Origin of the sequence: Acinetobacter sp. NIPH 542 (genome assembly GCF_000369825.1) — a bacterium.
GTDB classification, from domain to species: domain Bacteria; phylum Pseudomonadota; class Gammaproteobacteria; order Pseudomonadales; family Moraxellaceae; genus Acinetobacter; species Acinetobacter oleivorans.
Genome location: NZ_KB850204.1, coordinates 173,015 through 230,685, shown reverse-complemented (window position 1 = coordinate 230,685; position 57,671 = coordinate 173,015). Strand labels below are relative to the sequence as shown.

Annotated in this window: 52 protein-coding genes, 1 tRNA gene and 1 pseudogene (2 of these 54 running past the window's edge); 23 read left to right on the top strand and 31 right to left on the bottom strand. The window is 38.1% G+C overall.

Features of this window, described 5'->3' with window-relative positions; all coding sequences use genetic code 11:
- From F886_RS02090 to F886_RS02080, 3 genes are all read left to right on the top strand, one after another.
- Positions 1–148, top strand: the final stretch of a protein-coding gene (locus F886_RS02090) for a winged helix-turn-helix transcriptional regulator (protein ID WP_005300806.1). Its footprint begins 188 nt before the window's first position; only the last 148 of its 336 coding nucleotides appear in the window; its start codon lies beyond the left edge, outside the window; its stop codon occupies positions 146–148.
- A 27-nt stretch (positions 149–175) separates the two neighbouring features.
- Positions 176–394 (top strand): DUF6500 family protein, encoded by a 219-nt coding sequence (locus F886_RS02085; RefSeq protein ID WP_005300803.1) that lies wholly within the window; start codon positions 176–178, stop codon positions 392–394.
- Positions 395–696: 302 nt separating this feature from the next.
- Positions 697–1,272 carry a hypothetical protein gene (locus F886_RS02080; protein ID WP_005300800.1) on the top strand — a complete coding sequence of 192 codons (576 nt, stop codon included), beginning with the start codon at positions 697–699 and terminating at the stop codon, positions 1,270–1,272.
- 40 nt (positions 1,273–1,312) lie between these two features.
- Here F886_RS02080 and F886_RS02075 read toward each other — a convergent pair whose 3' ends face one another.
- Positions 1,313–3,004, bottom strand: a complete 1,692-nt coding sequence (locus F886_RS02075; RefSeq protein ID WP_005300797.1) for a hypothetical protein — start codon at positions 3,002–3,004, stop codon at positions 1,313–1,315.
- A 50-nt stretch (positions 3,005–3,054) separates the two neighbouring features.
- A complete protein-coding gene (locus F886_RS02070; RefSeq protein WP_005300794.1) occupies positions 3,055–4,134 on the bottom strand; it encodes a dsDNA nuclease domain-containing protein in 1,080 nt (359 codons plus the stop codon).
- A 230-nt stretch (positions 4,135–4,364) separates the two neighbouring features.
- On the opposite strand from F886_RS02070, the gene F886_RS02065 reads away from it, so the two are divergent.
- Positions 4,365–6,095 (top strand): anti-phage dCTP deaminase, encoded by a 1,731-nt coding sequence (locus F886_RS02065; protein ID WP_005300787.1) that lies wholly within the window; start codon positions 4,365–4,367, stop codon positions 6,093–6,095.
- A gap of 126 nt (positions 6,096–6,221) precedes the next feature.
- Here the strand turns inward: F886_RS02065 and F886_RS02060 are convergent, their stop codons facing one another.
- On the bottom strand, positions 6,222–6,773 hold the full coding sequence (locus tag F886_RS02060) for a TetR/AcrR family transcriptional regulator (protein ID WP_005300784.1): 552 nt from the start codon (positions 6,771–6,773) through the stop codon (positions 6,222–6,224).
- A 696-nt stretch (positions 6,774–7,469) separates the two neighbouring features.
- Here F886_RS02060 and F886_RS02055 point away from each other — a divergent pair.
- The 3 genes from F886_RS02055 to F886_RS02045 all read left to right on the top strand — a co-directional run bounded on the left by F886_RS02055 (position 7,470) and on the right by F886_RS02045 (position 10,409).
- Positions 7,470–8,270, top strand: coding sequence for a GNAT family N-acetyltransferase (locus tag F886_RS02055; RefSeq protein WP_005300782.1), 801 nt, complete (start codon positions 7,470–7,472; stop codon positions 8,268–8,270).
- A gap of 123 nt (positions 8,271–8,393) precedes the next feature.
- Entirely contained in the window at positions 8,394–9,296 is a 903-nt protein-coding gene (locus F886_RS02050) for a helix-turn-helix domain-containing protein (RefSeq protein WP_005300781.1), read from the top strand.
- A gap of 111 nt (positions 9,297–9,407) precedes the next feature.
- Positions 9,408–10,409 carry an aldo/keto reductase gene (locus tag F886_RS02045; RefSeq protein ID WP_005300780.1) on the top strand — a complete coding sequence of 334 codons (1,002 nt, stop codon included), beginning with the start codon at positions 9,408–9,410 and terminating at the stop codon, positions 10,407–10,409.
- Between the two features lie 45 nt (positions 10,410–10,454).
- Here the strand turns inward: F886_RS02045 and F886_RS02040 are convergent, their stop codons facing one another.
- From F886_RS02040 to F886_RS02015, 6 genes are all read right to left on the bottom strand, one after another.
- Positions 10,455–10,847 (bottom strand): hypothetical protein, encoded by a 393-nt coding sequence (locus F886_RS02040; RefSeq protein WP_005300778.1) that lies wholly within the window; start codon positions 10,845–10,847, stop codon positions 10,455–10,457.
- A gap of 21 nt (positions 10,848–10,868) precedes the next feature.
- The gene (locus F886_RS02035) at positions 10,869–11,612 is read right to left on the bottom strand and encodes a hypothetical protein (RefSeq protein WP_005300776.1); all 744 of its coding nucleotides are present in this window, start codon (positions 11,610–11,612) and stop codon (positions 10,869–10,871) included.
- Between the two features lie 181 nt (positions 11,613–11,793).
- On the bottom strand, positions 11,794–12,990 hold the full coding sequence (locus F886_RS02030; protein ID WP_005300774.1) for an ATP-grasp domain-containing protein: 1,197 nt from the start codon (positions 12,988–12,990) through the stop codon (positions 11,794–11,796).
- The gene (locus F886_RS02025; protein WP_005300772.1) at positions 12,987–14,198 is read right to left on the bottom strand and encodes an ATP-grasp domain-containing protein; all 1,212 of its coding nucleotides are present in this window, start codon (positions 14,196–14,198) and stop codon (positions 12,987–12,989) included. The genes F886_RS02030 and F886_RS02025 overlap by 4 nt, the downstream gene beginning before the upstream one ends.
- A 14-nt stretch (positions 14,199–14,212) precedes the next feature.
- Entirely contained in the window at positions 14,213–15,103 is an 891-nt protein-coding gene (locus tag F886_RS02020) for an FAD-binding oxidoreductase (protein ID WP_005300770.1), read from the bottom strand.
- Between the two features lie 15 nt (positions 15,104–15,118).
- Complete coding sequence (locus tag F886_RS02015; protein ID WP_004789949.1) at positions 15,119–15,799, bottom strand: hypothetical protein; 681 nt, start codon at positions 15,797–15,799, stop codon at positions 15,119–15,121.
- 351 nt (positions 15,800–16,150) lie between these two features.
- Here F886_RS02015 and F886_RS02010 point away from each other — a divergent pair, with 351 nt between their 5' ends.
- Positions 16,151–17,035 (top strand): DMT family transporter, encoded by an 885-nt coding sequence (locus tag F886_RS02010; protein ID WP_005300767.1) that lies wholly within the window; start codon positions 16,151–16,153, stop codon positions 17,033–17,035.
- Here F886_RS02010 and sxtR read toward each other — a convergent pair.
- Positions 17,009–17,954: pseudogene (sxtR, locus tag F886_RS02005) on the bottom strand (multidrug efflux pump transcriptional activator SxtR). The gene F886_RS02010 and the pseudogene sxtR overlap by 27 nt on opposite strands.
- A gap of 139 nt (positions 17,955–18,093) precedes the next feature.
- Here sxtR and sxtP point away from each other — a divergent pair.
- The 3 genes from sxtP to F886_RS01990 all read left to right on the top strand — a co-directional run bounded on the left by sxtP (position 18,094) and on the right by F886_RS01990 (position 19,875).
- Positions 18,094–19,338 (top strand): multidrug efflux MFS transporter SxtP, encoded by a 1,245-nt coding sequence (gene sxtP, locus F886_RS02000; protein ID WP_034590665.1) that lies wholly within the window; start codon positions 18,094–18,096, stop codon positions 19,336–19,338.
- A 23-nt stretch (positions 19,339–19,361) separates the two neighbouring features.
- Complete coding sequence (locus tag F886_RS01995; RefSeq protein WP_005300758.1) at positions 19,362–19,688, top strand: gamma-glutamylcyclotransferase family protein; 327 nt, start codon at positions 19,362–19,364, stop codon at positions 19,686–19,688.
- A gap of 111 nt (positions 19,689–19,799) precedes the next feature.
- Positions 19,800–19,875: transfer RNA gene (locus F886_RS01990), tRNA-Thr, on the top strand.
- Positions 19,876–19,999: 124 nt separating this feature from the next.
- On the opposite strand, the gene F886_RS01985 is transcribed toward F886_RS01990, so the two are convergent.
- Positions 20,000–20,512 carry a DUF2059 domain-containing protein gene (locus F886_RS01985; RefSeq protein WP_157411678.1) on the bottom strand — a complete coding sequence of 171 codons (513 nt, stop codon included), beginning with the start codon at positions 20,510–20,512 and terminating at the stop codon, positions 20,000–20,002.
- A 298-nt stretch (positions 20,513–20,810) separates the two neighbouring features.
- Between F886_RS01985 and F886_RS01980 the strand changes: the two genes are divergently transcribed.
- Positions 20,811–21,194, top strand: coding sequence for a hypothetical protein (locus F886_RS01980; RefSeq protein ID WP_005300754.1), 384 nt, complete (start codon positions 20,811–20,813; stop codon positions 21,192–21,194).
- Between the two features lie 535 nt (positions 21,195–21,729).
- On the opposite strand, the gene F886_RS01975 is transcribed toward F886_RS01980, so the two are convergent.
- The 4 genes from F886_RS01975 to F886_RS01960 form a co-directional block, all read right to left on the bottom strand.
- Positions 21,730–22,152 carry a GFA family protein gene (locus tag F886_RS01975; RefSeq protein WP_005300748.1) on the bottom strand — a complete coding sequence of 141 codons (423 nt, stop codon included), beginning with the start codon at positions 22,150–22,152 and terminating at the stop codon, positions 21,730–21,732.
- Positions 22,153–22,160: 8 nt separating this feature from the next.
- Complete coding sequence (locus tag F886_RS01970; protein WP_034590662.1) at positions 22,161–22,988, bottom strand: SAM-dependent methyltransferase; 828 nt, start codon at positions 22,986–22,988, stop codon at positions 22,161–22,163.
- A 4-nt stretch (positions 22,989–22,992) separates the two neighbouring features.
- Complete coding sequence (locus F886_RS01965; protein WP_043961653.1) at positions 22,993–24,291, bottom strand: FAD-dependent oxidoreductase; 1,299 nt, start codon at positions 24,289–24,291, stop codon at positions 22,993–22,995.
- 439 nt (positions 24,292–24,730) lie between these two features.
- Positions 24,731–25,603 (bottom strand): pirin family protein, encoded by an 873-nt coding sequence (locus F886_RS01960; protein ID WP_005300740.1) that lies wholly within the window; start codon positions 25,601–25,603, stop codon positions 24,731–24,733.
- 276 nt (positions 25,604–25,879) lie between these two features.
- Here F886_RS01960 and ycaC point away from each other — a divergent pair, with 276 nt between their 5' ends.
- Positions 25,880–26,506 carry an isochorismate family cysteine hydrolase YcaC gene (ycaC, locus tag F886_RS01955; RefSeq protein WP_005300736.1) on the top strand — a complete coding sequence of 209 codons (627 nt, stop codon included), beginning with the start codon at positions 25,880–25,882 and terminating at the stop codon, positions 26,504–26,506.
- 20 nt (positions 26,507–26,526) lie between these two features.
- Positions 26,527–27,501 (top strand): LysR substrate-binding domain-containing protein, encoded by a 975-nt coding sequence (locus F886_RS01950; RefSeq protein ID WP_005300733.1) that lies wholly within the window; start codon positions 26,527–26,529, stop codon positions 27,499–27,501.
- 103 nt (positions 27,502–27,604) lie between these two features.
- Here the strand turns inward: F886_RS01950 and F886_RS01945 are convergent, their stop codons facing one another.
- Complete coding sequence (locus F886_RS01945; protein ID WP_005300730.1) at positions 27,605–29,053, bottom strand: NAD-dependent succinate-semialdehyde dehydrogenase; 1,449 nt, start codon at positions 29,051–29,053, stop codon at positions 27,605–27,607.
- Entirely contained in the window at positions 29,050–30,342 is a 1,293-nt protein-coding gene (gene gabT / locus F886_RS01940) for a 4-aminobutyrate--2-oxoglutarate transaminase (RefSeq protein ID WP_005300727.1), read from the bottom strand. Before gabT ends, F886_RS01945 begins: the two co-directional genes overlap by 4 nt.
- 155 nt (positions 30,343–30,497) lie before the next feature.
- Here gabT and F886_RS01935 point away from each other — a divergent pair, with 155 nt between their 5' ends.
- Positions 30,498–31,997: a MocR-like pyridoxine biosynthesis transcription factor PdxR gene (locus F886_RS01935; protein ID WP_005300724.1), complete on the top strand. Its 1,500-nt coding sequence runs from the start codon at positions 30,498–30,500 to the stop codon at positions 31,995–31,997.
- A gap of 63 nt (positions 31,998–32,060) precedes the next feature.
- On the opposite strand, the gene F886_RS01930 is transcribed toward F886_RS01935, so the two are convergent.
- The gene (locus F886_RS01930) at positions 32,061–33,503 is read right to left on the bottom strand and encodes an amino acid permease (protein ID WP_005300720.1); all 1,443 of its coding nucleotides are present in this window, start codon (positions 33,501–33,503) and stop codon (positions 32,061–32,063) included.
- Positions 33,504–33,830: 327 nt separating this feature from the next.
- Positions 33,831–34,379 carry a helix-turn-helix domain-containing protein gene (locus tag F886_RS01925; protein ID WP_005300717.1) on the bottom strand — a complete coding sequence of 183 codons (549 nt, stop codon included), beginning with the start codon at positions 34,377–34,379 and terminating at the stop codon, positions 33,831–33,833.
- A gap of 68 nt (positions 34,380–34,447) precedes the next feature.
- On the opposite strand from F886_RS01925, the gene F886_RS01920 reads away from it, so the two are divergent.
- On the top strand, positions 34,448–35,143 hold the full coding sequence (locus tag F886_RS01920) for an AzlC family ABC transporter permease (RefSeq protein WP_005300714.1): 696 nt from the start codon (positions 34,448–34,450) through the stop codon (positions 35,141–35,143).
- Positions 35,140–35,463, top strand: a complete 324-nt coding sequence (locus F886_RS01915; protein WP_005300712.1) for an AzlD domain-containing protein — start codon at positions 35,140–35,142, stop codon at positions 35,461–35,463. The genes F886_RS01920 and F886_RS01915 overlap by 4 nt, the downstream gene beginning before the upstream one ends.
- A 41-nt stretch (positions 35,464–35,504) precedes the next feature.
- On the opposite strand, the gene ssb is transcribed toward F886_RS01915, so the two are convergent.
- The 3 genes from ssb to F886_RS01900 form a co-directional block, all read right to left on the bottom strand.
- Positions 35,505–36,095 carry a single-stranded DNA-binding protein gene (ssb, locus tag F886_RS01910; protein ID WP_005300710.1) on the bottom strand — a complete coding sequence of 197 codons (591 nt, stop codon included), beginning with the start codon at positions 36,093–36,095 and terminating at the stop codon, positions 35,505–35,507.
- A gap of 51 nt (positions 36,096–36,146) precedes the next feature.
- Positions 36,147–37,511 carry an MFS transporter gene (locus tag F886_RS01905; RefSeq protein WP_005300707.1) on the bottom strand — a complete coding sequence of 455 codons (1,365 nt, stop codon included), beginning with the start codon at positions 37,509–37,511 and terminating at the stop codon, positions 36,147–36,149.
- 147 nt (positions 37,512–37,658) lie between these two features.
- The gene (locus F886_RS01900; protein ID WP_005300706.1) at positions 37,659–38,741 is read right to left on the bottom strand and encodes a DUF475 domain-containing protein; all 1,083 of its coding nucleotides are present in this window, start codon (positions 38,739–38,741) and stop codon (positions 37,659–37,661) included.
- Between the two features lie 262 nt (positions 38,742–39,003).
- Between F886_RS01900 and tenA the strand changes: the two genes are divergently transcribed.
- From tenA to F886_RS01885, 3 genes are all read left to right on the top strand, one after another.
- Complete coding sequence (gene tenA, locus F886_RS01895; protein WP_004789986.1) at positions 39,004–39,678, top strand: thiaminase II; 675 nt, start codon at positions 39,004–39,006, stop codon at positions 39,676–39,678.
- Positions 39,679–39,743: 65 nt separating this feature from the next.
- Positions 39,744–40,115, top strand: a complete 372-nt coding sequence (locus F886_RS01890) for a MerR family transcriptional regulator (RefSeq protein ID WP_005300704.1) — start codon at positions 39,744–39,746, stop codon at positions 40,113–40,115.
- Between the two features lie 103 nt (positions 40,116–40,218).
- On the top strand, positions 40,219–41,025 hold the full coding sequence (locus F886_RS01885; protein ID WP_005300702.1) for an SDR family NAD(P)-dependent oxidoreductase: 807 nt from the start codon (positions 40,219–40,221) through the stop codon (positions 41,023–41,025).
- A gap of 42 nt (positions 41,026–41,067) precedes the next feature.
- On the opposite strand, the gene F886_RS01880 is transcribed toward F886_RS01885, so the two are convergent.
- The 4 genes from F886_RS01880 to F886_RS01865 all read right to left on the bottom strand — a co-directional run bounded on the left by F886_RS01880 (position 41,068) and on the right by F886_RS01865 (position 43,464).
- A complete protein-coding gene (locus F886_RS01880; protein WP_004789991.1) occupies positions 41,068–41,409 on the bottom strand; it encodes a GlpM family protein in 342 nt (113 codons plus the stop codon).
- A gap of 52 nt (positions 41,410–41,461) precedes the next feature.
- Entirely contained in the window at positions 41,462–41,815 is a 354-nt protein-coding gene (locus F886_RS01875; RefSeq protein ID WP_005300700.1) for a DUF1304 domain-containing protein, read from the bottom strand.
- Between the two features lie 65 nt (positions 41,816–41,880).
- Complete coding sequence (locus F886_RS01870) at positions 41,881–42,858, bottom strand: zinc-binding dehydrogenase (RefSeq protein ID WP_005300699.1); 978 nt, start codon at positions 42,856–42,858, stop codon at positions 41,881–41,883.
- 3 nt (positions 42,859–42,861) lie between these two features.
- Positions 42,862–43,464 (bottom strand): TetR/AcrR family transcriptional regulator, encoded by a 603-nt coding sequence (locus F886_RS01865; RefSeq protein WP_005300697.1) that lies wholly within the window; start codon positions 43,462–43,464, stop codon positions 42,862–42,864.
- 297 nt (positions 43,465–43,761) lie between these two features.
- On the opposite strand from F886_RS01865, the gene uvrA reads away from it, so the two are divergent.
- Positions 43,762–46,593 (top strand): excinuclease ABC subunit UvrA, encoded by a 2,832-nt coding sequence (uvrA, locus tag F886_RS01860; protein ID WP_005300695.1) that lies wholly within the window; start codon positions 43,762–43,764, stop codon positions 46,591–46,593.
- Between the two features lie 39 nt (positions 46,594–46,632).
- On the opposite strand, the gene F886_RS01855 is transcribed toward uvrA, so the two are convergent.
- The gene (locus F886_RS01855; RefSeq protein WP_005300694.1) at positions 46,633–48,342 is read right to left on the bottom strand and encodes a GGDEF domain-containing protein; all 1,710 of its coding nucleotides are present in this window, start codon (positions 48,340–48,342) and stop codon (positions 46,633–46,635) included.
- 1,004 nt (positions 48,343–49,346) lie between these two features.
- On the opposite strand from F886_RS01855, the gene omp33-36 reads away from it, so the two are divergent.
- Positions 49,347–50,252: a porin Omp33-36 gene (gene omp33-36, locus F886_RS01850; RefSeq protein WP_005300691.1), complete on the top strand. Its 906-nt coding sequence runs from the start codon at positions 49,347–49,349 to the stop codon at positions 50,250–50,252.
- 60 nt (positions 50,253–50,312) lie between these two features.
- On the opposite strand, the gene F886_RS01845 is transcribed toward omp33-36, so the two are convergent.
- The 4 genes from F886_RS01845 to F886_RS01830 all read right to left on the bottom strand — a co-directional run bounded on the left by F886_RS01845 (position 50,313) and on the right by F886_RS01830 (position 55,361).
- The gene (locus tag F886_RS01845) at positions 50,313–52,280 is read right to left on the bottom strand and encodes a BCCT family transporter (protein WP_005300687.1); all 1,968 of its coding nucleotides are present in this window, start codon (positions 52,278–52,280) and stop codon (positions 50,313–50,315) included.
- A gap of 167 nt (positions 52,281–52,447) precedes the next feature.
- Positions 52,448–53,140 (bottom strand): ion channel, encoded by a 693-nt coding sequence (locus F886_RS01840; RefSeq protein ID WP_005300685.1) that lies wholly within the window; start codon positions 53,138–53,140, stop codon positions 52,448–52,450.
- Positions 53,141–53,311: 171 nt separating this feature from the next.
- Complete coding sequence (locus F886_RS01835) at positions 53,312–55,027, bottom strand: cation acetate symporter (RefSeq protein ID WP_005300682.1); 1,716 nt, start codon at positions 55,025–55,027, stop codon at positions 53,312–53,314.
- A gap of 1 nt (position 55,028) precedes the next feature.
- A complete protein-coding gene (locus tag F886_RS01830; protein ID WP_005300680.1) occupies positions 55,029–55,361 on the bottom strand; it encodes a DUF485 domain-containing protein in 333 nt (110 codons plus the stop codon).
- 181 nt (positions 55,362–55,542) lie between these two features.
- Between F886_RS01830 and F886_RS01825 the strand changes: the two genes are divergently transcribed.
- Positions 55,543–57,671, top strand: the 5' portion of a protein-coding gene (locus F886_RS01825) for a hybrid sensor histidine kinase/response regulator (RefSeq protein ID WP_034590658.1). Its footprint extends 1,369 nt past the window's final position; 2,129 of the gene's 3,498 nt are visible here — the first part of the coding sequence; the start codon lies at positions 55,543–55,545; the stop codon falls past the right edge of the window.

Genomic DNA, 57,671 nt, shown 5'->3' with positions numbered 1-57,671 from the left:
AGAATTGGAAAGAGATGGACTGATTACCCGCAAGGAATATCCTCAAATTCCGCCAAAGGTTGAGTATCGCCTTTCAGAAAAAGGGCAATCTTTAATTCCTTTATTAGATATGATGTGCCAATGGGGCGAGCAGAATAAGCCGTCTTAGTTTTATAGACTTAAAGTGATACTAATTATGAGAAATGAATTAAGAGAAATATTTATTAAGGGATGCGACGATAAAATTGAAAAGAAGGGAGACAATGTTGGTCTGTCTTTTTACGCTTTTTTTAAAAATAAGAATGATAACCCTGAGCTACTTATGGAAGCAGCGCATTGGTGGATTATGGAGCATAAGCTAGATCATTTTGAAAAGGCAGTTAAGATTAAAGAATTGGTTTTGAGTAAAATTTAAACTCCTTTTATAAACCTATTAGTAAATCATTTAGATTTTACTAGTAGGTTATTCTTTTCATAAATTTCAAAACGCTACCCCTTATTTCACAAAATATCAACCTAGTGATTTTTGATATTTAATAAATTTTTAAATTACAGAATTCCTATTAATGTTAAAATAAATGAAATATTTGTATAAAATATTTAAACTGCTATTGGGTTACTTTCAATAAAACAATATATACAAAAATATAATATAAACTGCCGATAACTATATTTAAATAGTCGCTCATTTCTTTAGTAACATAACTTATATATCACATGATTAAATTTTTTAAAAGTAGGCCGTTCTTTTGTCTCTTCATTTTATTAATTTCTGGTATTGATGTAACTCTATATTATATTTTCGGTTATCCCACTAAAATAACTGCTTTTGTTGTAGTTTTCCTTAGTGTTACTATAGCTTACATTGCTGCCTTAATTAGCTTTATATATACAGAAAAAGATAGAGAAAAATCAGATAAATTAGAAAATTTTTTAGAAATTCCTAGGGGAACACTAAAATACAACCATATTATGACATTTTTTAGTGATCAAGTATTCGGAACTTTTCTAATTACATTAATGTTAGTTTATGGAAGAAAATTATTTGAAATTACTGGAAATATTATTCTATCGGCAGTGTTTAGCGGTATATTATTTGTCATTACAATGACAATAATCACTTTATCCCTAGGAAAAATATCTTTACAAATATTTCATAGTAAAATATCGGACATTAAACAATGGATACTAGTGATTATATTCGTAGCAATCACATGTTGGTTTTTTACAGCTGGTATAGAACTAGCTCCAAAAATTTCACCAAGTTTACAGCAGAATTTTTTAAGTAAATAAACTAAAGGCCCATATGATGGGCCTTTTATTATTTTTCTTTTTACTGTTTAATATCTAAATCTATAAAAATTATTTTATTTTCATGTTTATTAATTAATAAGCTAGAAATATCAAACTCATCTTCTGATAATAATTTTTTCCCAATAAAAATTTCCTCAAATTTATCCCGAATTTCACTAATGGGTTGGGATTTTACTGCTGCCACAATAAATTGAACATTTTCTGGAATTTTATCAAAGGCTTTCAAAACGAGGCCATAATTATAATCATTAATGTCTTGCTGACGAGGAGAATCTATAACAAAAGGTGGTATAGAAGACTCGGCATAAGTACACATCGCATGTAATAATGTTAAACGAACAGCTAACATATGCTTAATACCATTAGCTCCCCCACTGGTGTGGTTAAGAATTTCTGTAAAATTTTTCTTTTTCCCGCGTGTTATTTCAAGTTCTCTACATAATCTTTCAAAATAATCTACAAATTCATCTTCTAGATCTTGTTGATTTTCTTTTTCAATTAATGACCTTTCATTCTTAGACTCTGTAATTAGATTCTTTTTCTCCTCAATAAGTATTTGATTATGATTGATCCTACGTTGAATAGCAGGAATCATTTTTTTTTGCACGACTGAATAGTCTAAGTATTCTTGTACATCATTTTGATCCATAAGCTCATTTATATTTTCTTCTTCAAATTGGATAAGTTTGGATAATTTATGAAGCTCTTGTCTAGTTTTATTCTTTTCTTCAATTAGTCGCTCAATTCTTTTCAATAAAAGATCTGAGTCTTTTAAAATTGAGAACTTATTAACAATATCATTCTCATGAATAACTCCACAAGTTGGGCAAGTAACTTCAAAAGGATCAACATTACGAACACTATATTCGTAATCTTGTTCTAACTCTCCTATTGCAATATTAATTAACTCTATTTCATTTGTTAGAGATGATAAATTTGAAGCTTTGTCTAAATATTCATTTCTTAATGTGAGCAGTTTTTTTTCATAATTTTCTAGAGTAAGTGACTTTCTGAATACATTATTTAAATATTTTTCAGTTTCAAAACCTTTTAAATAAGTAAAATTACAATTTTCTCTCTCAAGTGTTTTCTCTATTTCTTTTTTTTCTTGTGTAATAATATTTTCACTATACTTTTTTTCATAGTATTTTTTATCAAGTACACCACATATATATTTAATTAATTCAGTTCTATTGTTTTTATCAAAAGCATTCATATTCTGGAAACACAACCAGAAATTAGCCCAGCCAGTCATTTGCTCAATATAAGTAGTCGCAAAATAGTAACTTGGTGGTACTCGAGAAAGTTTTTTCGCCTTTGCATATTTTAATAAAACATTAAAGTTTAGAATTTCATTCAACTTTTCAATAAAATCGCTATCAACCTTTTTTGACTTAATTGGATACTTATAAGACTTATCCTCATCTTCAGAAACAATAGAAATGAATTCATTATTTCTATAAATTTCATAATTTTTATCTGCCACTGAGAATGAAATAAGAGTTTCTAGGTCATCACACCAAGTTTCTTCGAATTTCACTTCACAGCCTAACCCCCAAAAAAGACTATTGATAAGAGTCGTTTTTCCTTTTGTATTATCTTTAGAATCAATTAGAGTTCTGAGATAAAGTTTTTGTACTTTCCCTCCGCGCTCTTTGAGAGATCTCATGACGATTCTCTGAAATTGGAAATAACTCTTTGTATTTTGCATGACGTAAATTCCTGATTAAAAGTTTAAAGTTTTTTTGAGAATTTTTATTTTTAAAACTGGTCATAAAGCACCTTAAAAACTTCATATATAGCTACCGCTTGTAGCTTATTATATTCTTTTAATAAAACATGTTCATTTATTTTTTTATCAAGTAAATCTATAGATTCCCAATATGTTTTTTCATCATCAATATCTAAAGGTAAACTTATTTCACTTAGGAATTGATCTAATTCATTTTGTACTACAGCGGAACTAATACATGTTTTAAATAAAAAATATTCACGCACTTTCTTTAATATTCTGGAAATTTTAATTGATTTTTCGCCCTTTTCTGTGAGTTGTGACTCAATCAATTCTTTAAGCTCAATTTCTACATTTTGGTCTGTATTTTTTACAATATGCTCAGAAATGGTTTGACTAGCAAGACCTCTATATTTAACACAATCTTCCCAAAATTCGTAACGTTTTTTATGCTGAGATTTTGGCCGAAGGTCATCTGCAAGAACTCGGTATATATTAGGAGGACGCATACCAACATCCCCATAGGTATTTTCAATAAAATCTTGTATTTTATGTTTTATTTGACGATCTGATTGTTCTAAATTTAATGCTGTTTTACGGAAGATAATCATATCTTCATATTTAGAATCTATTGTAAAATTTAACTCATTTGAGATAGCATTTTTTAGAATTTTTTTATCATTTTCATGCAGTTCACTAAATTTATAATCTTTATCAACATCTTGTATTTTATGACTAAAATTAATATCTTCCAAGCAAAGTAAACACAACTTATCCACTTGTTTTTCAAATAATTTATCTTTAATTCCTAAAATCATTTTTCCTAAAGTAGAATTAGGGCCTTTTAATGCTGTAAGGCTTGCTGGAGTATAAGATTTATACGTCGTTTTAATTTGAAAAAGTTCAAATCTAGTAGATGGATTAAATGCACAACTATTAGCAAATAAAACATCCTCATGAAATTCGATAAAAGCTACAAATTCTTGCTTTTGACTTAACTTATCTAAAGCATGATAAATTGCCCAATCAATTTGATATTCGAATCTTAATAAGGTATCTAAGCCTTTATTCTCGCGCTCTTCATCATCTAATATATTTAAATTTTTCATGTCATAGAAATTTATATAAATATTGAGATCTATTATAGCTTAAAAAAATTATTTTTTTAAAACATAGTTCACTCTTGGCTATCGTACTTTCGACTAATAGGGTTTACTTCAAATCGTATCTTAAAATATAATTTTCTAATGACTCTATAGACTTAATTTATTTTTCTATTATTTGTTTATTAAAGTCCTTAATTTCATGTTCTAATTATTCAAAAAAAGAGCCTATTGTTATGCAAGAGAATACCTTAATTTCTGATTTATTAAGTGAGAGAAATAACTTTATAATCATTGGGCTCACAGGACGTACAGGTTCAGGATGTTCGACAGCATCTAAACTTTTGACAGAGGAACAACTAACATTTCCTTTAGAGAACCAAGTTAATATTGATAATGAATCTTTTTTTCAGGGCTTAGATAAAGAAAGATATAAACTAGTAAAAGACTACATTGAAAATAATCATTATCCATTTACTTTAATCAAAGTAAGTGAGCTAATTACAACTAAACTTTTGGAAATGGAAGTGGATAGCTTTAGAGAACTATTAGATGAAAAAATTGATAACCATTACCAATCTAAAATAGAAGAAAGTGGAATAATCACATTATTTATTAATCTCAAAAAAGAATTTTCCTCTAAATTCGATAAAATCCAAAAATATGTATGTGGCGAGCAAAATGATGATTTAATATCATTGAATTTAGAAGAATGGTTGAGTTTTATACAGAAAGCTACTACTGATATTAAACAAATTCTTAAGGATAAATTTGGTAACTGCTATGTGAATATTTACCAACATATTGGCGACTCATTAAGAAAAACTCAAAAAATATATAGTAATTTTGAGGGGAAAAATTTTGATCCACAAGGCTTACATATTCTGCCCCAAATGATCAATAAAGTAATAAAAATTCATAGAGCTAAAAATGAAAAAAATCAGAGTAAATGTTATATCGTAATTGATGCTATACGTAATCCTTATGAAGCTAAATTTTTTAAAGATAGATATTCAGCTTTTTATCTAATTTCTATAAATGCACCTACTACCGATCGAAGAAAATATTTACAGGATAAATATAAGTTTAGTGTTCAACAAATAGAGGATGTCGATAAAAAAGAAACTGGCTATGACGTTAAAGGCCTAGAAGAGTTAATTATTCCAAATGTCAAAAAATGTATAGAAATATCTGATATTCATATCTTTAATCCAAGGAATGAGCCTAATAATCATAATATTCTAAAAGCTCAATTAGCTTGGTATTTAAGTTTAATCAAGCATCCTGGCCTTATTACACCTACTTCGTTAGAAAGAGTCATGCAAATTGCATATACAGCTAAATTAAATTCTGGCTGTATCTCACGTCAAGTAGGTGCAGTTGTTACTGATGCTAATTACTCAATTAAAGCTGTTGGTTGGAATGATGTTGCAAAAGGACAAGTTCCTTGTAATTTAAGATCGTTAAAAGGTGTTACGAATTTTACAAGTGACACTACCTATAGTGAATATGAAAGACATAGTGAGAAATTCCAAAAAGTAGCTAATGAGAGACTAATTAAATTAAAAGATATTAATCCTGGTAAGAATCTTGCGTATTGTTTTAAATCTTTACAAAATGAAATAGATGGTGAAAAAAATCAAGTTCATACCAGATCATTACACGCAGAAGAAAATGCATTTCTACAATTAGCTAAATATGGTGGTAGCGGTATTGAAGGTGGGAAACTCTTTACTACTGCTAGCCCTTGTGAGTTGTGTGCAAAAAAAGCTTATCAATTAGGTATAAAAGAAGTTGTTTTTATAGATCCATACCCAGGCATTGCGATTCAACACATACTACATGTAGGAACTAACCCTCCTAATTTAGTACAATTTAGAGGAGCTATAGGTAAAGCTTATCAACAATTATATGAACCTCTAATGCCTTATAAGGATGAATTAGAGTTTCTAATAACAGAACTATAATTCATTATTTATAAGCAAATAGAAGTGTATGTATAAATTACACTTCTATTTTTTAATTAAAATTATTCAATAATTCTTGTCATCAAATTTTTAAGTTTAAAAAGGCCTAAATCTAGGCCTTCCCCCTCAAACCCGCTCTAAAAAATACTCAAGCAAAGCATCTCTTTCCCTTTCTTCATCTGAACTTAACAGCCCCAGAATTGTGCCATCAATCATAAATACAAAAATTTCCGCTTCTGCATAGGAAACTGTTTTTTTGGTTTCCATGAGCAAGCAGAAAATTTCATTTTTAAGCCACCGTCTATATCTGAGTGCAGTTTGGTACGCATTTGGATAAAGCTTTTTAATTTCAAAAATCGCCTTAAACAACAGGTAATACGCGCTTTTTAAGTCAGCATGTAAAAGGTAAATTTGCCTGAGTTGATCAGACAAATCTGCATTTTGGTAAAACTCACTCACTACACTCACTTTTTCTTGTAACTGCTCTTTTTGCACGACCAGACATCGTTCAATAAATCTTTCTTTGGAGTGAAAGTAGTTGTAAAAGGTGCCTTTATTTATTTGAGATTCGGCAATAATTTGGTCTACCCCGACCTTATTAAAGCCATATTGTTTAAATAAATCTGTTGCTGTATCAATCACGTGTAGTGCTTTACGTGAGGCGTCTAAATTTTTCATGTATACCGCTTAAAATAATTTTTTGTTGTAAATAAAAGAGATAGAAATGCCGTCACTCTTAAATTGAGCGCTAAATACAGGCATGCAGAAGCCGCACAAAAATGGTGTGCTCGCCTATCTCGGGTTTTATTGTTGCTATGATTTTATAGTCGTAATGACCTATGGCTTAAAACCTAGAGTCGGTTAAACCGTTTTAAAGACCAGTTGGGTATAGAGGTAAAAATTTTGGCAAAGGTTGCCAATGAGAGAGATGAAATAGTACGCATGAGCGAACTCCTTGGGTAATTAAGAAGCTTCGCCACATCACTGCTAAATGATTATGGTGGCGAAACGAAAAGGGGTTAGCAGACTGATTTACCCAAAAATCAGCACATCCGAAGATGTCCCCCTCCCGTTCCGCCGCAGAGGGGGACACGTAGGGATGCCCACAAAAAAGAGAGACTTTTTCGTGTGCGTTGGGTAAATACGGCCTGCTAAAACCGACTGGTAATGTGACCAGCAGGCAAAGGATAATCCGCGAGTTTTTGAGTGTCAATGTAAGGTTGAATAGAAATTGGTTAAATAATTTTTGTTTTCATTCAATTAGATATTTAAGCTAAACAGTCATTCAACTTAAATTTAAAAATATCATGATAATAGTAAAAATATAGGATAGTGAATTATGATTGAGTTCATCATTTGAATAGGTAATTAATAATGATAATAAAGGGACCTCCCACCTGTTCAGAAGAATATCAACTTATCTTTCAATGGGTTGATGAACAGTTTTATTATTCTATTGGGGCTATGGCCTTTCTTGATCAAACACAAACTCTCGATGCCAAATGGCAACTCTTGCGGTTGTATGCCCCACATAACGCCGAACAACTTTTAGGTGTCGCGGTCATCCTTGCTGGCGGCACCTGCTTCTGGGTTCCATCAGAGGCATCATCTGGGGCATTACTCTGCACTTCAATTTTAGAGCTTCAACCGCATCGGATTGTAACGACCGCAATCGGGCGAGACTTACTACATGCCGAGATCAAACAAAAAGGGCATATTTTAAGAGAATATGATCAATGGATCATGGTTTGCTCACGCCAATTTTCTCAAGCTCAAGGCCGCTTGGCTGAACTCTCGGATATTGCTCGTCTTATTGAATATCAACATCAATATAATCATGAGCGCTCAGTGAATGAAGCACCTGATTGGGAATCTCTGATTCAACAAGAAAAAATTATTGTGCTTGAAGCAGACGAACAAATCATTTCGATTGTGCGTTTAGGCATAGAAACCGATCGACTCGTTTCTATTGGCGGCACATACACCTTCCCTGCTTATCGCCGAAAAGGTTTTGCCGAGCGCGTCTTACAATTCGCGGTCAATCGAATCGTTGCAACTGGACGGATTGCTCACTTAATTGTCGACATCGATAACACTCCAGCGGTTACCCTTTATCGGCAAATGGGCTTCGAATATGTAGAGTCTTCTTACATTGCTTACCCAGAGTATTTATAAAAAATCATTCATTTTCAAAACTGCTTAAATGAACCGATTGATCGCGCCATAAATAAAAGCTAAAGTAAATAAAGTTTGAATTTTATAACTTTAAATAAATTGATAACGCATGCAGGCAAAGACATGGAAACCATACATGATTTTTATCGCCGCTTTTCTTTAACCAGAGATAGTGATTACTCGGTTCCATCGACTTCGTTTGGACATTTTAACGTGTTCCAGCGCGATGCTTGCTCGTTTCTGACTCCTTATAGCCGCCGCGATTATTATAAAATTTCACTGGTTTTAGGCACAGGCGACCTTCACTATGCTAACCGCTGGATTCGGGTAGACCGCCCTGCTTTACTGTTTTCAAACCCGATGGTTCCCTACGCTTGGGAAATTAATTCGCCCGAACAAGCTGGCTGGTTTTGTCTATTTACCGAAGAGTTTGTAAACCAAGAATCGAGACAAAGCTTTTTAAAAGACTCACCGCTGTTTAAAGTCGACGGCGATCCACTATATTTTTTAAACGACCAACAAGTTGAAGAAATTTCATTTATTTTCAAAAAGATGATGACTGAAATAAATTCAGACTATATGCATAAATACAACGTTTTAAGAAACTATTTGCACCTGATTGTGCATGAAGCCATGAAAATGCAACCGACCCAACAGTTTGAAAAACATAGTAATGCTGCGGTTCGGATTTGCCATTTGTTCTTTGAATTATTAGAGCGTCAGTTCCCCATCGACTCGCCACATTTTCAACTTAAACTCAAAACGGCAAATGATTATGCTTATGGTTTGTCCGTGCATGTAAACCATTTAAACCGCGCTGTAAAAGAGGCCACAGGCAAAACCACCTCTGAACATATTAGCTCGCGCATTACGCAAGAAGCCAAAGCACTACTACAACACACCAGTTGGAATATTTCCGAAATTGCTTATAGCTTAGGCTTTGAATATTCAGCGTATTTCACCAACTTCTTTAAGAAAAATACGGGTTTTTCGCCTAAAAAGTTCCGTGAAGACTGTATGGTCTAAAAACAGATTGTTTGAATTTTATAATTATTGGTTTGAATGTTATACGTCAGTTTGAGCCAAAGCATTTTATAGTTTTTCTACTCAAGTGATTTTGCAAAAAGAGTGTGAAAAATGAAATATAGAACTTTAGGACAAACAGGCGAAAAAGTATCAGCACTTGGTTTAGGTTGCATGGGAATGAGCTTTGCCTATGGTGCCTCAGATGACACACAAAGCATTGCCACTCTAGAAAAAGCATTAGACCTCGGCATTAACTTTTGGGACACCGCCGACATGTACGGCAACGGTGCAAACGAAGTTTTGCTCTCAAAAGTTTTAGAAAAACATCGCGACAAAGTGTTCTTGGCGACCAAATTTGGCTTTCGTTATAAAGAAGACAACCTTAACCCACAAAACTCTTTAGAGTCTTATATCGACGGTTCTCCAGAGTGGATTAAAGTTGCGGTCGAAAACAGTTTAAAACGCTTAAATACAGACGTGATTGATTTGTATTATGCACACCGCATTGACCCGAATATTCCAGTTGAAGACACCATTGGCGCAATGGCTGACTTGGTCAAACAAGGTAAAGTGCGTTATTTAGGACTCAGTGAAGCTTCGGCTGAAACCATTCGTAAAGCACATGCGATTCACCCGATTGCAGCGGTTCAACATGAATATTCGCTCCTCACCCGTGAGTTTGAGCAAACCCATTTGCAAACCATTCGTGAGTTAGGCATTAGCCTTGTGCCGTATTCACCGCTGTCGCGTGGTTTAATTACTAACACGCTCGATGTCGGCAACCTAGAAGAAAACGATTTCCGTCGCCAGTTACCACGTTATCAGGGCGATAACTGGAAAAATAACCAAAGCTTGGCGCAAGCATTTAGTGAATTTGCCCAAAGCAAAAACGCGACAGCGGCTCAACTGGCTTTGGCTTGGATTTTGGCGCAAGGTGAAGACATTATTCCAATTCCGGGTACGCGTAAAATCGAGCGACTTGTGGAAAATGCTGGCGCTGTAGACCTTGATTTAACAGCGGCAGATTTGGCAGAAATCGACGCAATTATTGCGAGATATCCAAACATGGGCGCGCGCTATAACGCTCAGCAACTTGCTGCGGTGAATCACTAAAATATAAGCCATAAAAAAGTCCGACTCAGTGTCGGACTTTTTAGTTTAGTCTTTGCTATATGTGCCTTGTTGGCGCCTCCCTTCCCAAATCGCGTCTAATGATTTGTCAGAAATCGTTAGGCTTTCAGGGAAAATACTTAAATCCTTTTTAAATTTAGCCTCTGGTTTTAAGCCAATACAGTCACCGTTTTTCCACCATGTGCCTTCGGCATATTGGTCTAAAGCACCCACAGCGAGCATCCATTGAAACTTGCCATCTGGCTGAAGTAAAAGCTCTGAACCGACTTCCATCACGCCATTTAAATAATAGTGCCCACTCCACGCCTCATCGGATTTTTGGAATTTCACCTCTTTGCATGTGCTGGTTGGCTCGGCGTAAATTTGAGATGAAATGGCAATCGTAGAAACGAGTAGCAACCGTGCAAATTTATTCATCATTCAATTCCCTATTTTTTAGTTTTATTTCCCAGACTCAACTTTTAAATAAGTGCCATCTGCATAGACGTTATGTCCAAAGCCACAGCCCGAGTTACCCTCGTTTTGTTTGGCTTGAATATAATTTCCTAATTTCGCGTTGCTTTTAAAGTCGAGTTGAATGTGACAGTCTTGATCTTTATAGACGATTTGCTTTTTATTGCTCGGCATTGTGGTCCCAAACTCACCCATGTTCGGGCCGTAAATTAAGCTTCTAAGACCCATATATAAACCAGCATAGCTGATTGCATATTGACCCTTCTCACGGCTTACCGTGATGTGATCCCATTCACCAAAACCTGAGTAGCGCACATATTCGCCTGATAAATCATTTGAAGCTTTAGGTGCAGGTAACTGTTTAAGATCAAACTGGCTAGATTTTGATTTTTCATCGAGCATAAACCATGCTCTCGCCCAAAGTGGCTGACCTAATTTGGCATAGGCTAATCCTACGTTATTGTTGGCAACCTCAATATCTCGGTCGGTAAATTTAACCGTGGTTTCATCTGCATTGGCTTTACAAAATGCAGTCCAAGAAGCTTGGTTCTGAAAGTTTTCGAGTGCCTTTTTATATTGTTTTTGGTCGTAGTTTTTCTTACCTAAGCTCGCGTATTGCTTCACTTTATTACAGCATTGTTGTAATTCTTGTTCAAAAGAAAACTCTGCATGCGTGACCGACAAAGCTGAAAGTGTGAGAACCGCGCAACCTGAAATAATAGATTTAATCATTTTTAAAATTCTTTAATAATTAACTAATTATATAATATGAGTTAGTTCTACAAATCACAATTCTCTGAAACAAAAGTCTATTAGAATGGTGGTTATGTAGGTACTTTCATTACACCATTTAAAAAGGCCTGAACATTTTAAGTCCAAGCCTTTTGATTTTTAGAATTTAGCCAAATCTCAACTAAGAAGATTCACTCAGACTCAAATTAAAATGATGATTTTGACAAATTGCGCTTTGCAAAATTTTCATACTATTTTTAATCGCATCTTCGACCTGTATTTGGCTATCTCCCATGAAATGAATTTTGGCAGGGATATTTTCATAACTAAAATTGTTATGTCCACCACTTTCCTGAATCAATTGATAGGTAATGGTTTCATTTTCGAGCTCTTTAATCCCATTAAATAAAAAGCCAGAACTATAAGGGTTCGGCATCATTAGAAAGCCCGTAATTTTCGTGTTCACTGGTTCTTGTGGAATTTTCATGGCCGCCTTAATCCACATTTCATATAAGTCGACGGACTCATTGCGTAATGTGATGAATGGAATTTCTCCACCGCCTACTCGTCCACCGACTTCCAAAAAGACCAACTCACCCTTCGATTCAATAAATTCAAGATGAATTGCCTGATCTTTTAATTTTAAGAATTTACATACGTCTAAAGTAAATTTTTCTACTTTGTTAATAAATTCAGAATTATCAATCGTTACAGAACCTAATGGTGCACCATTTCTGAAGTCTAAACAGGTATTAATATATTTTGAGACTTTAAAGTAAGGCATTTTATTGTCTGAAATAATCGCATCGACATGATAGATATCCCCTTCAATAAATTCTTCTACTTCATAGCCCGCATATGAAGATAAACGAGGAATATCGGCTAACTCACTAATTTTAATTACCCCTTCAGAAGCCGCGCCTACTTGAGGTTTTAAAATAATCGCTGAGCCACTTTCCAGCAAAAACTTTTCAATATCTTGATACGAAGATACTTCGGCATATTTTGGATAACGTACAGTTGAGTGAGTTAAAGCATCTTTCATTTTTTTCTTGTTACGGCACAACAAATTGTCTTCGACGGTTGCACCCACAATATTCAATTCAGTTCGGATGCGAGCAGCTGCGTCGAGGTCATATTCTGAGATGGCAATAACATAATCTATAGGTTTTTTCTTATAGATTTTTTTAGCCTGATCGAGAACCTCTTCTTCATTTAACTGCTCTAACCCAGCTATGCAGTAACAGTTTGAAGAAGTGATATAACGCATCGTTTCTGTTAATGAAATATAAGACACATGCACGGCATCATGATCTATATATTTATTATAATCAGACAATTCATCGTCATATCTATTGATGATTAATACATGTTTCATATGACTTTCACCTGCTCATGTATATGTTTGACTAAACTACGGATCTTATCTTCGCTTTCGGAACGGAAAATGAAGTAGCCTAATCGTGAGGTCCAATCATGGTTGCACGCCAGTTCATCGTTTGTTTCATAGTAGAAATGATGATGTACACATTCAGGTGCTTCTAACAGTTGATCTAAACCACTAAAACCTTTGAACAAACGGTGATTACCTTGGGGCATAAAGGCAATTGCAGAAACCAGATTTTTTTCTATTGAAGGTGAATATGGTAGGTCTAAGTATTCACTCAGTACCGCTTGAGCAAGGTCAAAATTAGTCGCCAATTTAATTAACTCAACAATATTGTCGCCCGGTAAACGTGCTGCTAACTCGATTGCGACTGCTTTTCCTTGAGGTGTAACTCGCAGTTCTAAGTGAAAAGGCCCTATATTTAACTCTAAGGTTCGAATTACTTTTTCAGCATAGTCAAAAACATGTGCAGAAAATTGGCGGTCATATTGATTACCCACAATATGCCCAATTTCGACAAAATAAGGTTCTGGCCCTAATAATTTTTCTGTTAGCGAAGCAAAGGTTATTTTTCCATCTGTATGGATAATTCCTTCAACACTGTATTCTTTACCTATAATGTATTCTTCAACAATTAAATCACCACTGGCATAGAAACCAATATCGTTGGGCTTAGCTTTCCAGATCGCTTCAACTGTTCTTAAAAGTTCCTCAAAATCTGCAACTTTTTTAACAGACATACTGCCCGCCATATCAACTGGCTTTACTACAGCAGGAAACTTAAAACCTAGAGGTAAGTCAATTTCTTTGCCCTGTGAAATCAAGGCATATTTAATATTGCTTAAACCCGACTTGGTTAGCTTGTCACGAAATTTAAATTTATTTCGAACTGTTTGAGCTGCCATATATTCAAGAGAGTTTTTTGCAAATGAGTTACCGAGTTGTGCTGCCATAGGTACTGCATATTCAACACCAGGTAAAATGGCTTTTATGGTCTTTAACTCAACAATTTTAGAGAGTTGACTATGAAAATCACTGGTATCTATTTTTATTATTTCTTTTGCTTTTTGGCGCATTGTTCCATCAATGCTGCACTCTCCTTCATCAGTAGAAAAAACATATAAATCTATCCCTAATTCTTGAGCGGCATTTAAATAAGTGACGCCTGAAGAAATAGGTTCTATAACTACTACTGTCATTGTTACAGTCTCCGTTAGGGACCAAAACTTTCTAACTCACACAGAGGCTGATTTAAAATTTTATTAATTATTGGGGTAGAACCAACACCCACTGTTAACTCGTGAGAGTCCAAATAATTTGAAAAATCAAATCCATTATTCGTCCACGTACAAAACGGGATATTTATAATATTGACCTCAGCATCAACTTGTTCTCGAAAAACATTGAAGCAATGTTGATGATAATCACTTAAAACCGACCGATTAATCGCATAGATATTTACTTTAGAAATAGGATTTTTTCGGATGAGATCCAATCCACGAGTAAGGGCAGCTCCCATGCCGCTTCCACCGCTTACAATATTCAGCGTAGAGATATTTTTCTCGTATTCAGGTTCTATATGATTATTCAGGTTGTATTCTAATTGATCACCAATCGCTAGCTTTTGAAATAAGTTAGAAAATATTCCATTTGGTCTTAATTTTATGTGCAAAACAAAAAAATCATAATTTTTCACACCCAGTGAAACCACAGAGTAACTTCGAATTAAAGGCTCTGATGGGTGTTTGATATTCACAATTGCTTTAGAGCTAAAGAACGTCCTTTTAATTTTAAATGTGAGCTCAACAATATTTTCAGCAAGAAAACTTCTACCAACAAGTTGAGCCACACTAAAATTATTAACCAATGGTGCGATTTCGACATCGCTATGAGCATAGCTAATACAAGGTAAGAACTCTTGTCCTACGGCAACCCGATTCCCCGATTCGTATACGACTCCACCTTTTAGCTTACATCGACAAACCCGGCACACACCTTTTAAACAGCCTTTCAACACGGCGCTATCAGGCACCGCATTGATGAGAGGCTGTTCTGAATCAGCAATGTAAATATGCTCTTGAGTGCGGATATTTACCATTGGCATATTCTAATTCCATTGCTATGAAAGCGTTTCAGCACGTACAGCCTGAAAATACTCACCCACCATTGGAACAAAGCTATTGATATGCTTGATTGCTAGATCAAAGTCTTCTTGTGTCTTAATTACAGAAGAAAGCATCTCTGTCATCATGCCGCTATGGTCTTCAGCTTCATCAAATGCAACATGCGAAGCTGCACCAGATACAGCCTGATTCCCCATATGAACACCCGCTTTTTGGGTAATAAAATTATTAAATTTGTCACCGTAATATTCGAGGAACCAGTCCCAAACGACTGCTGGTAATGCCCCAAATTTCTCTACACAAAAGTTTAAATACCCCATCAGTTTCCATGTTTCAGGAAATGCATTTTTTGAAACGATCTGATCTGAAGAATAGCCATATTTAGTCAAATCCTGACCGAACATTTCATCGTGACCAAATTCATCATATAAATAATATGAAAGCTGTTTTGCGGCAGAGATATTATTGATTGCTGCAACACGCACTGCATTTGCATCTAATTCATTATTCATATGAATGCGAATAACACACTCTAAAATATGACGTTTATAATAATTTTCATCGAACCAGTCTTCATTATGAAATTTATGCATAATCTCATCTTTTTTAAACTCGCTATGCATAGCATGATCAACCGCACTTTCTAATTTTTTCAAACTTTCCTGTGAAAAAAACACGAGTTATCTCCATTATATTTAAATTATTATCCAAGTATTAAATACTTATTTAGCTAGAATTAAGACTGTTATTAATTAAACTTAAAACAATCAAATATTATGTTTAAATATATTTTTAAAAATGTCAACAAAATATTATTTTTAAGAATTTCTAATTAAAATTAAATAAAATAATTTAATTAACAATCAAACAACAAATAATTTTTAATAAATGGATTAATTCAAATTAATATCCATCACCAACAAAATTTAAATAATTTATACTTCATGGAAAAGAAGGAATTTGACAGGGCTATATTGCGAAAAACAATGTAGACTCCTTATGGCTAAATATATGGAAGTATTAGAAAAGTGAATAATCTAATTATTGGAAGCCTATTTGCGCTTTGTGCAGCCGCACTCAATGCCTCTATTGGTGTCATTAGTAAATTACTCATGCATAGTGGTTTAAACCCACAAGACATTGCCTTTTTAAAAACCATTATCGCCTTTTTCTTTTTAAGTGTGTTTTTATTTAAAGTGCCTGTTAGCCAAAAGATTGCTTTTATTAGCAACACGCCAAGTAAACTGAGTGTCTTTGTCCAAATTGCGATATGTGCTTTTTTAGGAATTTTTTCACTATTCTTTTTCGAGACCATTGCCTACAACCATGGTGCTGCGGCCAATGTAGTTGTGGTACTCATGGCTTCAGCGGCTATTTCAGCTTTATTTTTTGGTAGATTAGTTTTAAAAGAAAGTATTTATATTCATTCTATTGCTGGAACATTATTAGCTGTAGCAGGTATTAGTTTAATTTCATGGAAAGGTGAAAATAGTTTATTAATGCTGATCAATGCCTCTATTGCAGGCACTGGCTATGGGCTATTTTCAGTATTAATTAAAAAATTCAGATTAAATGGGGGCTTATTCCTAACGAAGTATTTATTACTTTTTGGTAGTGTTTATCTTGCCGTCCCCTTTTTAATTAATTTTCATAGCATTAGTTTTAATTCCAATATTATTTTAGGTTTAATAGGCTTGGCAGTTCTGCCTACCATTCTTGGATTTTATTGCACAACCAAAGCCTTAACCTATCTACCCGCAGCAAAAGTACAAGTGACCGAACTTTCCGAACCCATTTTTGCGGCACTAATGGCTTGGGTTTTCATTCATGAACAGCCAACCTTATCGTTTTTGTATGGTGCAATCTTCATTATTTCAGGCATTGTTTTAATTAACAAAGCGCCTAAAGCATAAACCAATTTCATTGATATTCGTCTGCATGGTGACAAGCGACTTGCACCACACTGGCAAAATTAATTGCCATTTGTGAAGGGGCATGTTTCTTATAAGCAAGCCCTAAGCCCACCGTAGGGACAGGTGCTTTCAAAGAACGATAGGCCACGCCCTGTATTTGCAATTGTTTGGTCGACTCTGGGACCAAAGATACGCCTAAATTTGCAGACACTAACGATAAAATTGACACAATTTGCGGTGCATTTTGTCCAATTTTTGGTTCAAAACCACGCTCATGACAGGCTTGTTTAATCGCATCGAAAAGCCCTGCGCTAATTGAAGGTGGCGAGACAATAAAATCAAGCTCTCGCAGTGCCGTTAAATCAATTTCTTGCGTTGAATCATCTAACTTAAAAGACTCAGAAGGTAAAGCAGCAATGAGTGGCTCTGCTAATAACTCTTGAATAATTAAACTGTCTGGAATATTGCGTGGTGACCTTATAATCGCAACATCTAAGCGGTCTTCGAGTAGTAAATCGATGAGCAGCAAGGTGTTCGCTTCTTCAAGTTTTAAATCAACTTTAGGATATTGCTGCTGGAAATAACGAACGCATTTAGGAATGAGAGGATTCAACATTGAGGTGCCTGTAAAACCCAATCGTAATTGGCCCACTTCACCATTTGCTACCTGTTTAACCAAGTTCGCTGCATCTTCTACACGTTGTTGTACAGGCTGAATCGCATTAAAAAAGGCAAGCCCAGCTTCAGTCAGCTCCACCCCATGCGGAGAACGAATAAATAAATCTGCGCCTAGCTCTTCCTCTAAGTCACGTATTTGCATGCTTAAAGGCGGCTGACTCATATTTAAACGATGCGCCGCTCTGGTAAAGTTTTTTTCTTCTGCTACCGCTAGAAAGTAGCGTATATGTCTGAGTTCCATCGCTATATATAAAACATATCATGACCTATTGTTAAATATATTAGAAAAATACCATCTAAATTGCTAATTTTAATTTATCGAATTCTCTCGATGCAGCATGTTCCAACGCACTGCACTTTCTTTCTGTCATGGTCATGATATGAACTCTTCATCTACACCCAGTACCTTAAGCACTGAGGCAACTTCTGTTCTTTCCCGCGAATGGATTCACAAAGGGACCAAAGCCTATAAGCACGCAGGATTTGCTTTATTCCTCGTAGGCTTTGCCAGTTTTTCTCTGATTTACTGTGTACAGCCACTCCTGCCAGCATTCAGCCAAAGCTTCCAGATTAGCCCTGCGAGCAGCTCCCTTGCCCTGTCTCTAACCACTGCCTTTTTAGCAATTTCGATTGTGCTATCGAGTGCTTTTTCACAGGCAATTGGTCGTCGTGGTGTCATCTTCAGTTCAATGCTGTGTGCAGCTATTCTTAATATTGTGGCTATGTTTACACCTAACTGGCATAGCTTACTCATAGCACGAGCACTAGAAGGTCTATTGCTTGGTGGTGTACCAGCCGTAACTATGGCTTGGATTGCCGAAGAAATCGCACCTGAACACTTGGGTAAAACCATGGGTTTATATATTGCAGGAACGGCTTTTGGGGGAATGATGGGCCGTGTCGGCATGGGCATTTTGATTGAATATTTTTCTTGGCGAACTGCTTTAGGTTTACTTGGCGCAATCTGTTTTATTTGCTCAATTGCCTTTTTGAATTTACTTCCTGCTTCGCGTAATTTCGTACAGAAAAAAGGTTTGAATTTAAATTTTCATCTGCAAATGTGGCGGAACCATTTAAGTAATTTAAAATTACTACACCTGTTTGCCATTGGTTTCTTGCTCACGAGTGTTTTTGTGACTCTGTTTAACTACGCTACTTTCCGTTTAAGTGAAGCGCCTTATTCGCTGAGTCAGACTCAAATTAGCCTTATTTTTCTCTCATATAGTTTTGGGATGGTATCTTCATCATTGGCAGGTACACTAGCCGACCGCTTCAGTAAAAAAACCATGATGATGAGCGGTTTTGCCTTAATGATTGTGGGTAGCCTTATGACCCTGCTCAGCTCTCTTTTCGGCATTATTATTGGTATTGCATTTATAACCACAGGGTTCTTTATTACCCACTCACTCACCAGTAGTTCCGTTGGTGTCGAAAGCAAACAAGCCAAAGCCCACGCCAGTTCACTGTACTTACTGTTTTACTACATGGGTTCGAGTATTGTCGGCTCAGCAGGTGGCTGGTTCTGGTTACACGGTGGATGGAGTGCAATCGTAGGCTTAACCGTTGTACTGTCGTTACTTGGAATATTTTTAGTGGTTTATACATCACACGCAAAAGCTCATTAATTTTTAAGTTAAAGGAAAATCACATGTCGAGTTTATTTGTTTATGGCACTTTAGGCCCAGGTCGTCCTAATGCACATATACTTGAAAATACTGGCGGACAATGGGTAGAAGGTTGCGTCAACGGAACATTACATAATCAAGGTTGGGGAGCTGATTTAGGCTATCCGGGAATTGTGCTTGATGAAAGTACCAATCAAGTTCAAGGTTTTGTTTTTAGCTCAGAACATTTAAATGCAAACTGGAAATTACTGGATGATTTTGAAGGCGAAGAATACGAAAGAGTACCTGTTCAAGTCACTTTAAATAGTGGCGAACGTGTTGATTCTTTTATTTATGTGTTGAAGTCTTAAGCTATTTCTAAAGCTCAAGCCCATAAACATTTAAAAATTGATAGAAAAAATTTAAGTGGTCATTTTTTGGCTTGTATTTTTTTAAAGAAACTGTAGAATTCATTCCACGTCGCCGACATAGCTCAGTTGGTAGAGCAACTGACTTGTAATCAGTAGGTCCACAGTTCGAATCCGTGTGTCGGCACCATCATTAAACCTCATGAATATTTGATTTATGGGGTTTTTTGTTGCCTGTAAATTTTGAAATACTTAAAGATTTATAATTATTACCAAAAAATTGAGTGCAGACCTATTGATCCACACCCTTCAAATTATTTTTCATATTTCTCTAATTCAATAACCATTTCTTTTGCTGCGGCTATAATTTTAGGCATAGCTTCTTTAGTTAGATCTTGGCCCAATTTCATGCTTTGCTCCATCACTAGAGGCATTTTGTTTATGGCTGCTTGACCAACTGGTGATTTATAAAAATTAATTAATCCATCGATTTCTTCTTGAGTGAAATTTGTCACATAAATACGAGTAAATTCAGGCTCAAGTTTTTCCCAACCCATGTCTTCTACAGTAATGTTAGAGAACTTTTTAGCAAAATTTGCCACGACCTGTTTTTGTTGTGAATTAAGGGGTTTACCTTGTTGTATTTCAACTTCAGAGATTGTTTTTGAAATCATCTGCTCAATGTACGAGTTCATTTGTTTATATAAATCTTGGGATTTTGTGACCTTCATTAATTCTTTTACAGACTCACTAGAAGCAGGCTGTGCAAAGGTTGGATGAGTGAGACATAAACCAATAACTAAAGTAGATAATATTTTCTTCATCATAATTAATAACATATTAAGAATATTTTTTAAGGATAATAGTTGGGATAGACAATTCTTGTCAAAGGCTTTGTTTTTTGTTTTTAATAAAGACTTATTATAAACTTAAGCTTCAAAATAAATTTATAAAACACATTTTCTCTTTTAAAAGCAAAACAGGATGCTGCTAATTTATTAAAAAATATAAGATTAAAATAAGAAATATTAAAAAGATATGATTATAATGCGCCCCCAAATAAGGTCATATGAATAAGACCTATTTTATAAACTTTAATTCATTAAGATACCAATACGGAAAAATATGAAACTTCGTTTTATTTTACCTGCTTTATTTCTAACTTTGCCTTTAACAACATATGCTCAAGACACTACATCTCAAGCTCAAATGCAAACTACTGCAAACCCACCCATTTGCTTAATTGAGGGTACTCCTTCAGCAGAGCACTATAAATCTATTAAACGTATTAAAGCCGCGAAAGGAACCTATGGTGGTTTTGAAGAAGTAAAACCTAAATTAGCGATCGTTGCTCGTAAATACGGTGCAGATGTGGTGATTAATTATCATCAAAGCCAAAGATTTGGTTTCTGGCCGTGGCGTATTGTACGTCCAGTACTTACAGGAACTGCCGTAAAATGGAATACACCAGTTGATTGCACAGCATTAGGCGGCAAACAAATTTATTAATACAAAATGAAAAAAGCCCAACATCCTGTTGGGCTTTTTTCGTATTTCGTTACTAGGTACACTTCCTGTAATACCTCACGTCCTGATGCTTAAACTTATTATTGTTGTTTTACGTTTCGGAACTTCCTGTTCCTGATGAGTTCATCATAGGCAATTCATCACGTCATAAAAAGACGCCAATTTCCCGAATGTATGTAAGAAAAAGCGTACATGTTTCTTTTAAATTTAAAACTTAATTTACTATCATTGAAATAAAAATATGAATTTATAAACAAGTTCTGTTCGTCAATTAAATAAGAAGACGATATAATGAGTTTATTACTTTATTTGTAAAATAAATTTAAAAACAACAAGGAACGAGATGTTTACTTTGCCATCAAATCTTTTTCAACCTTTAGTGACCATACTTGCATGCCTTATTATTATTGTAAGTAAAATGCCTCAGCTAAAATTTAGAAAAACTATATTATTTTTAGCCTTTGGCAGTTTTACTTTAATATGTGCTTTGGCAATATTTGGTTTTTTTAATTAAGCCTTATTTCTTACTCTTCTCTATCATTTTTTCAAAATGTTTAAGGTTTGGGTTCAGCGTATCCCATGCGTAGGCTTGGCTCACAAACACCTCTGCTCTAGGCTGATAGAGACTCGGGTCATCCAAAGTACCTGCACGTATTGAAATCATTTCAGGGGCAATTTCAGGTAAGCCAAAAAGCTGAGAACCACAAGTTGGGCAAAATGCTCTTTTAATAGGTCGGCCAGAAGATCCTAAAGTCTCAAAATATTTAAGTTCACCACTTACTTTCAATTCAGATTGGTGAAAAAAAGCGATTGGTGCATATGCTGAACCTGTTGCCTTCTGACAATCTCGACAATGGCAATTAAAGCTATAACGTGGCTCCGTTTCGCTTTGATAGCTCACAGCTCCACATAAACACGATCCTTGATATTTAGCTGACATGGCTCATCCTATTTTTTTATTGCTGTGATTTGAATATAACGTACATATCCATTTTGGTAGAGTTGTTGGCATAACTTTGCAGTCATTTGAATTTTAAAATTTGCCAATCCTCGGCTTTGATTTTGTCTTTGCTGATTTTGAATATACCGCGAAAAACCGAGTAATACAGGCTCGGATAAATCTTCAATTTGAATATCTGCAAAACCTTGTTGTTCCAAGGTTGTTCTTAATATTTTTTCAATCGGCACAGCATCCCAAGCGACATTTGCTGCTTTGAGTAAATAACGATGCTTTTGTTCTTGCAGGACGGTCATGTTTTGACATGTGTCAGCACGCATTAAGTAATGAAAACCTAATCGGCCTTTTGAATTTAAAACTGGAGTGACCGAATCTAGAAATGAATTTAAATTGCTGTGATAAGCCGCATCAATACATAACACAGCATCGAAGTGTTGTTTAAATTCAAATTGTTTTAAATTTAAAAATGAACCACAAAAAATCTGGCTTATTTCAGGAATAAGCTTTTGAATTTTATTAACACACTGGGCTTGTAAGTCAACTGCACTGAGGCTTTTGGGTTGATAGTGCTGTAGCCAGTGCAACAAACTTGCACCCTGTCCGCAACCTAAGTCTAAGAGATGATCTTTTGAATTTAAATTGACGGCTTGTGCCAAATGATCTGCCAATAGGCAACAAGCTTCACGGTAGTTTTGGGTATTTTTCCAAAAACCCAAATTTGTCCAAGCAAGCTCTTCATCATCTCCCAAACTTGATGCATCAATTGCATATTTATGGGGAATAAGTCGAGAAAGAGCCGCTCGAACTTTTGTTTTCACAATTTTAGTAACCGAGTTCTGGGGCAACTTCAACCTGAGGCTTTAAACCTACAAATGGTAAAGGTGCACCTAAAATTTCAGCAATATGCATTGCGGAAGTAACTGCTGACTCTAAAATTGGTAAACCATCACATGACCATGAACCACAATAAAATACTTTACGGTTTAAGTCTAAATGGCGTTGTTGCAATTCTTTATTTAGAGCAATTGTTTGCGAGTCTACAACAGCACGCGTTAAAGTCACTTTTGAAATGATTTTTTTAGGATCAATATCAGTCACTGGACGCCACGTTTGGAACACTGGATTTTTACCCACAAGTGATGGTTCAACTGCATTCATCCAAACTGTAAATTGCTGACGGGTAAACTTACGATCCATCATATAACTCAGCACTGACCAGTCTTTACGACGTGGCGGCATTACTGTTGCATCTGTATGAATCACAAGATCGCCTTGCTCAAAACGGAATTGCTTAAGCAAATTCATATCTTCAGCAAATTGTTCAGGGTTTAAAAACTCATCAATTTTAGACGTTGGCGTTGCAACAATCACTCGATCAAATAAGTTCTTTTCACCTTGGCTGTTTTCAACCAGTACTTTTTCGCCTTGTAATTCAACGTTCTTAATCGCTGATCCGCTATGAATGTCGATATCTTTAATTAAGCTATCTACGAATGCAGGTGTACCACCTTTCATACGTAACAACATATCGCCATCAGTTAAGTGACGTAAAAACTCAAGAAGGTTTTTTGCAGGCCAGTCGCCAATTGTTTTTGGATTACACGTACAAATTGTATAAAGCACTGGCATTACAACGCCATGCCAGAATACTTCTTCTATATCGTTCTGATTAATAAATTCAGCGAGGGTAATATCTTGATTTTTAGATTTGAAAAACTGATGAATTGCAGTTTTTAATTGCAACATTCCTTTCACAAGACGCCAGCCATATTGCTGGATGCCCTTACGGTTATTGATAATCGGGAAATTACCAATACGACTACGAGATGTCGTTAACCATGTTTCCGTACGATCTTCGAATAACCAGCTACATGACATATAAGTACGAACTGGGAAGGTTTTAATGCCTAAATGAGCAGCAAGGCTGAGTGTATTCTTCCACAGATGTGGATTCATCACACGTAGCGGTGCATCAATAATTCCACCATCGAATTCAATGCTATGGCTATCCATTCCCCGGCCAGGAAGTGCTTCAAATATCGTGATCGTATGCCCTGCATCTTTCAGAATTCTTGCTGCCGCAAGACCTGCCATTCCACTGCCAATAATTGCGATATTCAAAATGATGTCCCATTTTTCGAGAATTTTTTTGATTATCACTCATACCCTAAAAAAACACCGTATTAAAAACTACCAGATTTTTATTTTTTGCATCAATTTATATAGAAAATATTTAACTAAAGGACAAGCTAGCTTTGTATATTTTTTTACAAAAATATACAGTCATATAAAAACTTATATTTTTTATAAATTTAAAAAAAATCTTTTAAATAAAATAAGATAATTTAACTATATTTATATCATATGTTTTACAACTATCTTATTTTGAGATATCATAGAGCCACAATAATGAGAACCAAATCACATAAAACAATGCCGCAACAACAATGAAAACCATCATAAAAACAGAATCTTTACAGCGAAAAAGCCCGCTATTCACACTTGATAGCGGGCTTTTTATTACTTTGTTTTAATAGCCGATTAAGCGCAATTAAACAATTTATCCTTCTTGCATGATTGAACCGAATTTTCCACGATTAAAATCATTAATCGCTTCCATAATCTCAGCTTTGGTATTCATTACGAATGGACCATAACCTTCGATTGGTTCGTTAAGTGGTTGGCCAGTCAACACTAAGAATTTAGTGTCTTCTTCTGCATTTAAGCTAAACTCAACACCCTCACGAGACAAAATCGCAACGGTTTTACCTTCAAGACGATTTGCATCATTGACCACAACCGCGCCATCTAATATCACAACAAGCGTGGTGTGCCCTTCAGGTACATAGAGGGTGTGTTTTTGGCCTTTAGCCAATTTACCATCCCATACATTTAATGGACTAAATGTCGTTGCTGCACCTTTTGCATCTGCATATTCACCAGCAATCACACGTAAATGACTGCCATGCTCATCTAACGCAATGTCTGGAATCTCTTTCGCTTCAATTGCTTGATATTTTCCAGGCGTCATTTTTGAATGAGCAGGTAAATTTACCCATAATTGCACCATTTCAAAAAGACCACCATGCTCTGCAAATTCAGGAGAATGGAACTCTTCATGCAACACGCCTGCACCCGCAGTCATCCATTGCACATCACCAGTTTTAATGGTTCCGCCGCCGCCACTTGAGTCTTTATGAGTCACTTCACCTTGATAGGCGATTGTCACTGTTTCAAAGCCACGGTGTGGATGCGAGCCTACACCTTGCTGTTCAGTCGTTGGCGAGAAGGTATAAGGCGCTGCATAATCGAGTAGCAAAAATGGGCTTAAGGTTTGGCCTAAACGGTCATAAGAGAATAGGTTATATACAGGGAAACCATCACCCACCCAATGCATGTGGTTATTTTGATATGCACCAAGAAATTTCTTCATCTGATCTCTCCTATATATGTAGGATTTTCTTGAACTGAGATTGATTTTACGCCTCAATAATTGCAGTTTATAGATCAGGATTAGCAACACATTATTTCATCTATGAGACAATCATAAAGTTTGAGGTACTCTTTTTAAGATCGTCCTATTTTTAAAATTCTTAATCCTATTTTTTAGACTTAATCACGACAACAAACTCATCTAGCATAATTTTAGGCACTGATGACCTACTTAATAATTTTTGATTATTTATTTTGATAACACGAGGATATAAAAATGGCTCAAGATTACGTACGTTTAGACAAGGATAATGCTGCGGTACTTTTAGTTGACCACCAAGCAGGTTTACTTTCTTTAGTTCGAGATATCGATCCAGATAAATTTAAAAATAACGTATTAGCGCTTGCAGATGCTGCAAAATATTTCAATTTACCGACTATTCTTACTACCAGTTTTGAAAACGGTCCAAATGGCCCTTTAGTTCCAGAATTAAAAGAGCTTTTTCCAGATGCGCCATTTATTCCACGTCCTGGTCAAATCAATGCATGGGACAATGAAGACTTCGTAAAAGCGGTCAAAGCGACAGGTAAAAAACAACTCATTATTGCTGGTGTGGTAACTGAGGTTTGTGTGGCATTCCCAGCTTTATCTGCACTCGCTGAAGGTTTTGAAGTGTTTGTGATTACCGATGCTTCTGGTACTTTCAATGAATTAACACGTGATGCTGCTTGGGACCGTATGTCAAAAGCAGGTGCTCAGCTTATGACTTGGTTCGGTATGGCATGTGAGTTACACCGTGACTGGCGTAATGATATTGAAGGTCTTGGTGCACTCTTCTCAAATCATATTCCTGATTACCGCAACCTGATGACCAGCTATAGCTTTAATACATCGCAAAAATAATTTTTATTGCCAAGATTAGAGTGCTTAAGCGCTCTAATCTTAAATTTAAATGGATTGATCTGACATTGATAAGTTCTTTTGATGATTTTTATTATTTCTATTTGGTCGTAAAACACGGCGGCTTTAGCGCGGCCAGTGAAGCTGAAAATATTAGTAAATCTAAGCTCAGCCGACGCATTATTGACCTTGAAAATAAATTTAACGTTAGCCTCATTCAAAGAACAACCCGCCATTTTAAAGTGACCGATTTAGGCCAAGAGTTCTATGAAGAATGCTGCAAAGTTATAGCTCAAGTTGAATGTGCAGAAAACGTTTTGTTAAAGCAAAAAAGTGAACCTCAAGGGTTAGTGAAAGTAAGCTGCCCACCTTTAATGATGCATTTTCAAATTAGAAAAATTTTAAATCAGTTTTTAAAAACCTATCCAAAAGTTGAAATATCTCTTGAGCTAACAAGCCGACGGGTAGATATCTTGCATGATGATATCGATCTCGCGATTCGGACCAATTTTGAACCGAATGAAGATTCAAATTTAATTGTTCGTGATGTGATTAAAACAGATCACTGTCTGGTGGCTGCGCCTGAATTACTGCAAGGCCGTACTATTGAGCATTATTCCGAATTACAAGACTTTCCAAGTATCAGCTTAGGTACTCAAAAACAAAATCCTATTTGGCATTTATGCAATATTCGTAACGGCGAATCGGTTGATGTGCCTTATCAACCACGAATCAAAAGTAATGACTTAGCAGGGGTCTACTATGCAGTGATGGATGGCTTAGGCATTGCCGACCTTCCCTTTTTAACTGTTGAATCGGAAATTCGTAAAGGCACACTTATTCATATTCTTCCTGACTGGAAGTCAAATATTGGCATGCTTCAACTGGTCTATGTGTCTAGAAAAGGCCAACGTCTGGTGGTCGAAAAACTCATTGAAACACTGATTGAAGAACTCAGACGTTTACCCGAAAGCCATGAAGGATATCTGCCGACTTAAATAAAAAAACCGGTCATGAATGGGCATGACCGGTTTTTGTGAAACATCACATACAGCATAACTGCATGTTTTCGTTCAGAACAAAACGAACTCGCTTTGTTCCTTACTCAGATAAGTCTACGCAGAGGTATTTCATTTCAACATATTCTTCGATGCCGAATTTTGAACCTTCACGGCCTAGACCTGACTGTTTTACGCCACCAAACGGAGCAACTTCATTTGAAATTGCACCTGTGTTAATACCGACCATACCGTACTCAAGTGCTTCACCCACTCGCCATTGACGAGCTGTGCTTTGAGTAAACAAATAAGCAGCTAAACCAAACTCGGTATCGTTCGCCATTGCCACTGCATCATCTTCAGTTTTAAAGCGGAACAGTGGTGCAAGCGGACCAAAAGTTTCTTCTTTAGACACTTTCATATCTTGCGTTACGCCTGTTAACACAGTCGGTTCAAAGAATGTCCCGCCAAGTGCCGAACGCTGACCACCAATACGGACTGTTGCGCCTTTCTTAGTTGCATCTGCAATATGAGACTGAACTTTTGCAATCGCATCTTCATCAATTAAAGGTCCTTGAGTTGAACCTTCTTGACGGCCATCGCCAACTTTCAGCTTAGACACAGCTTCAACCAAACGGTCTGCCAGCGCATCGTAAATACCGTCTTGAACATAAATACGGTTCGCACAAACACAAGTCTGACCGCTGTTACGATATTTACTTGCCATAATGCCCTGAACAGCTTGTTCAAGATTAGCGTCGTCAAATACCACAACTGGTGCATTACCACCAAGTTCAAGTGAAAGCTTTTTAATGGTTGGCGCACATTGTTGCATCAAGATACGGCCAACTTGTGTTGAACCTGTGAAGCTTAACTTACGAACAATATCGCTTTCGCATAGGGTTTTACCAACTTCAACCGCATCACCACTAATGTTAATTAAAACATCAGCTGGTAAGCCTGCCTGTAATGCCAATACTTCAAGTGCATACGCTGTTAACGGTGTTTGTTCTGCTGGTTTAACCAACATTGAACAACCCGCAGCAATAGCCGGACCTGCTTTACGCGTAATCATGGCAGCTGGGAAGTTCCACGGCGTAATTGCAGCAGTTACTCCAATCGCTTGTTTAATCACGAGCAAACGTTGGTTTGGCAAAGTCGGTGTTAATACTTCACCATCAACACGGCGAGCTTGCTCGGCAAACCAGCGAATGAATGATGCCGCATAACCAATTTCACCACGTGCTTCTGCCAATGGCTTACCTTGCTCAGCCGTTAAGATTTGAGCCAGATTTTCTTTGTGCTCAAGCATGAGGTTGTACCATGCCAATAACACATCAGCACGGGCCAAGGCAGTTTGCTTTTTCCAAGCAGCCTGCGCTTTTGCTGAACGATTAATTGCGGCTTCAACCCCTGCACGGTCATAGGTTTTTACCCATGCCAAAGTTTCACCTGTAGCAGCATCATTTACCTCGATATAATCATTTGAAGCGGGTGCTTCTAATGAAATATCAGGATGTTTTAATAAATACTGCAAATTATTTTGAATCATGCAGATTGCTCCATCGCTTTTGCACTACCTGCTTTTAGAGTCGCAAAACCTTGTTTCAAGATATCAAGGCCTTGACGGAATTGTTCAGCAGGAATGGTTAATGGATATAAGAAACGAATTACATTACCGTATTTACCACAAGTAAGAAGTAACAACCCGTTTTCCATTGCATAGTTTTGTACAACTTTTGCTTGTTCAGCTGTTTCAAGCTCTACTGCAACCATTGAACCTAATGCACGAATATCAGTTACGACGTCGCCTGTTGCTTGTTGAATATCTTTAAGGGTAGCGACTAACTCTGCACCTAATTCATTTGCACGGTCACATAGGTTTTCTTCTTCAATCGCATCAATCACCGCGTGCGCAGCAGCAACTGCAATTGGGCTACCTGCGTAAGTACCGCCTAGTCCACCTGGGTTTGGTGCATCCATCACTTCTGCACGACCAACAACACCTGAAATTGGGAAGCCGCCACCCAAGCTTTTCGCCATGGTGATGAGATCTGCTTTAGTCTCGTAATAGTTCATTGCGAACAATTTACCAGTACGGGCAAAACCTGATTGCACTTCGTCAGCAACAAGTAAAATACCGTGCTTGTCGCAAATTGAACGTAAACGTTTTAAGAACTCAGCTGGCACAACATTGAAACCGCCCTCACCTTGTACTGGTTCAAGTACGATTGCTGCAACATCATGTGGTGCAATATCTTCACTGAAAATATCTTCAACGCTTTCAATTGCCGCGTCTACAGAAACACCTTTAGCAGGTACTGGGTAACGTGCGTGGAACACACCCGCTGGCATCACACCGAAATCACGTTTGTAAGGCGCAGTTTTACCTGTCATTGCCATCGTCATAAATGAACGACCGTGGAAGCCGTTACCAAAAGTGATAATGCCGTGACGACCTGTGTAACAACGAGCAATCTTCACCGCGTTTTCAACTGCTTCTGCACCTGTAGTGAAAAAAGCTGACTTAGCAGGACCCGCAATTGGGGCACGCTCATTAATACGCTCAGCTAAAGCCACATAGCTTTCATAAGGTGTTACTTGATAGGCAGTGTGAGTAAATTTAGTGAGTTGTTCTGTCACCGCTGCAATGACTTTAGGGTGGCGATGGCCTGTATTTAAAACCGCAATACCACCAGCAAAGTCGATAAATTGGTTGCCTTCCTTGTCCCAAAGCGTGGCATTTTCAGCTTTTTCTGCATACCACTGACACATCACGCCTACACCACGTGGAGTTGCTTGCTGTTTACGTGCGTTAAGTGCAGAATGTTGATTATCCATTTGATTCCCTCATATTTTCATCATCAGTTGCAGCTTTGGTTTTTGCATCCTGTGCTTAATTTTCAGGGTGCTTTACAACGACTGCCTATGCATGTAATTTCGCTCGTCTGGCGGCAACTGACGAGAGCCATTTTTTAACTGTAGGAGAGAGCCAATTGCGTAGTTTACTTGGAGATCATTTATTACAACGGCTCCAACAGGACACCGAAGGTAAACTACATCAGCGCCTTTTCCGTTGTCTGCGTGGTGCCATTATTGATGGCGTCATTCAGCCTAAAACACGCTTGCCCGCTTCACGTGACTTAGCCAGTGAAATTCATGTTTCGAGAAATACTGTTCTTACCGCCTATGAACAGCTACAAGCTGAAGGCTATTTAGAGGCTCGTACGGGACACGGCACATGGGTTGCCGAAAAACTACCAGAGAGTTTTTTAAATACACAAAATAAGAAAAAAGCAGTTTCGAGTCCGAAAGTTCAAAACTCTTATGCGCTCTCAAATCGTGGCTCAAACTTATTAGGCTATGCCGCAGCCTCGCCACACCAATGGGGAGCTTTCGTGCCGGGAGCGCCCGATGTTACCGAGTTCCCACATCATATTTTTAGTCGTATTCAAGCACGCTTAAGCCGCGAACCCGACATTAACCGCCTGATTTATAGCAATGCAGGTGGATGTATAGAGCTTCGAAGTGCGTTGGCAGATTACTTGCGTGTTGCACGTTCAGTCCAGTGCGATGCAGACCAGATTATTATTACCGAAGGCATTCACCAAGCGATTGACTTAGTCTCGCGTGCGCTTAGTGATATTGGTGATCGCGTCTGGATCGAAGATCCGGGGTATTGGGGAATGCGCAACACTTTACGTATTAATGGCGTAGATATTCAACCTATGCCAGTCGATGCAGAAGGTATTATTCCTGAAGAAAATCCGGTTAAACCACCCAAACTCATTTTTGTCACACCATCACACCAATATCCACTAGGTTCACATTTAAGTCTAGATCGTCGACGCAAATTGATTGAGATTGCCCGCCAGCACAATAGCTGGATTGTCGAAGATGACTACGACAGTGAGTTTCGTTTCTCAGGCCAACCGTATCCGTCATTACAAGGCTTAGAAAATGATGCACCTGTGCTGTACATGGGCACGTTTAGTAAAACCATTTATCCATCTTTAAGAATTGGGTATTTGGTGGTGCCTAAACCACTCTTTTCACCCCTACGTATTGTGGCAGCTGAACTGTATCGTGGTGGACATTTGCTTGAGCAAAAGGCCCTAGCAGAATTTATTCGTGAAGGTCATTACGAAGCGCATATTCGTCGTATGCGTTTACTTTATGGAAAGAGACGCGATTATTTAGTCAGTCTGATTAAACGCTATCTTGGCCCCGAATTTATTCATCAATATGACGAAGCAGCAGGATTACACTTAGTTTTAAAACTACCAAACTCTTGCGATGATGTCGCGATTGCAACAACCGCACTTGAACGTGGTGTCAAAGTTCGACCACTTTCACAGTACTACATGCAATCGCATGCTCACGCAGAGCGCGGTTTACTCATGGGCTTTGCCTGTGTAAACGAAAAAGACATGGTGATGGCTTTCGGCGTGTTGCTCCAGTGCTTACGTGAAGCAGGAGTACCTACGCTGAATTAACTGTTTTCTCGTGTTAAGAAAAACAAAAGAGCCTCATTGTGAGGCTCTTTTTTATTTAAAAAGTTAAACTAACTTTTCTTCATGGCTATGGGTTAAATGGGTCGCTCTACGCTCTTTACCCCAACCCAATTTTTCAGACAACAATCCGAAGAACACAATAATGCCGAACAATCCGGTGGTATAAATCACTTCTTTAAAATAGGTACCTTCAATCAACATGGTAAGAATTGCACCAATAATTGCAAAGATCACCACATAGGTTAAGTAAGGGAACATCCACATTTTAAAGTCAATTTTCACGCCTTCAGCTTCTAATTTTTTACGCATACGAAGCTGAGAATAAGCAATGGTCAGGTACACATAGAGTGTTGCTGCACCCGTCGTTAGCATGAAAAAGTCGTAAACATCCATACTCTTAGTTGCAGTTAAAACTACCGCAATCACAGAGAAGAAGCATGACACAATCACACCCACCCACGGACTGCTTTTACTGTTTACAGAGCCAAAACTTTTCGGTGCGTCACCACGTTTAGCTAAAGAGAACAACATACGTGAACATGTATAAAGTGCTGAGTTAAAGCAGCTACATACCGACGTGAGAACCACAAAGTTTACGATATGACGTGCCCCTGGAATACCGAGAGCAGACAAAGTCACACTATAAGTACCCCAAGTCGAATCTTTCAAAAGTTCATTGTTGTGAGGAATCAGACATACCGCAACGAACATTGAACCTACATAGAATAAAATAATTCGCCAAACCACCGAGTTCGATGCTTTACGAATTTCTTTAGATGGATTTGCCGATTCTGCTGCCGCTACAGTGACAATTTCAGCGCCAATATAAGCAAACATAACCCCAAGCAAGGCGGTAATAACAGATGAACCACCATTAGGCATAAAGCCTTGAGAGGTTAGATTACTAATACCAGAAGCAGCCGGATTGCCCCAAGGCCACAAATGCATGATGGCTAAACTACCAATCACCAAGAAGATAACAATCGCGATGACTTTGATGAGTGCAAACCAGAACTCAAATTCGCCATAGTTTTTCACGTTTTGTAAATTGACTGCGACTAAGGCACCAATCACGACAACCATATAGGCCCAGATCGGTATAAATGGGAACCAATTATTTAAAATTTTACCTGCCACATAGGCTTCCCAACCCATGAGCATTGCGAGCGTACACCAATACAACCAGCCAATTGAAAAACCTGCCCAACGGCCAATCGCGCGGTCAGCATAAGTTGAAAAAGAGCCACTGTCAGGGTTTAAAACGGCCATCTCGCCTAACATACGCATGATGAACCAAACGAGTAGACCACCCAAAGCATAGGTTAGAAAGACTACAGGTCCCGTATTGTAAATAATACTGCCCGAGCCTACGAATAAAGAGCCACCAATTACCCCTGCAATCGAGATCATCGTTAAGTGGCGTGATTTGAGTCCATGTTTTAAACTTTGGGAGTGATTGGCTTCAGAACCATTTTGATGAGCTGCCATATCATTTTCCTTAATATATGGAGGATATCGGCTAGTCTCGGAAATCCTCCGAAGCCAAAAAATATCCCCTAAAAATTTAGCCGTTCTGCCCAATTCCTAAAACAGAAAAATCACTGAGCTTATCCGGCGCTTCCGTATGCATACTTCCAATGGCTTTAATTTGTCGTTTCGGCAGTCAAGAAACGAGAGCCATTTTTCGAATAAAAGAGAGAGCCAATTGCAAAATTTATACGCAAAATTGGCTCTTTTTGTCTGAAATGCTGGTAAATGGTTTTAAGTTTTTATTATGAAAATAATTAAGTTTTACTTTAATAAGATTGGAATTCTTTAGTTTTGTTCAGAGATTAATAATGCTTTTGTACCTGTTTCCAAGGCTCTAAAGATATGTTTCTGGTCGGCAGGGTAACAAATATAATCTCCGACACTGAGCTCAACAGCTTCATCAATTAAGCCCACTAAAGCTTTACCTTCGACCACAATAATGTGCTCCACAGAACCAACAGGATGAGGTTCTGAAAGACGGTCTTCGCCCGGCTCAACAATCAATAAATACACATCTCGGCGCGCATGCGGTGGACAAGTCGCTAGCAAAATTGCTTTGTAATTGGCAATCTCTGAACTCACTGTTGGTCCATCGCCACATCGAATGACTTGTACCTGATTGCTCGGTTCTTCCATCAAACGTGCAAATGGAATATTGAGTGCAACACAAAGTGCCCATAGCGTTTCAATGCTTGGGTTACCTTGACCAGCCTCTAATTGGGAAAGTGTAGACTTTGCAACGCCTGCACGACGGGCAACCTCTGCCAAAGAAAGCCCTGCTCTTTGACGTTCACGATTTAAACCTTTGGCAATAATTTCAATTGGCTGAGACATTCACCACATCCGTTCTATAAAAAAAACGATCGTTCGTTTTGACAAAACAATCAGACTTATTCATTATAATGGAAAATCGTTCGTTATATCATGCTATGTCCACATACACTCTCATTAAGAAACTTAGTAAAGACACCACCCGCTCGATTTTCTTTGTCTGTCTAGCAACCAGTGTTGTTGGTATGTCTTTAGGTTCACTCGCCGCAAGCTATGGCTTAGCGCTCTGGATTCCGCTCTGCCTATCTGTATTTGTGCTCGCAGGAACTGCTGAATTTATTTTTATTGGATTCTTGGCTGTAGGTGGTAGCCCAATTGCTGCTGCGGTTGCAGGACTACTCGTCAATTTAAGACATTTGCCTTTTGGGATTGCGGTCAATGAATTAATCAGAGGTAAATTCTCTCGATATTTCGGTGCTCATATCATGAACGATGAAAGCGTTTTGTTTGGCATGGCACAGCCCGATTTCGAAACGAAAAAGGCTGCTTACTGGCTATGTGGTATAGGCATCATGCTAACTTGGCCACTGGGTGTCACTGCGGGTTATTTTATTGGAAGTGCCATTCCAGACCCAAAAACATTTGGTCTAGATGCCATTTTCCCTGCCATTTTAATTGCACTTACTTTTAATGCTCTAAAGAACAAAGCTACCCGAAAAGCTGCATTTGCCGGATCAACTTTGGCACTGATTACCACACCTTTTTTGGCCTCAGGACTTCCAATTCTGATTTCACTTTTTGGCTTAATATTTGGTAGAAAAAAATGAATCAACAATTACTCATTATTTTGGGAATAGGCTTGCTAGCACTTGGAACATATGGGATTCGTTTTGCTGGTTTTCACTTAGGCGCCAAGTTTACTTTTTCTGAAAAATACCAAGTTTTACTGTCAAACGGCGCAACTGTTTTACTCTGTGCGATTGCAGTCACGACGACATTTTTTGAAGGCCAAGATTTCGCAGGTTTCGCGCGTATATTCGGTGTTGGGCTAGCGCTTCTCTTGGTTTGGAGAAAAGTACCGCTTTTATTGGTGATTTGCTTAGCAGCAGCAGGCACGGCTCTGATACGTTTACTCGGAATTGAGTAATAAAAAAGGCGAGATAAACTCGCCTCTTTTGAAACTTTTGATTAGAACGGTAAATCGTCGTCTAAATCAGCTGGTGCAGACGCTGGTTGTTGTGGCGCTTTAGGAGCGAAACCACCACCTTGTGGGCTGTTGCCACCATTACCGAAACCACCTTGGCCACCATAACCACCGCCATTGTTTTGGCCGTAGCCGCCACCTTGGTTGTTATTATTTTGATAACCATTACCACCTTGTTGAGGTGCATTAAAACGTGGTTGGTTAAAATCATTACCGCCAGCGAACCCTTGCTCACCTTGTTGACGACCATCTAACATTTGCATCTGTTCGCCACGAATTTCAGTTGTATAGCGCTCTTGGCCATTTTGATCAGTCCACTGACGCGTGCGTAATGAACCTTCAATATAAACCTTAGAACCTTTACGTAGGAACTGCTGAGCAATTTCACCTAAACGGTTATGCAAAACAATACGGTGCCATTCAGTTTGTTCTTTACGCTCACCTGAAGTTTTATCGGTCCAAGCTTCACTTGTTGCGATTGAAAATTGAGTCAGCGAGCCCCCATTTGGAAAAGTTTTTGTTTCAGGATCACGACCCAAAGTACCAACCAAAATAACCTTATTTACACCACGCATTAGCTGTCTTCATCCTATTCATTTCTATGTTTTACTTTATAAGAGTTATGCTTAAATGGCTACCTCTTTACCGAACAACTGCGTTAAATCACGTCGCGCAGCCTCATCAAGAGTCTGTTTATCGACTTTAATATAAGCAACTTGCTGGTCAGGCATCACCACAACTTCTTCTATACCACGAATTGCCAATAGCTGTGTGGTCCACTCATTCACCTGTTGCACTTGCGGTAATGGCAACACAATCGATGACAAATACCGCGGCTGAGCTAAACCAAAACTAATTAGCAACCATATTATAGCAATCCCTGTTAAGACACTCCATCCAATCGCAGTATTATGTAACATCAATAATTGACCACCTAGTGTGCCACCAAAAAAAGCACCTAAAAACTGGCTACTGGCATTTACACCCATAGCGGTTGCTTTTGATTGAATTGGCGCACATTTTGATAACCACGATGGCAATAATGCTTCCATCACATTAAAGGCAATGAAGAAAATCCCTAGGCCTGCGAGTAATACATATTTTGATTGATAACCAAATATGAGCAGCAACAAACCTGCAATAATGCCTGTAATAGCAGTTAAGAAAATGCCTCGCATTTTGCGATATTTTTCAGCCACGATAATGCTTGGAAATGCAAAAAACAGACTAATTACTAGTAGTGGCAGATACACCAAACCATGACTGGCTAAAGGAATATGGGCAAACTCGATAAGCTGTGAAGGCACATAAATAAACATGGCGGTAAGCAATAAATGCAATGCAAAAACCGAAACGTGTAAACGGTTTAAATCGCCCATTTGAATAACTTGCTTAAGCTGCGCTATGTAGCCTTGCTGATAATTACGATGATGACGAGTTACTTTAGGTACAAGCAATAACATCAAAATCGCGATTAAACCCATAATGGTCGTAACAAAGAATAAACCAGAAATGCCGACAAGACTTGTGAGCCAAGGCCCAAGGCTGAACGCCACCACAAAAGACAGACCAATACTCATGCCCATCGCTGCCATGGCTTTAGTACGCTGCTCTTCGCGCGTCACATCTGCTAAAAGCGCCATCACGACTGCTGAAACTGCACCTGCACCTGCTATAGCACGACCAATTATCACGCCATAAATCGTGTCAGATAACCCCGCAATTGCACCGCCAATTGCAAACAGTAATAAGCCAAGTACCACGAGAGGTTTACGACTAAAACGGTCAGCCAGTAAGCTAAAAGGAATTTGTAAAATAGCCTGACTTAAACCATAGACGCCCACAGCCAAACCAATGAGTGCTGGAGTTGCATATTGATATGACTGCCCGACTACAGAAAAGACAGGAATAATCATGAACAAACCCAACATGCGTAGCGCAAAAATACTACTTAAGGCAAAAGTTGAGCGACGTTCCAAAGCATTCATCATATCAATACACGTTTATCAAACTAGGCAAATTATAAGCCGATTCGTTTCTAAAAATACGGGACACCTTATTTAAATTAACGATTTCAGCTTAAAAAAATAAAGAGGCATTCAGCCTCTTTATTCTAAACAACTTTACTGAAAATTAGCTTAAGGCGACTGTTGCTCGCGCTTCGAATATTGAATTGAAGCAATAACAGCCCACACAATAAACGCTACACCAATTAAACCTGTCACAACTTCAGGTACATGTACGCCTGTACCACTTGCAATCATAATGAATGCTAAAGCACCAATTGCGTAATGCGCACCATGTTCCAAGAACACGTAAGCATCTAGCGTACCTTTTTCAACAAGATAAACAGTCATAGAACGGACAAAAATAGCACCGATTGCAAGACCTAACATAATCACAACAACGTCGCTGGTAATTGCAAATGCACCAATCACACCGTCAAAACTGAATGATGCATCTAATACTTCAAGATATAAGAAACCACCTAAACCAGCTTTAACCACACCAGACGCAGCACCCGAGCCATCTTGTAATACAGCATTACCATTTTCATCAATTTCAGGCTCACCACCTAACAAATGACTTAATACTTCAACGCCAATGTAAACCACAATGCCCCAAATACCGGCCATGGTCACTGCTAAACGTTGATGGTCATCTACATAACCTGCCATCACAATTAAAGCGATCAAAGCAATAAAAACAGACATGGCAGGTACGCTAGCTAAACTTGAAAGTTTAGATTCAAGCCATCTAAACCAATGCGTTTCTTTTTCATCATCAAAGAAGAAGTTTAAGAAAACCAATAATAAGAATGTTCCACCAAAAGCTGAAATTTCAGCGTGGTGTGCCATTAAGCGCTCAGAATAAGTTTTCGGATCATTGAGTGCCAATTTTGCCACTTCAATAACACCCATATCAGCGGTTACAGCAACAATCACGACAGGGAAAATTAAACGCATACCAAAAACGGCGATTAAAATACCTACCGTTAAAAAGATCATTTTCCAGAACGGATCCCAATTACGTAGAACCGATGCATTTACGACAGCATTGTCAAAAGATAAAGAGACCTCCATTACCGCTAAAATTGCTGTAATTGTTAAAGCTTTAAGCATGGTAGACACGCCAGCTTCAGGTCCATGGGTAAAACCCCAATACGCGGATAGTGCTAAACACACCACCGTAAAAAATATCGAAAATCGGAAATGCTTCATGGATCAGACCTATACCAAGAACTAAATTTAATCTTTCTTAAAACCGCGGCTATTATATCGATAATTAACCACAAAACGATGTTGTTTTGTGCCGTTATTCCCGTTACTTTATCTCTCTGTTTAATAAAGAAATTTATAATTTTTAATTAACTTGTTAATCGTATTAAATATTTTCTTGCGATATATCTATCATTATTATTTTTGTATTTTAAAATTGATTTAAAATCCGGTTCAGCTGTCTTATTTTAAATGGAATGATTTTATGCTTTTTTCTCAAGAACTCTGGCAACGTAATTTAAATTTATATCAAAAAATTCTCGACCTGCCTTTTAATCAGGAACTTGCTAACGGTACTTTAGATAAAGAAGCTTTTTGTCATTATGTCATTCAAGATGCCCAATATTTAGTGGCTTATGGTCGCGTACTTGCTGTTGCGGCAGCAAAGGCGTTTGAGGCCGACGATATTATGCAATTTTCAGATGCTGCTAAAATTGCAATTGTGGTGGAGCGTAGTTTGCATGATGACTTCATGAAAAACTTTGGGGTGACCAAAGAAGAATTTAAAAATACGCCATTAACTTTAGCAGGCCATCATTACACTTCATTTTTAACAGCAACTGCTTGGTCTGAAAGCTACCCTGTCGTACTCGCTGCACTGTTACCTTGCTTCTGGATTTATGCCGAAGTCGGTAAAGATATTGTAGATAAATCAATTCCTAATAACCCTTATCAAGCATGGATTGATACCTATGCAGGTGAAGAGTTCCATATAGCCGTTCGTAATGTGATTGCGACAGTAGATAAAGTTGCCGCACGTTGTGATGCAGACACTTTAGAAAAAATGCATGCCGCGTACACCATGGGTGCAAAACTTGAGTGGTTATTTTGGGATAGCGCCTACCACCAAAGACAATGGCTAGGTTTAGACCATATTTAAAACTTCAAAAGAATCGGTCAGATCGTTCAAGACGCTGACCATTTTTAATAAAATGCGAGATAAATATGTATATCGGCGAATTAGCATCTTTAACTGGAGCCACTCCTAAAGCCATTCGGCATTATGAGAAATTAGGCTTACTACCAGTCGCAAAAAGAAGAGGCAATTATCGTATTTATGAAGAGATTGATGTTAAATCCGTTAAGATGATCCGCCTTGCACAAGCTGTTGGATTTAGCCTTGCCGAGCTTTATGACTTGTCCGCTTTAAAATATAAAAATAATCGCTTTCCTGTAGAAATTGCACAGCAGCTTATTCAAAAAAAGAATCAACAAATTATTGAGCAAAAAAAAGCGTTAAACCGTTTACAAGAAGATTTAAAAGAACTGGAAGATGAGATTATTCAGACTTATATTACCAATAAGATTTCTGCCTAAAACAGCTGGTTAAAATCTGCAAATAGCTTTCAAAATGAGTGCTTGACTCTGCCCTTAGGGACAAGGTTTATCGTAATGACTTCTTTTATTACGGACCAATAAAATGAGTGCTCATCTTTCAATATTTAAAAATTCAACAGCATTAATTACAGGCGCATCTTCAGGAATAGGCAAAGCCTATGCTCAAGAATTTGCATCTTTAGGAATTCATTTAATTTTAACAGCACGCTCTGAACAGAAACTAAATGATTTAGCCGATGAACTCAGAAAAAAATATAACGTGAATGTTGAGGTGATCGTTTTAGATTTAGCTCAACCCAATTCAGCTCAAAGCTTATTTGATGAAGTACAAGCTAGAAAATTAACGGTAGATATTTTAATTAACAACGCAGGATTTGGAAAATGGACTAAATTTTTAGATCAATCTGTATCTACCTATCAAGAAATGATCACGCTTAATATCAGCAGCGTAACGTCTTTATGTTATTTATTTTTGCCCCATATGCTTGCGAACAAAAAAGGCATCATGATTAATATTTCATCGACAGGCGCGTTCCAGCCGTTACCCTATATTGCCGTTTATGGTGCAAGTAAATCTTTTGTATTGCAGTTTACTGAAGCGCTTGCAGGAGAATATAGCTCTTCAGGTGTTAAATTTCTGGCAGTTTGTCCAGGCAATACCGAAACCAATTTTACTCAGGTGGCAAATGCCGATACGAGTGGTATGAAAAGCTCTACAGTTGAGGACGTTGTGTCTGCAACAGTTAGAGCATTAGATAAGAATAAAGCAACAGTTGTGGTGGGATGTAGCAACTATTTAACGTCTCAATTGCCTCGAATTCTTTCTCGCCAAAAGATGATTAATTTAGTTGAAGGGATGCTCAAAACCCGCATTATCGATCCGTCATAAAGCTAGTTCAATTTAAAAGATTAAGGACTATCTCTTAATCTTTTAATGTTGAAACAGTTGCCAGCCATAAATTAAGCCTGCCGCTGCGACCACCCAACATAAAGTTGCCAGTCCTAGACAAGACCACATCGACATACGCGTTGCCAGCACATAAACAGCAACTAAATAAATGGCATAAGGAATAAGTGACCATAGACCAAACAGAGCCGTTTTCTGTAATGCTTCAGCTCCTTTTTGCTGATAGACAATCACATGAGCAATCAAGGCAAAGGTAGGAAAAAGCGGGACTAAACCAGCAATATAAAATGCCTTACTTTTCGATAAAATCGAAATAATGAGGACAACCCCAGCCCCCAACATACATTTTAAAAATAACGCCCACATACACTGATCCTACCCGATCATTTCCATTTCAAAACGCTGTATTCTGCGCTTTTTAAAGAAAATTAACAGCGACTAAAGCAATCAATGCTGGAACTGCCTGAATATAAATAATCTTTTTACTGGCAGTCAGACCACCATAGATACCTGCAATGAGTACACAGCCTAAAAAGAAATTAGCGATTGATGTCGCAAACGGTGCATCAGCCAATAAAGACCAAAACAAACCCGCCGCTAAAAAACCATTATAAAGCCCTTGGTTCTGTGCCATAACTTTGGTGAGTTTTGCTGTATCTGCATTATTTCCAAAGGCTTTCATGCCATAAGGCTTGTCCCACAAAAACATTTCTAACACTAAAATGTAAACATGTAATATGGCAATAAGCGCAATGAATATTTGTCCGATCATATAATTTTCCTTTTTATTTTAAAGAAATGAAAAAAGATCAGTCTCTCGACTGATCTTTTAGTGTGTTACGGTTTTAACAACACTTTGCCTTGGCGAGCACCTTGTGTTGCTCTTTGGGCTGCTGTTTTAATCTCATCAAAACTAAATATACCTTCTACAGGAAGGATTAATTTTTTCTGAGTTGCTAACGTTAATAACTCAACAATCAGTTCCTTTTTACGAGCTGCTGGCATTTCTTTATTGACTACACTCGCCCAGAAACCTTTTACTGTCGCTTGTTTGAAAATCAAATCGCCCGATGAAATTTGCATGGTTTCACCAGTCATACTGCCAAACGAAACCAATAGACTATTTTCACTGAGTAGATTCAACATTTCACCACTTGCGCTGCCACCAATCGAGTCCACACCAGCAATAAGAGGTTGGTCGCCATGAATCTGTTTAACTTGCTCTTTCCAGTTTGGCTGATCAGTCGCAATAACATGTTGAATCCCTAATGCCTGCATCTCGGCAATTGCATCAGTACGACGAACCAGATTAATCACAGGTAAACCACGTGCCTGTGCAATCATCGCAACTGTTTTACCTACTGCACCATTTGCCGTGTTTTGAATGAGCCATTGACCCGGTTGAACATTTACAAAGTCTAAAAGCATGAGGGCACTAATTGGCATACCAATCAGCTGTGCTGCTGTCTCATCATCAATTTCATTATTGAGTGGAATAAGCCCTTGAGCCGGTGCAATAAAGTATTCAGCCCAACTGCCATGCACAGATGCAACTGCGATACGTTGCCCTACCTGTACATGAGTAACGCCTTCACCCAGCGCATCTACAATACCAACGGCTTCACTACCACCAATCGCAGGTAAAGTTGGCTTGTAGCCATAGCTTCCACGTACTGTCCATACATCATGATTATGAATTGGAGACATGATGGTTTTAATACGCACTTCGCCTGCTTTTGGTTCTGGCTTTGGCATATCCGCCTGCTCTAAAACGTCTACAGGTTCGCCAAAATTACCATGGATAATACTTCGCATTCTTTATTCCTCTATCGGTTTTAAGAGTTGTTGGGTCGTTTCTAAAGCTAGATGTAGATGTGCTTTGTCTTGCGACAATTTTGTGAGCAAAGCGGCACCCAACCATAACTGATACATGACTTGCGCAGTTTTCAAAGGATCAATATGTTTTGGAATTGACCCTTCCTGTTGCCCTTCTTTGAGGAGCAAAGCTAGACGCTGCGTTAATTTGTACACACCGTCATTGAGAATTTGGCGCATATCTTCCGACAAATCCGAAACCTCTGCCGCCAATTTCACAATCAGGCAGTTTTCAGCCCAGCTGCCATATACGGGATCATCAATCCACGCCTGCCACAACGCCATTAAACGGGCATGGGCACTTTGCTCACTGTGCTGCCAAAGCTGTTCCATACGAACTTTATAGTTGGCCATGTATTGCTCTAGCAAGGCACAACCAAATGCCTCTTTCGAAGCAAAGTAGTGATAGAACGAACCTTTGGGTACGTCACAAGTCTTTAAAATTTCTTGCAAACCAACACCGACAAATCCTTTGTGTAATACCAGTTCAAAGCTCGTATCCAAAATATGTTGTCGCGTGGTTTCGCTTTTATTTAATCGTTTCATGCAAACACCATACTCCACTATTAGACCAGTCGTCTAGTAAAATTATGTTGCTCAATAAAATTTGCCAAGAAGTAGAAATCAAAAGAAAGGAATGTTAAAAATACAACCTGCTTATTTAAACAAATTTTGTCGATTGTCGTTTAACCGTCACAATTTGTCGCTTTAAATCATTTTGTACCACTTGAACAATTTTAAATCGTTATCATATATAGGGTCTGTTGTTTATAAATAGCCACATCTCCCTGTGCTAATCAAAACAACACCTAAATTTTCATTAATACATAATTGAGATGTTTTATGAGCCAAAGTCATATCCGTATTCGAGGCGCACGTACCCATAATTTAAAAAATGTGTCTCTCGATATTCCACGCGATAAGTTTGTGGTAATTACGGGGTTATCAGGTTCAGGAAAATCTTCTCTTGCCTTCGATACCCTGTACGCCGAAGGACAACGCCGTTACGTCGAATCGCTTTCGGCCTATGCTCGCCAGTTTTTATCGCAAATGGAAAAGCCTGAAGTCGATTCGATTGAAGGTTTATCTCCAGCGATTGCTATTGAGCAAAAATCTACGAGCCATAACCCACGTTCAACGGTAGGTACGATTACCGAAATTTATGACTATTTGCGTTTGCTTTATGCACGTGTCGGTACACCTTACTGCCCTGAACACGACTTGCCGATGGTTGCGCAAACTATTTCTGAAATGGTCGATGCGGTAAAAACACTTGAAGAAGGCACAGCACTCATGTTGCTTGCCCCGGTCGTTCGTGAGCGTAAAGGTGAATACAGTAACCTCTTCGAGCAACTACAAGGCCAAGGTTTTGTTCGTGCCCGTGTTGATGGTGAAATCATTGATATTGATACGCCACCCGAACTCGACAAAAAGAAAAAGCATACTATTGAAGTTGTCGTTGACCGCTTTAAAGTACGTGAAGATTTAGGTAACCGTATTGCAGAATCATTTGAAACTGCACTGCGTTTAGGTGGCGATATTGCTGTTTTGTCATGGATGAATGGCGAACATCCTGATCGCGTTTTTTCTGCGAAGCATTCATGCCCTGAATGTGATCGTGCAGTCGCAGAGCTTGAGCCACGTTTGTTTTCATTTAACAACCCGTTCGGTGCCTGCCCTGTTTGTGATGGCTTAGGTACACGCAGTCATTTTAGTTCTGAAAAGCTCATTCCAAATCCTGATCTTGCAATTAGTGAAGGGGCTATTCGTGGATGGGATCGTCAACGTCCATATTACTATTCGATGCTGCAAAAAGTTGCCGATCATTTTGGTTTTCAACTTGATACGCCTTGGAACCAGCTAGATAAAGACACTCAAAAGAAATTCTTACAAGGCACTGGCAAAGAAAAAGTTGATTTAAGCTATATCGATGAGCGTGGCCGTAAACATACTCGCGTACAACCGTTTGAAGGGATTTTGCCTCACCTTGAACGTCGTTACCGTGAAACTGAAAGTAACTATGTACGAGATGATTTAGCTCAATACCTTTCTAATGCAGCGTGTGATGCATGTGATGGCTCACGTCTAAATGAAATTTCACGCCATGTTCGCGTTAAAGATAAAACGATTGCCGACATTACTCGCATGTCGATTGGTGATGCTGAAAGTTATTATCAAGATTTAAATCTTGAAGGTGCTAAAGGTGAAATCGCCGATAAAATCTTTAAAGAGATTCGAGAGCGTTTACATTTCTTGGTGAGTGTTGGACTTAACTATTTAAGTTTAGCTCGTTCTGCCGAAACGTTATCGGGTGGTGAAGCACAGCGTATCCGTTTAGCCTCACAAATTGGTGCAGGTTTAATGGGTGTGATGTATGTCCTTGATGAACCGTCTATTGGTTTGCATCAACGTGATAACGATCGTCTATTACAAACGCTGATTCGCTTACGTGATTTAGGTAATACGGTATTAGTCGTTGAACACGATGAAGATGCTATTCGTGCAGCCGACCATATTATTGATATCGGTCCGGGAGCCGGGATACATGGTGGCGTGATTATTGCCGAAGGAACTTACGATGAATTGGCTAACCATGCTGACTCACTCACAGGTCAATACCTTTCAGGTAAACTCAAAATTGAAATACCAAAACAACGGACTCAATCACCGCGCCCAGATGAATTCATCAAACTTTCTGGGGCAAGTGGTCATAACCTTAAAAATGTCGATTTGAAAATTCCGCTCGGCATTATGACTTGTGTGACTGGCGTTTCAGGTTCAGGTAAATCGACACTCATTAACCGTACGTTACTTCCATTGGCTGCAACACAACTCAATGGCGCAACCACATTAACAGCTGAAAAGTTTGACTCAATTGATGGTCTACAACACCTTGATAAAGTCGTTGATATTGACCAAAGCCCAATTGGGCGCACGCCACGCTCTAACCCTGCAACTTACACAGGGTTATTTACGCCAATCCGTGAGTTATTTGCTCAAACGCCAGAGGCAAAAGCCCGTGGTTATAGTGCAGGCCGTTTCTCGTTTAACGTGAAAGGCGGACGCTGTGAAGCCTGTGAAGGCGACGGCATGATTAAGGTCGCAATGCACTTCTTACCAGATATGTATGTACCTTGCGATGCGTGTCATGGTAAACGTTATAACCGTGAAACGCTTGAAGTCGGCTATAAAGGCAAAAACATTTCTGATGTTTTAGAAATGACGGTTGAAGATGCTGCTGAATTCTTTAGTGCAATTCCAGTCATTCACCGCCGCTTAGAAACCTTAACTCAGGTGGGCTTAGGCTATATTCGTTTAGGTCAAGCTGCGACTACACTCTCTGGTGGTGAAGCACAACGTGTAAAACTAGCGCGTGAGTTAGCTAAACGTGATACGGGTAAAACTCTTTATATCTTGGATGAACCAACAACAGGTCTACATTTCCACGATATTGCCAAGTTACTCGACATTTTGCATGAGCTACGCAACAAAGGTAATACCATTGTTGTGATTGAACATAACCTTGATGTCATTAAAACAGCGGATTGGGTTGTGGACTTAGGCCCAGAAGGTGGTTCGGGCGGTGGTATGATCATTGCCGAAGGCACACCTGAACAAGTGGCTGAGGTTGAAATTTCCCATACTGGCCGCTTCTTAAAACCAATGTTGAAGTAATTTATTGAATAAAAAAGCCGGAACTCATTTCCGGCTTTTTTACCCCTCAACTGCATTCCGACCTCGGGCCTTAGCTCTTAATAGTGAACGATCAGCTTTCTCTAAAAGCTCTATCCAACTCGCTGCGCCTATGGCAAAACCAATACTCACAGACACATGCAATTTTTCATCTAAACCAGATAAATCAATTTCTTCTAAAGAAATGGCAATCCGAATTTTCTCTGCTAAAAGACGGGCATCTACAAATTGCACCTGTTCTAATAATATTAAAAACTCATCTCCACCATAACGAACAATTAAATCCGAACTTCGAATATTTTGCTTTAACTGCTCGGCAATACTAACAATGACATGGTCACCTACAATATGCCCATATTGGTCATTCACCTGTTTAAAACGATCAATATCTATAATCATTAAACAGGTTTGCGTAAATTTTTGAGGGTAACTTTCAACAATTTTTAAATATTCAGATAAAGCTAAACGGTTAGACACACCAGTTAATGGATCTGTATTGGCAATATTCTTTAATTGAAATTCAAAAGCATCGCGCTGCTGCAACATACGCTGTAATCGATCAATCGCTTCAAACAGGGAAAGAAATTCACCTTTTGTTGTCATATTCATCTCATCTGTCCAATGATTAGAACTACGCGATAAATCTAAAATTAAAGTCCTTGCTTTTATTAAAGGAGAAAATACCCTTCTTTGTGCATAATTCAGCGTAAGTAAAGCTGTAGCTAAAGAAATTAAAGATATTAATAAAGTTAAAAGAAAACCTTTTCGGGCACTTATATTTTCTTGAGTTGCAATTGCTACACTTTCATCAAGAATATAACTTTGTAAATCAACCACTGTAGTAAATTTACCTACGATTGCTTCTGTCAATTGGGTGCCATTTAAATCATATGGCTCCCCTTTTTGGCTTTCATCTAATAGGTTTTGTACAATCGGAATACCCTTATCTATAAATTCTGATTTCACTCGGGCATATAACCGACGGTATTCAGGAGTCTTTGCCTGTTCAGGCTGCAAGGTATCGACCAAAATCCATAAATATCTAGATTGATGCTGAGTTTGCAGAGAACGTGCGCGATTATTACTTGGAATTTCTTCATTAAAGCTCACAGGAGCAATAATATTAGACGCCATCCGTCCCGCCTGATCGCGCATATCGGTTAGAACTATAATGAGCGTAAAGTAATTAGAAATACGGCTATCTTTACTTTTTAGCTGCAACATCAGTTTTTGCAGTATTTCCCTGCAATGATCCCAGACTCCAAACATTCCTAAAATAGCATTATCCATTTGAACGGAAGTTCTGGCTCTATAAGGAGTTTCACCGTAATAATCAACGACACGTCGAGCTTGTCTAAGATTTTCTTTGAAATTGGTTTGCAGCTCATTTGCTAATGAAACATAGCCTGCTTGTTTTAAGATAAGAATGCTTGTATCAATTTGCGCATCAACAATTAAACGAAACTTTTTTAATTCTTGCTGATTCTTTAATAAATCACCAGGACTGCTCGACATCATCTTATTGGCAGGAGCACGCTCCTTAGAAATTTTATAGGCAATATCTGCTACTGCTCTTAAACTTTTTATTTCGGCTAAGGCTTGTCTAGTTTTTATATAATCCTGATAGCTTCCCACAATAAGCGGTACAGCCATGAATAATAAGGACAAAATAATAACCAGCATAAAAAAGAACAGTCGATTACTAATATGCTCTGAACGTAATCCTGACATTTCTAGCTGGTACTCCGTAAATGTCCTGCCATTTTTAATACGATATAAATTAGGCTTAAATCCATCCTAGCATTTTAATAACTAGAATTTCATCAATAAAACCTTCATTTCTCTTTTAATAATTATACGGCTTCTAGATTTTAGTAAGCTTAAATAAATAGTATCGAAAAATTAAATGATTTTTATAAAAAAACTCTATTTTACAGATTAAAAATTTTTAGCAATGATAATAAACATATCTAGTTATCCTCTTGGATGCGCTTCTCCCAGCATCCACTGCCCAGCTTTAAGCTGGGTTCTTTTTGTTCTATTATTTTCCAATAAAGTTCATATAAATTTTCTTATAATTTTAAGATTTTCTTATAGATAAAAAAAAGCTCAACCTTGGGGAAAGCTGAGCTCGTAAAGTCTGATGTGATACACACATCGTATCTGGGAAAGCACTTTAAATCCTAAAAACGTTAGGCAGTGAACTTTGCGATTGAATTATGTGACTTATCTCTACTTTTGTAAAGTCGATTAAATTAATCAGAATTAAAAATTTAATCGATTTTTCAACTTAAAATAGAGATTTCTTTTATTTTATTAACTTATATAATAATTAAAAATAGTTAAATTTTTTAGTTAAACTAATCTAAATATTGTTAACCACTCCTCAAAATAGTATGAATACGATAATAAATTGGTGAATTTTTACTCAACATGTAAGCAACTCTACAATTTACTTAATGTTAAAACCGATCATATTAATCATTTTTTCCAATCGTAATTGTAATAACTTTTAAACATTTATTTCTAAATTCGTTATGAAATATAATTATTAGCCTCTTGTAAATGTTCATTTTTTTATCAGGTTGACAATTTACTTTTCATTTGATTAGTTTTTCACCAATTTTAACATAAGTGTCAAATATCTTTAACATTCCTTTTTTTCATTATTGACTTCATAAATTGTTACAATACAATGACCCCAGCTTTATCTCTTGTTATTGCTGGAAATGATTATGAAAAAACTTGGTTTAGCCACTGCTGTACTATTAGCCATGACCGGTGCTCATGCTTATCAATTTGAAGTTCAAGGTCAATCTGAATATGTTGACACAACTGCAAACGATAAAAACTTCACTGGTGACGTTGCTGGTACATACTATTTAAAAAATGTTGATACCACTAAAGGTCCTTTAGCTGAAGCAGCTTTCTTGAACCAAGCTTCTAACGTATCTGTAGGTTACAGCTACCAACAGTATGACCAAGGCAACGTAAACTACCACGTTGGTACTTACGGTGTTAAAGGTGAGGCTTATGTTCCTACTCCTTACCTTCCTGTATATGCTAGCGCAACTTACAACCACACTGATGTTGATGGTAAAAACAACTTCTCTAAAGATGACAACGGCGACCGTTATGCATTAGAAGTTGGTGCTATGTTGTTACCTAACTTCTTGATGACTGTTGGTTATACAAGTGTTGCTAACCAATTCGCTTTAGACAACTTTGGCATCATCAGCAACGGTATCTACTCTGCTGTAAACCAAACTGCTGCGATTCAAGACGACCAAGATGCTGTTACAGCACGTGCTAAATATGTAGGTCCAATCGATGGAACTAACATGGCAATTGGTTTTGAAGCTGCTGGTGCTTTCGGTCAAGAAAACCAATACGGTTTGAAAACTGACCTTTACTTAACTCCTAAGTTAAGTGTTGGCGCATCTTTCATTGGTAACGATGGCGTAGCTGACATCAAAGGTAATGACCTTGGTGAATTCCGTCAAGCTTGGGGTGGTAACGTAAACTACTTCATTACTCCAGCTTTAGCAGTTGGTGCATCGTACATGAAAGCTGACGTTAAAAATGCGTCTACTAGCTACGATACACAAACTATCGGCTTAAATACTAAATTCCGTTTCTAATTTAATTTAGAAATCGAATTAAAAAAGGACTCAATTGAGTCCTTTTTTTATACTTAAATATTAGCTTCGCACAATATTTAAGAAATACAGATGACGTTCATATTGATCAATAATGTCTTGAATTAAATCTTCTTGCGTCCAATCCATTACATCATAGTTCTGACCACCCTCTCTTAAGAAAACTTCTGCTTGGAAATATTGTCCGTCTTCGGCTTCAGTACGCCCAATTAAAAAACTTGGTGGTACTGTTTCACGTGGAACAACTTTATAAATAAAATTAATTTCATTGTGATGGTCCACCCGAAGTTGCATACCATCTTCAAGTTGGCTAATTGAAACCTCAAGATGACGGCGTCTAAATTCATGTTGAATATTTTCAAATGCACCAGCCACTTGCTTCTCAATATATTCACGCACTTCCTCTTCATTATGAGGATAGTGCATGATTAACCCTAGACGCTGTTGCCAGCTCCTTGGATTATGAATCGCACGTGGTGTAATGCGTGCTTCCTGAATGGCTGTCATTTTTGTGACATCAAGATGTAAGGCTTTTATTAATCCCCAACTCATTAAGAGCATGACGACAGTAAAAGGTAACGCACTCATAATGATGGAAGCCTGAAGTGCAGCCAAGCCACCGACTAGCAATAAAATAATTGCGAGCACAGCCATGAGTACCGTCCAGAACAGACGCTGCCAAGTTGGTGAATTTTCAGATTTAGCAGTTAAATAGTCAGTGACTAATGCCCCTGAGTCAGCAGATGTCACAAAAAATAAAACCACCAAAATAGTTGCCAAGACATTCATCACTCCAGACCACGGTAAGTGACCTAAGAATTCAAATAATGCAACTGATGAATCTTGCTGAACAGCCTGAATTAATGTTGTTTGGTGTTCATGAATAATACTGAATAAGGCAGCATTTCCTAAGAAACCCATCCAGATAATGGTAAAGCCTGTTGGAATGAGTAAAACCCCAACAATAAATTCTCGAATGGTACGGCCACGAGAAACTCTGGCAATAAACATTCCCACAAACGGCGACCAAGAAATCCACCAAGCCCAGTACAAAATTGTCCAACCACCAATCCATCCATTCGGCTGATAGGCATATAAGTTGAATGTCATGGTAAATAGGTTAGAGATATATTGCCCAGTGTTTTGAATCGTCGTTTGAAGTAAATAAATACTTGGACCAGCAATAAAAACAAATACCAATAATATTAAAGCTAAAACTAAGTTTAACTCCGATAAACGTTTTACACCCTTATCAAGACCCAGAAACACAGATAAGGAAGCTAACATACTCACGAAAATAATGAGTAAGACTTGAATATTGGTGCTTTGCTCTACTCCAAATAAATAATGCAAACCAGAATTGATCTGGGTAACACCAAAGCCAAGAGAGGTCGCTACACCAAATACAGTACCAATGGTCGCGAATATATCAATGCTATCGCCCCATGGCCCATAAATTCTCTTACCAATGAGTGGATAAAGTGCTGAACGGGTCTTTAAAGGTAAATTATGCCGATAGGCAAAGTAAGCCAAAGCTAACCCAACTACAGCGTAGATTGCCCAAGCATGTAGTCCCCAATGGAAAAAGGTAACTCTTAATGCTTGCTGTGCTGCATCAATCGTTTGAGCCTCACCACTTGGTGGATTAACATAGTGCATGACAGGTTCGGCAACGCCGAAGAACATCAGTCCAATCCCCATCCCTGCGGTAAACAGCATGGCGAACCAAGACCCATTGTTATAATCAGGCTGACTATGATCTGGTCCTAATTTAATGCGTCCAATCGAGGAGCAGGCAATGTAAATCAATAAGATGAGAAAGAAAGCAACAGATAAAACATAGAACCAACTAAATGAATCAGTGATCCACTGTTTTAATTGCTGTGTTAGAAGCTCAAAAGAACTCGGAGCGATCACAACCACTGCTAAAAACAAAGCAATAATAATGACCGTACCTAAAAATACGTTAGGATTAACGTTTGCGAACCAACCGGACTGTTTGGAAGGCATAAATCCTCCATGTTATTTTAATGACGAGTGACAGGCTTAAATGCCAATAAGATATTCATAGAATGAACAAAGCTAGAGCTTTCAATAGAGAAAGCCGATAACACTCTAAATAAACTTAAAGAATATTGCAGTTACAAAGGTGTAAATAAATTAAAACACCTCCTCCATTATTTATCTGAATTTTTTTTAGGGAGGTGGGTAATATATTGTAAAGCAATTAGACGGGTGACGATTAAAGCTAAATACATGACCCCACAGAACATTTGTAGCATGGCTAAAACGCGCGCTGGTGGAGTGATTGGCATGAGGTCGGATAAGCCTGTAGCCGACTGCAAGCTAAAGCTTAAAAAGAGTAAATCTAACCAAGTTTGGAAAGCATGGGCGTTATTTGGATTTTGAAAGCTATAAGGGAAAATAAGCTGGCAAATGTTATATAAAAATGCAAAACCCCATGCAATCAGTGTAAAGACTGCTGCCGCCGCAAATAGTTCATCTCTTGTTAAATATCGGTCAGCGAACATATAACGAAACAAACCATAAGCTGCCGAAAAATAGGCTAGAGCTTCACAGCTATGGGCAAATAGCTGAATATATAAATTGCTATATCCCAACACAATCAGTACTGATGACAGAATTGCACCGCTCACAAATGTTAAGCCTAAAAAAGTAAACATTGGGGTCTGGCGAATAACTTTGGCAATCAATAATAAAGCAAGGACACCTAATGACCACGTTAAAGTCCGGTAAGGCAAACTATCAAATGTCAGCATGGCTAAAATCAACAAAATAAACTGAACGAATAACAGCCATGCAGAAGGCAGTAAACGAAAACTTGCCCAAAATTCAATAATAGATCGCATTATTATTTTCCTTGTTTCATTATGCTTTTTTGAGATTTAACAAATAATACTGTACACAAAATCAGGCAAACAAGTTGTTCTTTATTAATATCTAAACTCTAGATTGGAAATAAAATAAGTATAAAAAAAGCCCCGTAGGGCTTTTTGAAGAATGAGCTAACAATATTAGTCTTAGTGATCCGATGCACCAGATGCACCAATACCTGTCATTGAACGAACATATTGAGCATCGAAAGCGGCACGCTCTTTTTTAGCACGTGCAGAGTTGTCAGTTATCGAGAAGAACCAACAGCAAAGGAATGACAATGGCATCGCAAATAACGCTGGACCATTGAACGGGTTGATTGGTGTATCAGAGATTTTTAAAGTATCTACCCAAACTGCTTTAGAAAGAACAATGAGCACTACTGCTGTTACAAGACCAACAACACCACCAATAACCGCTCCACGAGTCGTTAAGCCTTTCCAGAACATTGAAAGAACAAGAATCGGGAAGTTTGCACAACAAGCTACAGAGAACGCCAAACCAACCATGAATGCTACGTTTTGCTTCTCAAACAAGATACCCAAAACCATTGCGAAGATTGCTAAGCCCAATGTCGCAATTTTTGACATACGAAGTTCAGAAGCAGGTGTTGTTTGACCTTTTTTGAATACGTTAGCGTATAAGTCATGAGAGATTGCAGATGCGCCTGAAAGTGTTAAACCAGCAACAACAGCAAGAATCGTTGCGAATGCTACTGCTGAAATGAAGCCCATGAATAAGTCACCGCCTAAAGCGTCACTTAAATGCACGGCTGCCATATTGTTACCACCAACAAGCTCAAGTTTGCCTGTTACTGCCATTTTCGCAACATCAAGGAATTGCGGATTGTTTGATACGAAAAGGATCGCACCGAAACCAATAATGAAAGTTAAAAGGTAGAAGTAACCAATGAAACCTGTTGCAACCACAACCGATTTACGTGCTTCTTTTGCATCTTTTACAGTGAAGAAACGCATCAGGATGTGTGGAAGACCTGCTGTACCAAACATCAACGCCAAACCTAGAGACAAGGCATCAATTGGATTTGCCGCAAGTTTACCCGGCCCCATAATTTTTGAAGCATCGGCCAAACTGATGTCGTGTACTTTACTGAATACTTCAATTGATTGGCTAAACATGTTGCTGAAGCTGAAACCAACTGCTTTCATCACCATGAATGCCATGAAGGTTGCACCACTGAGTAACATAACCGCTTTAATAATTTGTACCCATGTTGTTGCTAACATGCCACCAAAGATTACGTATGCCATCATCAATAAACCAACGATGACAACAGCGATATTGTAGTTCAAACCAAATAATAATTTGATGAGCTGACCCGCACCTACCATTTGAGCAATCAAATAGAATGCCACTACAACAAGTGAACTGACTGCAGCTAAAGTACGTACTGGTTTCTCTTCAAGACGGAATGAAACCACATCTGAAAGGTTATATTTACCTAGGTTACGCAAACGTTCTGCAACCAAGAATAAAACGATTGGCCAACCTACCATGAACCCAAGCGAGTAAAGCAAGCCATCAAAGCCTGAACTAAACACAAGTGCAGAAATACCAAGGAAAGATGCAGCAGACATATAGTCACCCGCAATTGCCAGACCATTCTGGAAACCGCTGATTCCGCCACCTGCTGTATAGAAATCTTGTGTTGATTGAGTTTGCTTCGCAGCCCACTTCGTAATAAACAAAGTGAAACCAACAAAAATAACAAACATAATAATAGCATGCCAGTTGGTTGCTTGTTGTTCAGCTTCACCCAGATCTGGACTTGCCATAGCCACTGTTGAATATAGCGATGCTGCTGCCAATAAGGCTTTCGCTTTTAATGAATTCCATTTCATATTAGTGTAGTCCTTTCTCATGCGTGATGGCTTCAACTTCCTTCAACGCTTCTTCACTCAACTGGTCAAGGGTATTATTCGCGATAAAAGAATACACACCACACAATAGGAAAGATAAAACGATAATTCCTAAACCTAGTGGGATTCCCCATGTCGTTACACCACCACTAAATGAACTCATCAAAAATTCTTTGTTGTAGCCAACAAGCAGCATAAAACCCACATAAAGAACTAACATGATGATTGTGAGTGTCCAACTTAATGTACTTTTTTTCTTGACCATCTTTTGAAACTTTGGATTGCGTAGAATCTGTTCTACTTGGTTCTGATCCATAACCAAACTCCTTGCCCTGTGCCCAGCCTTGGCCACTTTTTAATAGTAGTTTCTCAGGATTAAAGTTAGCAAAATTACGTGTAATTCGTAACTTAGACTTTGGTCGTTAAAATTTAATCAATTTATAGCTTTGTTTCTGCTTGGGGTATGATAGGCACAAGGTTTTAATCATGTGAGTCATATGAACAGCTGGCTGATTATTGGGGTACTCACCCTTTATATAGCACTCTTATTTATTTGTGCTTTTTTTGGTGAAAAGCATGCCAGCCGTCTGAGTACACGTGGCCGCATGTTCTTGTTCAGCTTAACACTAGGTGTTTACTGTTCATCATGGACATTTTACGGCGCGACTGGAGCAGCTGTTCGAGAAGGCGTCATTTTCTTGCCTATTTATTTAGGACCACTATTATTTGTCTGGTTTGGCTATGACATTTGGCGACGTTTAGGTCGGGTACGCCAGCACCATGCGATTTCGTCAATTGCTGACTTTGTAGCGGCGCGTTATGGGAAAAGTGGGGTATTGGCATCACTGGTTACCATTTTAGCTGTAATCGCAATTATTCCCTATCTGGCTCTACAGTTACGTGCGATTGCTTTAAGTACTTCTGTCATTATGGAACAGAATGCTCATATCCATACAACCACCAATAGTGTTTTGCTTTTAACCAGTGTACTGGCTATTTTGGCCATGATTTTTGGTACAAGGCAAATTGCCAATACCGAGCAACATGGCGGCCTCATGTTAGCTGTGGCATTTGAATCTTTTGTAAAATTATTCGCGCTGATTTGCGTTGCTTTATTTTTTATTTTTGAAACACCAGCGAACCTTGTCCAAGTCACATCAGATGTGAACCAAACCTTTCAAGAAGTTCAGTTGTTTGGCGTGCCTGAAACTTTCTGGATTCAGACCTTATTGGCAGGTTTAGCAATTATCTGCTTACCTCGCCAGTTTCATGTCGCGGTTGTCGAATTACGAGATGAAAAACATATTCGCGGTGCACGCAAATGGTTTGCGGTTTATCTGATTTTAACGATTTTAGCCATTATTCCGATCGCAAGCTGGGCATTACATGCAGCACCGAAGTTCTTAACTGTACCTGATGTTGCAGTACTCTCATTGCCCCTGAGTTATAACCAAGAATGGTTAGCTTTACTGGCCTTTTTAGGTGGGTTCTCTGCATCAACAGGCATGTTGCTGGTTTCATCTGTTGCCCTATCTATCATGCTCAGTAACGACTTGATTATGCCCGCACTCTGGCGTTTTAAGTTGCTATCACGTCACGATAAACATTTACCTAAAGTTCTTAAATTCAGCCGTCGTATTAGTATTGTCGCGGTGATGCTACTTGGCTTTTTATTCTTCCATTTCTTTAATGATATTAACCAGCTTTCAGTATTTGGTTTATTGGCATTTAGTGCCGTTGCCCAGTTTGCACCCGCGCTTATTGGAGGCTTGTATTGGCGAGGCGGAAGCCGACAAGGTGTCTATGCTGGCCTCATTATTGGATTTTTGATGTGGAGTTACACATTACTATTTCCAACGATTTTACGTAGCTTGCCAGAGGCCTATCAGGAAACTGCCCAAAGTATTTTGCTTTTTGGCCCTTTTGGAATTAACGCCTTAAGACCAGAGTCACTTTTTGGTTTTGAATCATTTGCGCCACTTACACACGGTGTAATCTGGTCTCTTGGTTTAAATATTGTTTTATATATTTGGATTTCTAAACTTTACCGCCCAAGTGTGGCAGAACAAATTCAGGCAGAAAGCTTTTTCTACTATGAAACCAAGCCATTGCCATCACCGCATACCTCTACTGATTTAACTTATTTACCGCATGATGCTGCACGTTTAAAAGTAGGTGACCTGTTCGCGCTTGCTAAAAGAATTACAGGTGAGCAACCAACAACACAAGCATTCGAGAACTTTTGCGAGCAAAATCATCTCACGCTCAACCCGAATAGCATCGCCAATGGCATGTGGTGGCGTTTTACCGAGCAATATCTCGCGGGTATTATCGGAGCTGCTTCTGCACGTACTTTGCTCACTACAGCAATGATTAATAATGGTCTTGCATTAGGACAAGTCGCGAATATTTTAGACCAAGCCTCACAGTGGCAACGTTTCAATCAAAACTTGCTCATGACAATGATTGACCACATGACCCAAGGGGTGAGTGTGGTTGATAAAAATATGTGTTTGGTGGCTTGGAATAACCAATATTTAAAACTATTTGGCTACCCGAAAGACTTAGTTTATGTGGGTTGTCCAATTGCCGATTTGATTCGTTATAACGCTGAACGCGGCGAATG

Bases quoted from the DNA above. Each gene is read 5' to 3' on its own strand.
- F886_RS02070 (WP_005300794.1), bottom strand. From the start codon at position 4,134: ATGAAAAATTTAAATATATTAGATGATGAAGAGCGCGAGAATAAAGGC.
- F886_RS01945 (WP_005300730.1), bottom strand. From the start codon at position 29,053: ATGATTCAAAATAATTTGCAGTATTTATTAAAACATCCTGATATTTCA.
- F886_RS01880 (WP_004789991.1), bottom strand. From the start codon at position 41,409: ATGTGGGCGTTATTTTTAAAATGTATGTTGGGGGCTGGGGTTGTCCTC.
- F886_RS01890 (WP_005300704.1), top strand. From the start codon at position 39,744: ATGTATATCGGCGAATTAGCATCTTTAACTGGAGCCACTCCTAAAGCC.
- F886_RS01875 (WP_005300700.1), bottom strand. From the start codon at position 41,815: ATGATCGGACAAATATTCATTGCGCTTATTGCCATATTACATGTTTAC.
- F886_RS01975 (WP_005300748.1), bottom strand. From the start codon at position 22,152: ATGTCAGCTAAATATCAAGGATCGTGTTTATGTGGAGCTGTGAGCTAT.
- F886_RS02030 (WP_005300774.1), bottom strand. From the start codon at position 12,990: ATGAAACATGTATTAATCATCAATAGATATGACGATGAATTGTCTGAT.
- F886_RS01960 (WP_005300740.1), bottom strand. From the start codon at position 25,603: ATGAAGAAATTTCTTGGTGCATATCAAAATAACCACATGCATTGGGTG.
- F886_RS01900 (WP_005300706.1), bottom strand. From the start codon at position 38,741: ATGAAGCATTTCCGATTTTCGATATTTTTTACGGTGGTGTGTTTAGCA.
- F886_RS01835 (WP_005300682.1), bottom strand. From the start codon at position 55,027: ATGAAATGGAATTCATTAAAAGCGAAAGCCTTATTGGCAGCAGCATCG.
- F886_RS01865 (WP_005300697.1), bottom strand. From the start codon at position 43,464: ATGAAACGATTAAATAAAAGCGAAACCACGCGACAACATATTTTGGAT.
- F886_RS02075 (WP_005300797.1), bottom strand. From the start codon at position 3,004: ATGCAAAATACAAAGAGTTATTTCCAATTTCAGAGAATCGTCATGAGA.
- sxtP (WP_034590665.1), top strand. From the start codon at position 18,094: ATGAACTCTTCATCTACACCCAGTACCTTAAGCACTGAGGCAACTTCT.
- F886_RS01915 (WP_005300712.1), top strand. From the start codon at position 35,140: ATGAATCAACAATTACTCATTATTTTGGGAATAGGCTTGCTAGCACTT.
- F886_RS01830 (WP_005300680.1), bottom strand. From the start codon at position 55,361: ATGGATCAGAACCAAGTAGAACAGATTCTACGCAATCCAAAGTTTCAA.
- F886_RS01985 (WP_157411678.1), bottom strand. From the start codon at position 20,512: ATGATGAAGAAAATATTATCTACTTTAGTTATTGGTTTATGTCTCACT.
- F886_RS02050 (WP_005300781.1), top strand. From the start codon at position 8,394: ATGGAAACCATACATGATTTTTATCGCCGCTTTTCTTTAACCAGAGAT.
- F886_RS01840 (WP_005300685.1), bottom strand. From the start codon at position 53,140: ATGCGATCTATTATTGAATTTTGGGCAAGTTTTCGTTTACTGCCTTCT.
- F886_RS01905 (WP_005300707.1), bottom strand. From the start codon at position 37,511: ATGATGAATGCTTTGGAACGTCGCTCAACTTTTGCCTTAAGTAGTATT.
- F886_RS01885 (WP_005300702.1), top strand. From the start codon at position 40,219: ATGAGTGCTCATCTTTCAATATTTAAAAATTCAACAGCATTAATTACA.
- F886_RS02055 (WP_005300782.1), top strand. From the start codon at position 7,470: ATGATAATAAAGGGACCTCCCACCTGTTCAGAAGAATATCAACTTATC.
- ssb (WP_005300710.1), bottom strand. From the start codon at position 36,095: ATGCGTGGTGTAAATAAGGTTATTTTGGTTGGTACTTTGGGTCGTGAT.
- F886_RS02060 (WP_005300784.1), bottom strand. From the start codon at position 6,773: ATGAAAAATTTAGACGCCTCACGTAAAGCACTACACGTGATTGATACA.
- F886_RS01920 (WP_005300714.1), top strand. From the start codon at position 34,448: ATGGAAAATCGTTCGTTATATCATGCTATGTCCACATACACTCTCATT.
- F886_RS02025 (WP_005300772.1), bottom strand. From the start codon at position 14,198: ATGACAGTAGTAGTTATAGAACCTATTTCTTCAGGCGTCACTTATTTA.
- F886_RS01980 (WP_005300754.1), top strand. From the start codon at position 20,811: ATGAAACTTCGTTTTATTTTACCTGCTTTATTTCTAACTTTGCCTTTA.
- F886_RS02035 (WP_005300776.1), bottom strand. From the start codon at position 11,612: ATGATTAAATCTATTATTTCAGGTTGCGCGGTTCTCACACTTTCAGCT.
- F886_RS01870 (WP_005300699.1), bottom strand. From the start codon at position 42,858: ATGCGAAGTATTATCCATGGTAATTTTGGCGAACCTGTAGACGTTTTA.
- F886_RS02085 (WP_005300803.1), top strand. From the start codon at position 176: ATGAGAAATGAATTAAGAGAAATATTTATTAAGGGATGCGACGATAAA.
- F886_RS02040 (WP_005300778.1), bottom strand. From the start codon at position 10,847: ATGATGAATAAATTTGCACGGTTGCTACTCGTTTCTACGATTGCCATT.
- F886_RS01845 (WP_005300687.1), bottom strand. From the start codon at position 52,280: ATGCCTTCCAAACAGTCCGGTTGGTTCGCAAACGTTAATCCTAACGTA.
- F886_RS01925 (WP_005300717.1), bottom strand. From the start codon at position 34,379: ATGTCTCAGCCAATTGAAATTATTGCCAAAGGTTTAAATCGTGAACGT.
- gabT (WP_005300727.1), bottom strand. From the start codon at position 30,342: ATGGATAATCAACATTCTGCACTTAACGCACGTAAACAGCAAGCAACT.
- ycaC (WP_005300736.1), top strand. From the start codon at position 25,880: ATGGCTCAAGATTACGTACGTTTAGACAAGGATAATGCTGCGGTACTT.
- F886_RS02045 (WP_005300780.1), top strand. From the start codon at position 9,408: ATGAAATATAGAACTTTAGGACAAACAGGCGAAAAAGTATCAGCACTT.
- F886_RS02080 (WP_005300800.1), top strand. From the start codon at position 697: ATGATTAAATTTTTTAAAAGTAGGCCGTTCTTTTGTCTCTTCATTTTA.
- omp33-36 (WP_005300691.1), top strand. From the start codon at position 49,347: ATGAAAAAACTTGGTTTAGCCACTGCTGTACTATTAGCCATGACCGGT.
- F886_RS01930 (WP_005300720.1), bottom strand. From the start codon at position 33,503: ATGGCAGCTCATCAAAATGGTTCTGAAGCCAATCACTCCCAAAGTTTA.
- F886_RS02020 (WP_005300770.1), bottom strand. From the start codon at position 15,103: ATGCCAATGGTAAATATCCGCACTCAAGAGCATATTTACATTGCTGAT.
- F886_RS01855 (WP_005300694.1), bottom strand. From the start codon at position 48,342: ATGTCAGGATTACGTTCAGAGCATATTAGTAATCGACTGTTCTTTTTT.
- F886_RS02065 (WP_005300787.1), top strand. From the start codon at position 4,365: ATGCAAGAGAATACCTTAATTTCTGATTTATTAAGTGAGAGAAATAAC.
- tenA (WP_004789986.1), top strand. From the start codon at position 39,004: ATGCTTTTTTCTCAAGAACTCTGGCAACGTAATTTAAATTTATATCAA.
- uvrA (WP_005300695.1), top strand. From the start codon at position 43,762: ATGAGCCAAAGTCATATCCGTATTCGAGGCGCACGTACCCATAATTTA.
- F886_RS01995 (WP_005300758.1), top strand. From the start codon at position 19,362: ATGTCGAGTTTATTTGTTTATGGCACTTTAGGCCCAGGTCGTCCTAAT.